We start from the raw sequence: 54,606 nt of genomic DNA on the forward strand, positions 1-54,606 counted from the left end.
CGCGGGCGTGGGGTCGCTCAAGGGGCTCTGCCCCTTCCACGACGAGAAGAGCCCGAGCTTCCACGTGCGCCCTCAGGTGGGCTTCTACCACTGCTTCGGCTGCGGCGAGTCGGGCGACGTCTACACCTTCCTGCGCGAGATGGACCACGTCTCGTTCACGGAGGCCGTGGAGAAGCTGGCCGCGCGCATCGGCTACACGCTGCACTACGAGGACGGCGGGCCCGCGCCCGAGACGAGCGGCCGCGCACGCCTGTTCGCCGCGAACGCCGCCGCTGCGGAGTTCTTCCGCGCGCAGCTCATGTCGCCCGAAGCGGATGCCGCGCGCCGCTTCCTGGGGGAGCGCGGGTTCGATGCGGGCGCGGCGGCGCACTTCGGTGTCGGATACGCCCCCAAGGGCTGGGACCACATGCTCGACGCGCTCACGGCGAAGGGCTTCACGCGCGAGGAGCTGACGACGGCGGGGCTCGTCTCCACGAATCAGCGCGGAGGCGTCTACGACCGGTTCCGCGGGCGCGTGATCTGGCCCATCCGAGATGTGACCGGCCAGACCGTCGGGTTCGGCGCCCGCAAGCTCTACGACGACGACCAGGGCCCGAAGTACCTCAACACCCCCGAGACGCCCATCTACAAGAAGTCGCAGGTGCTCTACGGCCTGGACCTCGCGAAGCGCGACATCTCGCGCGGCGACCCTCGGCGGGTCGTGGTCGTCGAGGGCTACACCGACGTCATGGCGTGCCACCTCGCGGGCGTCACGACCGCGATCGCGACGTGCGGCACGGCCTTCGGGGCCGAGCACGTCACGGTGCTGCGCCGCGTCATGGGCGACTCCTCTGCCTCGGGCGAGGTGGTGTTCACCTTCGACGGAGACGCCGCAGGCCAGAAGGCCGCCATCCGCGCCTTCACCGACGCGAAGAGCTTCAACGCGCAGACCTTCGTCGCGGTCGCCCCCGACGGACTCGATCCGTGCGACCTGCGCCTGCAGCGAGGCGACGGTGCGGTGCGCAGTCTCGTCGACCACAAGGTCCCGATGTTCGAGTTCGTGATCGACCGCGCCGTCTCGCGGTTCGACCTCGGGACGGTGGAGGGCCGTGTCGGCGCCCTGCGCGCCGCGGCGCCCATCGTGGCCGAGATCCGCGACCGGCTTCTGCGCCCCGGCTACGAGCGCGTCCTCGCCCGGCGACTGGGCATGGATCCGACCGACGTCCACGGGGAGGTCGAGCGCGCCGCACGGCAGACGTCGGGCGACGCGCAGCGCCGCCCGGAGCCGGCCCGGACAGAGGTGCCCGAGAGTGAGGCCGCGCCCGTGGTGCGCGTGTCGCTCGCGACGCTGCCGCGCGGCACCGACACGGCCATCGAGCGCGACGCGCTCACGGGCATCCTCCAGTACGGGCACCGCGTCGAGCCGAATCTCCTGCATCGCGCGCTCTCCCTGCCGTTCCGCACGCCGGCGCTCGAGGCGGTGCGGGTGGCGGTCGAGGCCGTCGACCGCACGAAGATCGGATGGTCGGTCGCCGCGGTCGAGATGGTGCGGGAGCCCTACCGCTCGCTCGCGGCCGAGCTCATCACGCGCGACTTCCCGGCGCTCAACGAGGAGCGCGCCGTGCTCTCGGTGAACGATCTGTGCCGTCGCATCGTCCTGCGGGCGATCGATGCCGAGAAGAACGAGCTGCTCGGAGCGGTGCAGCGGGTGGCTCCCGAGTCCGAGGAGGGCCGCGCCGTGCGCGTGCGGCTGCGCGATCTCGACATCGAGCGGCGCCAGCTGCTCGACGAGTCCTAGACGGCAAGGCAGGATGGAACAATGCGCGTGCCCGACGACACCGAGAACGCCGTCCGCTGTGTCGACCTGAGCGTGTCCCGCTCGGGCCGCGGCCAGGCCATCCGCGCCGTGGACGGCGTGACCGCGACGCTTCCCGTCGGCGGGACCCTCTGCGTCTCGGGCCCGACCGGCTCGGGCAAGTCGAGCCTGGCCTCCGTCCTCGCCGGCACGCGCGACCGCTCGATCGCCGTGTCGGGAGGCGACGCGTTCGTCACGGGCATCTCGGTGCGCCGCCCCGGTCGCGCGCACCGCGTGCTGACCTATCGCACGGGCTACGTGCCGCAGGGCGGGGGAGCCGCCCTGCCGTCGCGCCTGACCGTCTCCGAGGTCATCACGGAGCCGATCACGTCACGAGACCGGCGCGTGAATCAGCGGGCCCTCGCGGTGCGCGTGGCGGCGCTGCTCGACGAGATGCACCTGCCGCTCGGCGCGGCCTCGAAGTTCCCGTACGAGCTGAGCGCCGGCATGCGCCAGCGCGTCGCGTTCGCGCGCGCGCTCATCCTCGATCCGCGGGTGCTCATCGCCGACGAGCCGCTCGCCAACATCGGGCTCGAGGTGCGGCACGTCATCTTCGACGCGATCATCCGCCGTCAGCAGGAGTGGGGGATGGCCGCGCTGCTCGTGACGAACGATGCGGACCTCGCGCGCGAGCTCGACGCCGATCGCCTCATCCTGCGCTCGGGGCACGTGGTGGCCGCCGGCGACGCCGAGCATCTGGACTGGACGCCGGGCATGAAGAGCACCGAGACGCTGCTCATCGCGTGACGACACGCCCGCGTGCACGGCTCGGTTTCCGTGTGCGCTCGCGCGTTTGCTAAGCTAGGGGAGTTGCCCCGCGGGGCGGCGAGTGATCCTCGGTAGCTCAATTGGCAGAGCAGCCGGCTGTTAACCGGCAGGTTCTTGGTTCGAGTCCAAGCCGGGGAGCGACAGGCCCTCACCCTTCGGGGTGGGGGCCTTTTGCGTGTCCGGCTCAGGCGATCCCTCACCCGTCATCAGCCACAGCTTGTTGACCTGCGTGCGCAGCACGATGCGGTTCACGACCTCGACGTAGTTCCGAGGCATCGACCCGCTTTCCCAACCTGCCCACAGGTTCTGCGAGAGGTTGCACTCGCGCTCCGCCTCGCGGACATTCCAACCCATGCGCCACCGCACGAGGGCGAGTCGAGCGCCGAACGTCGCGACGTCGGGGATCCAGTTGGTGCCGGGCGCAGCAGTCGTGGTCATGACGACAACCTTTCCATAACCGTGCAAACCGCGCAAGACGTGTCATGTCGTGAAAATCACGACGCGCGAGTCGTGAAATTCACGACTTGTGATGTATCGTCCCTCGCATGGCCCCAGAACCCGTGAATATCACGACAGCCGAGCTCGCCGCCCGGCTGCGCGTAGACCCCTCGACGGTCCGCCGCTGGGTCGAGACCGGCAAGCTCAAGCCGTCCTTCACGACCCCGGGCGGGCACCACCGATTCAACGAGACCCAGGTGCACGAGCAACTGGGGAAGCGATGAGCGATGACGCTCCCGCTGCCGACCCGCTAGACCGCCCCTGGCTGTTCTCCCGGCTCCGCGAGCTCGTGGAGGACAACCAGCGTCTCGCCGACGAGAACGTCTTCCTCCGGCGAGAGCTGTTCTACAGCCGCCACAGCAACAAGGCCCTCGCGGCGATGTACCGCCGATGGGCCGATCAGCTCGAGTCACTTCCGGAGAGAACCCCATGAGCGAGCACATCACCGCCGCATTCACCGCCATCCGCAGCGCAGGGGAGGCCCTGCGCAACGCCGAGGAGCAGATCCGAGAGATCGCTCCCGCTTTGGTCAGCCCGACCCCGCGCGCCATGCGTCTCGACGCCGCCCTCGCCTACCTCAGCGACGTGCGCACCGCGCTCGGCGCTGCCGCGCTCGAGCTCGCCGACGAGCACGCCGAGCACGCGACCGCGACGCGCGTCGAGATCGTGCCGGCGCCCAAGAGCGCTGCCGAGGCCGGAGAGATTAGGGGTCAGTCATGAGCATGAGCTACGTGCGGCGTCACTACGGCGTTCCGGCCACTCGTGGCCGTCGCGTCTCCTACCTCGGCCGGGAGGGGCGCATCACGAGCGCCGACCATCGGCTGCGCGTCCGATTCGACGGCGACAACTTCTCGTCGATCATTCATCCCACCGAGGAGGGCCTGGTCTACCTCGATGGATACGTGTCCGAGCCCGCCGCGGATGAGATGGGGTACCGGCTGTGAACGACTACCTCCCGCCCGAGTTCGCGCTGCCCATCGCCACGGTCCTGTGGCTCGTCGTGCTCGTGCCCGTCCTCGCCCGCTGGAACCGCGCACGACGTCGTGCGCGCAAGGCCGCGGCCGCGTGGCGCCCTGACCCGTTCGAGGTCGACCCCGGCATCGCCTGGTTCGTCATCACGGAGGACATGACACGCGAGGACGCCCAGCGCGCCCACGACGAGGCCGTCGAGCGCGCTCGCGACCGCGTCGCGTTCTCCGAGGCCGTCCTGTCCGACATCCGCAGCCTCCCCGAGGCCACCGCATGGGAGCACCCCGCATGACCGTCTACGTGCCCGTCACCGTCTACCTCAAGTCGTCCACCTACCGCGAGCTCGCGATGCACGCCCGCGTGCGCGGCATCCCCGACGCCGAGGTCGGCCCGCTGCTCGAGCGCCTCGCCGTCGCCTCCCTCATCCCGCGCGAGCAGCGCCCCGCGCCCAAGCCCCGCCGCATCCCCGGCACCCTCTACACCGAGGACGTGCTCGCGCGCGCCGCCGCGCTCCGCGCCGAGGGCCGTTCCTGGCGCGAGATCGCCGCCGAGCTCGGCGGCACGCACAGCGGCATCCGGCGCGCACTCGTCCGCGTCGAGCAAGCCGAGGCGGTCCAGCCGTGAGCGTGCACGAATGCGGACCAGAGTGTCGTCGTCGTCCAGGGCTGGTCGGCGCGCATGCGCGGACGCGGGCACGGATGCGCGCCGCCCGACTGGCAAAACTGCGCGGCAAGCGCCCCCGCGTCCGGAAGGTCGGGCGATGAGCGACCTCGACCACATCGACGTCGAAGCGGCGAACGGCGCGGGCGAGCGGCTGCTGCGCGTCTGGCCGTTCCCTGCCGTCCGGCTGGGGGACATGAAGTCGCGCGACTCGGACGCCTGGATCAGGCGGATGCACCAGGAGCTCGACGGCATCCTGGAGGCCATGAACGCCCCGCGGCGACCCGGCCGCGCGTGGGTCGACGTGAAGCTCGCCGATGGGCGCTGGGTCGGGCGATGGATCGATGACTGCCCGACCGAGGCGGCGGTAGCCTGCCGGTACTGGTACGAGCAGCCCGTCGCCGTGGCCGGCATCGGCCTCAAGGGCACGACCGCCGAGGACGACGAGCGCGCGCGCCGCCTCGCGTCCGGCGACCTGCTCGCCCTGCTCAGCGACTGGGACGCCGCATGACCGGCGACAAGCTCACCGTGTCGCAGGTCGCGCGCGAGTTCGGTGTGAACCCGCAGACCGTGCGCCGCTGGGCCGACGACGGCGACCTCCCGTGCACGTACACGATCGGCGGCGCGCGGCGGTTCGACAGGGCCGTGGTCGACGCCGCCAAGCAGGGTCGCGGCGCGTGAGCGCCGGATCCTCGCGCGGCGCCCGCTGGGAGGCCGTCCGCCTCGCCGTGCTCGATCGTGACGGCTGGCAGTGCCAGTACTGCCACAAGCACCTCGAGGGCACGGACGCGACCGCAGACCACATCATCCCGAAGAACGCTGGCGGCACCGACGACCTCGACAACCTCGTCGCGTCGTGTCGGCGCTGCAACGGCATCAAGAGCGACAACCTCGTCGCCCGGATGCCCTGGTACAACCCCCGATGGCTGGGAGGCCTCCCGTGACGAGCATCAGTCAGTTCCTGACGCCGACAGACCCGCCCCGGCTCGACGCGACCCTCATCGCCGACTACGTCGCGAACGAGCCCACGCCGCTCGGCCGCGGCGTCGACGGCGAGATGTACGTCTACGAGGGCGGCATCTACGAGCGCGACGAGCGCATCGTCACCAAGCGCGTCGCCAAGGCCCTCGGCGCCCGCTACAGCGCGTCCGTGTGCGGCCAGGTCGAGGCGCACCTGCTCAACGTCGACATCCCCGACGTCGGCCTGCCCGACCTCCCCAGCGGGTACCTCGACTACATCGTCCTCGAGAACGGCATCTACTGGTGGCGCTCAGGCGACCTCGACCCGCACTCGCCCACGCTCGGCGCGATGACCAAGCTCCCGATCGTCTACGACGAGGTCGCGATCCCTCACAGCTTCATCGCCTGGCTGCGCCAGGTGCTCGGCGACGATCCCGAGATCGAGCGCCACATGTGGGAGATCCTCGGCTACCTGCTCATGACCGGCAACCCGCTGCAGAAGATCTTCATGATCTACGGCCCGGGCGGCAACGGCAAGGGCACCCTCCTGCGCGTCATCCGCCGCATGCTCGGCCGAGCGAACTACTCGAGCATCAGCATGCACCAGCTCGTGGACGACCGGTTCGCGACCTCGGGCCTCTACGGCAAGATCGCCAACATCTCGGGCGACCTCTCGAGCAAGTTCCTCTCCGACCCGCAGATCCTCAAAGAGATCACCGGAGGCGACGCGATCAGCGCCTCACGCAAGTTCGGGCAGTCGTTCGAGTTCGTGCCCTACGCCGTCCCGATCTTCGCGTCCAACGAATTCTTCCGCACCTCCGACTCGTCCATCGGCTGGCGGCGCCGCTGGGAGGTCATCGAGTTCACCCGCAACGTCCTCGCCAGCGGCGAGCCGTTCGATGAGCAGCTGCTGTTCGACGACATCCCCGGGATCTTCAACTACGCCATGGACGGCCTGCGCCGCCTCATGGCCCGCGGTCGCTTCGACCCGCCCCAGAGCGCCCAGGAGGCCACCGCCCGCCTCCACGACGAGGCCGACCCCGTCGTCATGTGGCTGGACGACGACGAGCACGTCACGCAGGGACCGGACGAGATGTCGCCCCGCCGCGTCGTCTACGCCCGCTACAAGGGCTGGTGCTCCCGCAACGGCTACAACGCGATGGCCATGGGACCGTTCGGCAAGCGCCTCTCGCAGCTCGGCATCGAGTCCACCCGCCCCCGCCACGGCACCGGCCGCACCTGGTGCTACGTCGGCCTCAGCGTCCCCGACGTCGCTCCCGGAGCGCTCGCATGAGCGCGCTCGGGCACGGCGCGTGCGTGGACCGCGGTCCATGGACCGCCCCTCCCGCTCCCACCGGAAGAACGACGCTCCGCGACGCATCACGGGGTGGTCCAGGCTCGGGGGCCGTCCGGTCCACGTGTGGTCTAGGTAGCGGTCCAGGCACGAGGCCAGTCGGGACAAGGCCGGTCCAGGTGGTCTATTCACCTTCACACCCACACGCGAGAAAGAAAGTAGAAGGAGAGATAGGGAACATGACTGGACCACTCGGACCGCAGGCCGTCATCGAGTACTGCGCACATGACGGCTCACTGACCGGCGCCGAGGGTCCGGTTCGCGACCTCGGCAGGTGGCCCGTGCTCTGGACGTGCGATCTGTGTGGCGCGACCCTGCTCGACGGTCGCGCGAGGAGCTTCGACGCCGGTCAGGACTTCGGCGAGCTCGGCGGGGTCGATCTGACGGGCTGCTTTTCTGGGGTGGCCCAGGAGCACCCCGCGCCCAGTTTCCCGTTTTCGCGCGGAGGGCTGAAATATTCGGCAGAACCCCAGATCAACGCTGAGATTCGAGAGGATGACGACCGATGAGCGACGAGACGCCCGAGATCTTCCCGGACGGATCCTGGACCGAGGCCGTGGAGGCGTTCGTGGCGGACGCGCCGTGGCTGACCGGGCGCGATCAGCCGCAGGTGAAGGCGCTGCGCTCGATCGCGGCCGCGCTCGACGCCGGCACCTTCCAGGCCGCGCTCATCTCGCAGTTCACCCTCGTGCACCGCGGCCTGCTCGACCGGGCGCCCAAGGGGCAGGCGCAGGTTGACGACCTCGAGGCCGCGGTCCACGCGATGGAGCACAACCCCGGCGTGTTCTGGCGGGCATCGTGAACCGGCAGCCGTTCCCCGACATCGCGCCGTGGCCTCCGCAGCGCTGGACGCCGCCGCTCCTGCCTGGGTTCCCGTCCGCGTTCGACGGGTACGCGAGCCTGTTCGACGCGTTCTGGCAGGCCGCGTTCGGCTACCGGTTCGAGCCCTGGCAGGCGGACCTGCTGCGCCACATGCTCGAGGTCTACCCGGAGGGGCACGCGCGCGCGGGGGAGCTGCGCTTCCGGCAGGTCGTGATCTCCCTCGGCCGGCAGAACGGCAAGACCGAGATCGCGGCGGCGCTCGGCCTGTGGGGCCTGCTCGCGCGGCGCGTTCCCGTCGTCGTCGGCATCGCGAGCTCGGCCGATCAGGCGCGCCTGGTCTACAAGCGCACGATGCGCGCGATCAAGGGCACGCCCTCGCTCGAGCGGAAGTTCAAGGCCCTCACCGAGACCCGCGGCATCAAGACGCTCGACGGCGGATCGTACGAGATCAAGGCCGCGAAGTCGGCGTCGCTGCAAGGCATCCCGATCGACGTGGGCATCGTGGACGAGCTGCACCTGCTCAGCCGCGACCTGTGGTTCGACCTCGTCAACGGCCTCGGCGGTCGCCCCAACTGCCTCGTGGCCGGCATCACGACGGCGGGCGACGACAACAGCGAGCTCCTGCTCGAGCTGTACGAGCAGGGAGCGCGCGCGATCGAGCGCGGCGCCGAGTCGCGCACGGCGTTCTACTGCTGGGAGGGCCTCAACGCCGCGCGCCCGGACGATGACGCCGAGCTCGGCCGCGAGCTCGCGCGCGCGAATCCCTCGGTCGCATCCGGGCGGCGAGACCTCGAGATCGAGCTCGGCGATGTCCGCGAGCAGCCCGAGCCCGACGCCATCCGCTACCGCATCAACCGATTCGTCGGCGCGACCAACGTGTTCATCTCGGGCGCCGCGTGGGGAGCGTGCCAGACCTCCGACCCGTTCCCGACCGGCGTGCAGCCGATCTTCACATTCGACCGCACACCGGATTGGTCCTACGCCAGCGTCGGCGCGTTCGCGAAGATGCCAGACGGGCGGATCTACTGCGACCTCGTCGCGTCGCTCGTGCGCCCCACGATCGAGCAGCTCGCCGACGTCGCCGTCATGCTCTCCAAGCACAACCCCGCGACCTTCGGCGTAGACGGCTACGCGCTGCGCGACCTCGGGCGAAGGCTCGAGGACCGCGGCCTGCCGGTCACGTACGCGACGCAGGCCGACGCGCTCAACGGGAGCGCCCTGTTCTACTCGAAGGTCACGCAGCGCAAGCTCGCGCACCCGGGGCACCCGCTCATGGCCGTGCAGATCCCGAAGACCGTGCGCAAGAACGTTCGCGACGGGTTCCGCGTTTCGCGCGCCGACAGCGGCGGGCAGATCGACGTCGTCATGAACCACGTGCTCGGCGTGCAGCTCGCGGAGACACAGCGCGAGATCGCGCTACAGATCTTCTAGACCCCTCACATTCCTGCGCATTCATGCGCGTTCCTGGCGTTTCCTCACTCGGCGGATCGCGCATGCACGAGCCAGCATCGACGCCGTGGGACGCATTCGAGAGTGGTGGACGGGGGAGACCCGCGCCGAGGCCGGGGGAGACGCCACCGTGGACGGCGGCATGCAGCCGCCGTCCCGGACGGCCGCTCCCCGCTCGGTGTCGGTCGGCGAGGCCCTCAGCCTGCCGATGGTCTACCGCGCGATCCAGATTCACGCGATCGCCGCGAAGCAGCTCTCCATCGCCACGTTCCGCAACGGCCGGCAGATCGATGAGCACCCGCTCACCCGCCGTCCCGACCCGTTCACGTCGCGAGCCGCGTGGATCGAGCAGGCCGTCGTGTCGCTCGCGTCGACCGGCAACGCCTACTTCGAGATCATCCGCGACGCATCCGGCGAGGTCGCATCGCTCCCGGTCCTGAACCCTCTCGACGTGCGCATCCAGACCACGCGGAGCGGGCGCGTCACGAGCTACACCTACCGCGGCGTCGAGCTCCCCGCCTCGCGGGTCCAGCACGCGACCCTCCTGCGCGTTCCCGGCACCGCGTACGGGCTCGGCCCGATCCAGGCTGCGCAGCCCGACCTGCGCGGCGCGATCGACACCCGCGACTACGCCTCCAACTGGTTCGAGACGGGCGGTCAGCCCAACGGCATCCTCAAGTCGGACCAGGTGCTCACCGCCGAGGCCGCGAAGGCCGCGAAGACGCAGTTCAAGGAGACGGGCGCGGCGAAGCACGACGTGCTCGTGCTCGGCCAGGGCCTCAGCTACGCGCCGATCTTCCTGTCGCCCAAGGACGTGCAGTTCATCGAGTCGCAGAATTTCAGCGTCACCTCGATCGCGCGCATGCTCGGCGTCCCGGCCAGCCTCATGCTCGCCGCCGTCGAGGGCAACAGCCAGACCTACGCCAACGTCGAGCAGGACTGGCTCGCCTACGTGCGCTTCACGCTCATGGGCTACCTCGTGGAGATCGAAGAGGCGATCTCGGCGCTCCTGCCCGGACGCCAGCAGGCCAAGTTCAACATCGAGGCCCTGCTGCGCGCCGACACGACCACCCGCTACGCCGCGTACCGGACCGCGATCGAAGCCGGATTCCAGACCATCAACGAGGTCCGCGACCTCGAGCACTGGGCGCCGCTCACCGACGCCCAGATGAGCACGAAGGAGCCCACCGATGCCGCAGCTTGAGGCCACCCAGACGCGCGAGCTGTTCATGCGCGCCGAGGTCACCGACGACGGGCAGCTCGTCCGCGGCGTCGGCGTCCCCTACGGCGAGACGATCACCGTGTGGGGCCAGCGCGAGCGCCTCGAGCGCGGCGCCGTCGACGCCGAGGGCGCGCTGCTGTTCTACCGCCACAGCGAGCCCATCGGCATCGTCGTGGAGCACTCGGACGACGACGCCGGCTGGCACCCCACCGGCCGGTTCTCCAACACCCGCGCCGCGCAGGACGCCCGCGAGCTCGCGCGCGACGGCGCCCTGCCCGGCATGTCCATCGGCTTCGAGCCCATCAAGTGGCGCATGGAGCACGAGCCCGAGGGCGACGTCATCGTCTACGAGCAGGTCCGCGTTCGCGAGGTCTCGCTCGTCCCGTTCCCCGCCTACCCGTCCGCCACTGTCACCGAGGTCCGTGAGGACCGCACCCCGAAGGAGCCCATCATGCCCGCCACCGAAGAGCGCGAGGACGACCTCGCAGACCTCCGCGAGGACGTCGCCGACGTGCGCCGCTCGCTCGCCGTCATCCTCGACCGCGGCGACAACGACGCCGCGCCCGCCGTCGACCAGCGCAGCGGAGGCGAGTGGCTGCGCGCCCTCGCCGCGCGCGACGAGGACACCATCCGCGAGTACGAGGCGCTCGTGGAGCGCGCGTACACGGGCGGCACGAGCGCGGACGGCCTGCTCACCCCGCAGTGGGTCGGCGACACCATCCGCCTCGTGGAGCGCCCGAACGCTCTCGGCAGCGTGTTCTCGACCGGCACCCTTCCCTCGAAGGGCCTCACCCTCGAGTACGGCGAGCTCGACACGAACACGATCGACGTCACCGAGCAGCTGCTCGAGGGCGACGACCTCACCAAGGGCAAGCTCACCGTCCGCAAGAAGAACGCGCCGATCAAGACCTACGGCGGCATCGTGGAGCTCACCCGCCAGGAGATCGAGCGGACGACGAACGTGTCCATGCTCGACCTGCACCTGCGCGGGCTCGGCATGAAGGCCGCGGCACGCAAGGCCGCCGTCCTCAACGCCCTCTACGAGGCGACCTACGCCACGCAGGCCGGCGTCGGCGGCAGCTACGTCGTCGTCGCCGACCAGACGAAGTACGTCGACTGGGTCAGCGGCATCGTGGACGCGGCCGACAAGTTCGAGCAGCTCGGACTCGAGCTCGAGGCGCTCGTGGTCGACAAGACCGTGTTCAAGACGCTGGCGGGCCTCCAGGCCGCGGACGGTCGCCCGCTCATGATCGTCTACGGCACCGGCGAGAACGTCGTGGGCCAGGTCAACGTGCGCACGATCTCCGGCAACCTCGTCGGCGTCCGCGTCGTCTACAACCCGCGCCACACGACCGCGCACGCCGCGTTCGTGAACGCGCAGGCGATCCGCCAGTACAACGGCTCGATCACCGAGCTCACCGACGAGAACATCGTCAACCTGTCCAAGCAGTTCGGCCTGTACTACTACGCCGCGAACGCCGCCGAGATCCCCGGCGCGATCATGCCCGTCGTGGCGACCATCCCGGCCTGACCCTGAGAGGACCGCTCGATCATGCCCGTCACGCTCGCTGACTACGTCAACGCCATCGGCGAGGACGCGGTCGCGCTTGCCGCGCAGTGCGTCGCTGAGGCGACCGCGCTCGTCAACCGCCACATCGGCGCGACGACCGCGGCGTCCAACCCGCACGGCGTGCCGCAGACGGTCATCGATCGAGCGGTCCTCGAGGTCGGCGCCGACCTGTTCTACCGCAAGGCCGCGCGCAACGGCGTCGTCAACTTCGGCAACGGGATGGAGGGCGCGGCCGTGCTGCGCATCAACCGCGACCCGATGTCGCAGGCCTACGCCATCCTCGGCCCGTACCTGCCGATGGGCTTCGCATGAGCCGCCTCGATCGCGGGCAGGAGCTCGTCACCGCCGCCACAGCCGCGTGCCTCGCCGCCGGCCTCACCAAGGTCATCGTCACGCTCGACCCGCGCCAGGCACCGTCCGGCTACAACCACGGCGTCATCGTCGTCGTCCCGCCCCGCCTCGAGTTCACGACGTGGACCGAGACGACCGAGACGTGGACGCTGCACGTTGCGGCCGGGCCGTGGGACGACGCCCTCGCCGCGTGGCGCACCCTCGACGCGATCATCGAGGCGCTGCGCGCCGCCAACATCAACCTCGCCAGCGGCGAGCCGACACCGATGCAGGTCGCCTCCGGCGAGCCGCCGATGCCGGGCTACGTGCTCGAGCTCACCCCCGATCCCGTCAACGACTGACCGAAAGGCAGAATCATGGCCAACGCACTCGGCCCCGGCACCCTCACCCTCGGCGAGACCGGCTCGCTTCGCCAGTTCGCCGCCCACACGACCGCAGCGGCGCTCGAGCCGTCCTACAGCGACGGCGACGTCCTCGACCTGCTCGACGGCTCGCAGGAGACCGAGGGCGACCAGGAGACGTGGGTGCTGTCGGGCACGATCCGCCAGCAGCTCGAGGCCGACGCGCTCGAGGACTGGTGCCTCACGAACGCCGGCCAGGAGGTCCCCTTCACCTTCAAGCCCGTGAACACCGTCGCGAAGACCTATACGGGCACCGTCCGCATCCGCGCCGTGAAGATCGGCGGCGACGTGAAGGTCAAGAACACGTCCGACTTCAGCTTCCCCCTCGTCGGCAAGCCCAGCATCGGCACCGGGGCCTGACCATGGCCCGCGCGGCGATCACCGTGGGCGGCGGCAGCACGCTCGCGCGCACGCTGCGCAAGGCCGGGGTCGACCTCAAGGAGCTCAAGCCCGTCAACCGCGCCGCCGCCGAGATCGCGATGGAGCAGGCCCGTCAGGACGCGCCCGTCGTCTCGGGTCGGCTGCGCGACACGCTCCGCGTCGGCGCCACGAATCGCGCAGGCGTCGTCCGCGCGGGCAACAACCGCACGTCGGCGAGCGGCGTCCGCTACGCGGGCCCCGTGCACTGGGGATGGCCCGGCCGAGGCATCGCCGCCAACCCCTTCATGACCCGCGCCGCACGCGCCACGCAGAACCGCTGGGTGCGTCTCTACGAAAACTTCACGAACCGCATCCTCAACAAGGTGAAAGGCATCTGACCATGGCTCAGACCCTCGACGTCACGCTCTCCGACGAGAGCGTCCACACCGTCCGCACGACCCTCATCGACAAGGTCGCCGCCGAGACCTACTTCCGCAACCACAAGCACCTCGGCACGGTCGGAGACAACCCGTTCCGGTCGCTCGCTTTCATGGCATGGTCCGCGCTCAAGCGCCAGGGCCTCGCTGTCGAGTGGGACCAGTTCCTCGAGGGCCGCGACCCCAACGAGCTGCACTGCCTCGACGTGGAGATCCACCGCGGCGTCGTCATCGACCCGGCGACGGAGGTCGAGGGCCTGGGGGAAGGCATCCCCGCGGGTCATCTTCCGAGCTGATCTGCTTCCTCGCGCTCGAGTCCGGCATCCCCCCGAGCCAGCTCGAGCGCGAGGACCCCATCGACCTGCACACCATGGCCGGCCTGCTCATCGACAGGGCCGAGGCCGCGAAGCGAAGGAGGTGACCCGTGGCCAACAGCGCGATCCTGTCCGTCCGGATCGTCGGCGACGCCGTCGACGCCGTCCGCACCTTCCAGGAGACCGAGGACCGGGCACTGCGCATGCAGCGCACGTTCGAGCGCGCCTCCCAGATCAGCGCCCTCGCGCTCGGCGCGATCACTGCCGCCGCGCTCGACGTCGCGGGCGCGGCGAGCGAGGCCGAGCAGGCCGCGGGCGCCGTCGAGAGCGTCTTCAAGGGCAGCTCTGACACGATTAAGGGCTACGCGCAGGACGCGGCCGACGCGGTCGGTCTGTCGACTACGAGCTACAGCAACCTCGCCGCGGTCCTCGGCGCGCAGCTGACCAACATGGGTCTCGCGGGCGGCGAGCTCACGACCCAGACCAACAACCTCATCGGGCTCGGCGCCGACCTCGCCGCCACGTTCGGCGGCACGACCGCCGACGCGGTCGCGGCCGTGTCGTCCCTCCTGCGCGGCGAGCGCGACCCGATCGAGCGCTATGGCGTCTCGATCAAGCAGGCCGACATCGACGCCCGCAAGGCCGCGCTGGGCCTCTCCGGGCTCACGGGCGAGGCCGCGCGCAACGCGGACATGCAGGCGACGCTCGCGATCCTCACCGAGCAGACCGCGGCCGCTCAGGGCCAGTTCCAGCGCGAGAGCGACACCGCCGCGGGCGCCCAGCAGCGCATGAACGCCGAGTGGGAGAACGCGCGCGCCGCGCTCGGCGAGGCGCTCCTGCCGCTGTTCTCGACGTTCGCGACCGTGCTCGGCGACGTCGCCCGCTGGATCGGGGAGAACCAGGCGCTCGTCGGGTTCCTCACCATCGTCATCGGCGGGCTCGCCGCGGCGATCCTCGTCGCGCAGGGCGCGCAGATCGCGTGGAACATCGCCATGGCCGCCAACCCGATCGGCCTCATCGTCCTCGCGATCGCGGCCGTCATCGGCATCATCGCACTGCTCATCGCCAACTGGGAGGACGTGCAGCGCGTCGTCGGCGAGGTGGTCGACAACATCGTCGCCTGGATCGACGACATGGTGAAGGGCATCCAGGACGCCGTCGGCTGGCTCGGCGACCTGCTCGGCTTCGACGGCAAGGGCATCGGCATCCAGGCCACGACCACCGGCACGGGCGCCGCCGCGAGCCTCACGGGCGTCGGCGCGGCCTCGACGCTCACCGACCCGCAGACAGCCGCGGCCAGCGCACCCGCCTGGGCGCTCGAGGGCGCACTCGCAGGCGTCCGCGGCGGCGACACGTACAACGTCACCGTCAACGGCGCGATCGACCGCGACGGCACCGCCCGCACGATCGAGGACCTGCTCGACCGCCGCTCGCGTCGCACCGGCCGCGGCGTCGCGAAGGAAGGCAGCTCGAGATGGCGCTGACCGACGCGCCGACCATCCGCATCGGCACCGAGACGATCTCCAAGACGTGGACCCTGACCGGCCGCATCGGGCTCGAGGGCCTCCGCATCACGTTCGGCCGGCGCTCGCACATCGACCGCGCACAGCCCGCGACCCTCTACTGCGAGATCCTCGACACCGACCAGCACCTCGAGGGCTACACGCACCTGACAGGCCAGCCGATCACCGTCGAGCGCGCCGCGTCCGACGTCGACCCCGCCCGCGTCATCTTCCGCGGCCGCGTGACCGACTACGACGTCGAGGTCGTCTGGATCAGCGACCCCGAGCTGTTCTACCGCCGCAAGGTGTGGAAGCTCGCGATCTCCGCGTCCGACCGGCTCGCCGATCTCGCTAACGCGATCCTCCCCGGCCCCGGCCAGGCGTTCGCCGCCGCGCTCGGCCCGTCCTACTGGGAGACGCAGAGCGCCGGGTCGCGCATCAACGCGATCCTCGCCCAGGGTGCCGGCGACATCATCGACAACCTCGACTGGCGCGACCCCTACCCGGCCACGGACGCGCCGCTCGTGCGCATGATCCCGTGGTCCGAGAAGCGCAGCGCCCTCGACCTCATCGAGGGCCTCTACAGCGCGCACCCGCTCGGATACCCGATCTACGAGCCGTCGACCAACAGCGTCCTGCTCGGCAAGCCCGCCGTCGCGGACAAGATCGCGCTCGCCTGGGATGGCGCCACGCTGCGCATCGAGGTCCGCAGCGGCTACGCGATCCCCGCGAGCAAGGTCGTCGTCCCCGAGGGCTACAAGGCGTCGACCGGGATCGAGGAGGCCGTGGACATCGTCCACGTCGCGTCCGGCTTCACGAGCGTCACCGACAACACGCAGGGCGGGTTCGACGTCGAGTACATCGAGACGATCGTGGAGCACGCCGTGCCCGGCTACGACCTCGTCGCGGGCGGACGCCGCGAGCTGCGCGTCGACGTCGACTACCAGTACAAGACGCCGCCGCCCGAGGTCGAGCCGACGCCCGACCCGACGAACGACTTCGCCTGGCCGTTCTCGCTCACGTACGTCACGAGCGAGTACGGCTGGCGCGAGAGCACGAACAGCTTCCACGCGGGCATGGATTTCTCCTACGGAGGCATCGGCGGGGCCGCCATCCATCCGGTCGGCGCGGGCGCCGTCTCGCGCAACGTCGCCTGGCACGCGGGCTGGGGCAACTACGTCGTGATCGACCACGGCAACGGCCTCGAGACGCTCTACGCGCACATGCAGCAGCCGTCCACCCTCCAGGTCGGCGAGGCCGTCACGAAGGCCACCACCCTCGGTTTCGTCGGCAACACCGGAAACAGCTTCGGCGACCACCTGCACCTCGAGACGTGGGTGAACGGGCAGCACATGAACCCGCGCACGTGGATGGACCAGTACGGCACCGCCCCGGCCGCCGCGGCCGCGTCCGAGCCCGGCCTCTGGCAGACGCAGATCGCCGCCGACACCGCCGCCGCCCTCGGGCAGCTCACCGGCAAGGCCGTCCTGCCGACGCTCCGCCTCGACTGGCGGCACTTCGAGTACGACTACGCCATCACGTACGGCTGGCTCGACACCGCCTGCAAGCAGGTGCCGGTCTACTTCCCGGGATCGGTGTTCGCCGACATGCTCGACGTCGGCAACGTGCATCAGATCATCGGCGGCACTCTCGTGTACGCGGACGGCGGCTGGACGCTCGACGCGACCGTCGCGCCCGCGCTGAAGGGCGGCACGAGCCTGACCGTCGCGCAGCTCGTCACGCTCGACGCTCCCGAGCTCCAGGACTTCGACGCGGACATCACCATCGCCGACCTCGGCAACGTCACGATTGGAGCCACCTAATGGGCGGCGTCACAGCACACGGCATCCGCTACCCGGACGGCACGAGCAAGGCCAAGAACCTCGGCCCCGAACTCAAGACCATGGCCGAGGACATCGACCGCGTCTACACCGACACGACCGACGGCGGCGTCCTGCACGAGCTCGTGGAGGACATTGCCGAGCAGGTCGTCCCGCCGATCGCACAGGCTGAGGTCGAAGAGCGGATGGGGGATTACGTCCCCCAGCCCGAGAAGTCGGTAGCCGCGTTCGACACGCCGTTCGTGTCTGAGAACGACTACGTCTTTGGAGGCGTGAACAACGACGGATCGGCCGGTTTCGTGAAGCCCATCGGGGGCCTGCCTTCGGTCGAATCTGCCGTACAGCAGCGCACGGCGCTCGTGTCTGAGAACGGATACATCTTCGGGTGGATCTACGACGACGGCACCGTCGAGTTCGTGAAGCTCGCGACCGGCACCGACGCGGGGGAGGGAGGCGGTATCGCCGAGGGACAGACAGTCTCCGACCGGTTCTCCATCTCGTGCGTCGGCGATTCGCTGACCGAGGGATTCGAGCTGAGCGGCGTCTGGCCGGCCGCAGACACCTGGCCGTACAAGCTCGGGCAGCTCAACCCCGGGGCCACGGTCCACAACCTCGGTGTCTCCGGTCTCACTGTGGACGAGATCGGCGTCTCCATCGGTGCGCTTCCGCTCGAGCTCACCGCCGCCGTCACTGTGCCGACGAGCGGCCCCGTGAACATTCCCATCCAGGCGGGTATCGGCTGGCGCCCGACCGGCACCAAGACGTTCCACGGACGGCTCGGCGGCATCCCCGGGACCGTGACCCGCGCGGAAGGCGCGACCACCACGTTGACCTTCGAGGCAGACGCCCTCGCGAGCGCTACCAACCTGCCAGCCGGGACGCAGTTCCTCGGCGATCCCAACACAAGGCGTTGGGATCTGCTCATCATCGGCGCCGGCCGGAATGACATCAGCTACAACGTCACGGGTGCCCACGGAGACGTCGTGACGCATGTCACGGCGGGCCTCGAGCGCATCGTCGGATGGATGCTCGCGCAGCGCAAGCGATTCCTGATCTGGGGGACGACGAACTCGACCGAGGAGACGACCGGAACGGGCAAGCACGCACAGGTGCTCGCCGTCAACGACTGGTGCAAGCGCAACTACCCGAACGTCTACATCGATATCCGCACCTGGCTCGTCAAGGACGCCATCTACGACATCGGCCTGACGCCGACGAGCGACGACCTCGCACACATGGCCGACGACGCGCCACCTCCGCAGATCATGAGCGACGCCATCCACTGGCACAAGAGCGTCGCCGCCCAAATGGCCCCGATCTTCGACCTGGCGCTGAGGCGTCGCGACTGGAAGGTGTGACCCCATGGCACGCGCAATCCGATTCCCCTTCGTCTGCACGGACACCGCCCTCGAGCGCGTCACCGACCCGCCCACGGCGATCCCGGGCGCCTACGCGGACTACCATGCCCGCACTCTGCCCCTCGGCGTCGCGCCCGCGACCTGGGAATCGCTCACCGGCAGTGCGCCACTCTCGACGGCGACGCCGCAGAGCTCGGAGGTCCTTGAAGAGAACGGCCGGCGCTTCCTCCGTCTCAACGGCGCGACCGCGTACAACAACAACGGCATCACCAACACTCTCCCGCGCACCCGCTTCATGCGCTTCAGGCTGCATCAGGTCATCCTGAACCGCGCGTTCCTCTCTAACGCGCATCCCGACATCGTCAACCTCGCCGTGATGAACACGGGGTACTTCGGCATGTACGCCGGTGCTTCGCTCATCTCCACCAAGGCCGCGGACACTGCATGGCACACCGCCGTCGCGGTCTTCAACGGCGCGAGCAGCGTCCTGCGCATCGACGGCGTCGAAGTGTCCGGCAGCGCGGGCGCCAACGCCGGGACCGGCTTCCGCGTCGGCGCGCAGGTCACCAACAACCTCTACTACCCGATCGACGTCGAGCGCGTCGGGTTCCTCACGACAGCGGCGGACGCGAGCACGCGCGCCGCGATCGAGGCGGCGCTCTCATGAGCCCGACCATCGAGTGGGTCCGTGACGGCGTCGGGTTCACGCCGCCCGCGGCAGCGTCGTTCCGTCGACTCGAGGCCGACCTCGGACGACAGGTCGACGTCAACTCGACCTTCCGCGACCCGGCGACGCAGGACGCCATGTACCGCGCCTGGCAGGACTACGTCAACGGCCGCGGACCCTACCCAGGCCATTCGCGCGCGCTCCCCGCGAGCGAATCCGTTCACTGCCAGGGCGAGGCGCTCGACTCGGACGACTGGACCACCCCCGGATTCATCGCCCTCGCCGCCGAGCACGGCTGGATCCGCACCGCGGCATGGGATCCGACCGAGCAGCACCACTTCGAATACCAGGCGTCCCGCGACGAGCACCGCGGCGAACAGCCCCAGACCACCACGACGGGAGAACCCGACATGTTCGTCATCCGAGACAAGTCCAACGGCAACTGCTTCATGGTCGACTACGGCCGGATCAAGCACATCGGCAACGCGGCCGACCTCGCCGCCGCGCGCGCTGCGTTCCCGTTCCGCGACGTCGACAACCGCGCCTTCCGCGTCGCGCTCATCGGGCTCGACATCCCCTACGAGAAGGCCGTCAAGGGCGCGGACTGGCGGCGATGACCGAAGGTGTTTCCGTCGCGCTTGTCACGACCATCGGCGGCATCCTCGTCGCCGTCATCGGCGTCCTCGGCGCGTCCATCAACAGCAAGCTCGGCCGCGTGCGCGCGCAGGTCGAGAACGACCACAGCACGAACCTCCGCGAAGAACTCGACGCGCGTCACAACGAGACGCGCGGATGGTTCTCAGCGATCTGGAACCGGCTCGAGTCAGGCGATCGAAAGTTCGACCACCTCGAGCGCCGGATATCGAACCTCGAACGAAAGGACCAGCATCATGAGCCTCCCCACGCAGACCCCGAATAGGTGGGTCCCGCGCCCCGAGCTGCGCGCCTGGCTGTACGCCATCGGTATCGCCCTCGCCGCGATGCTCGTCGGCTACGGCGTCTTCAGCGCCGAGCAGGGCGAACTCTGGGTCGCGCTGCTCGGCGCCATCCTCGGCGTCACGAACGCCGTCGCCGCGCGCAACCTGCCCCGGGACGGCGGGACGGAACCGCCCGCCGCCGACTAGGCAGCATGGGTGGCGTTGCGGCACCCGCACATGTCCGCCCAGACCTCGGGACGCCACTCGCAGAACGGCGTGGCGTCCCGAGCGAGGCGATCAATCCAAGTGGGCTTCGTCACGGAGATGTGGCCGCACTCCGGGCAGACGTCTGGCATGCCCATCAGGCTACCCGCACTCTGCCCGGGCAGCGTTACGCCGCCCACCTCGGCCGCCCAAGGTCGATCACCGTGCCGGCCGCTGCTCGCCGTCGGGCGTCGTCGTCCAGGTGCAGGTAGCGCTGCGTCGTCGCGAGGCTGGCATGGCCGAGCATCTCCTGCACCGCTCGCAGGTCGCCGGTCGCGCGGTATGCCGCCGTCGCGCCAGCGTGGCGCAGCGCGTGCGGATTCCAGCCCGTGACGCGCTTCACGATCTTGTGCACCGACTGTGTGTGCAGGTGCCCGTCCGTCTCGCCGGGGAAGTAGTAGCCGCGGGGGAGCTCGCGCTCGATCTGCTTGAGCGCGGCGAGCAGGGGATCGTTGAGGTACACGATCCGTTCCTTGCCGCCCTTCCCGAGCACGCGCAGCCGATCCCCGTCGCGATCGCGCATGTGCGCGCGGGTCATCTCGCTCAGCCTCAGGCATCCGTACCGGCCGAGCATCACGAGCGCGCGATCACGCAGCGAGGCTCCGCGCAGCGCGTCCGCGACGTCGCGATCGGGTGCCACCTTCGGCATCTTCACTGGCACTGGGATCGAGCCGAGCGGCAGCGTCGGGTCGGCCATCACGAGCCGCTTGCGTGTCGCCCACCCGTAGAAGAGTCGCCAGCTCGCGAGGATCGAGTGCCGCGTGTCAGGTGCCAGATGCCGGGTCGCCGCGAGCGCGGCCGTCAGGACGTCGTCGTCGGCCAGCGTCAGCGTGGTTCGTCGCGCGAGCTGGCGCACGTGCCGCATGCGCAGCGCCACCGTGCCATTCGCTCGCCCGGTCGCCTCGAGCCACGTCCCGAAGCGCCGGATCACCTCATCGTTCTGCATGTGGGTACCTGTCACCCCCCTATGCCTACCCGGGCAGTCTGACCGGGATACTGTGAGCGCCTAGCGGTGAATCCTGCCCGTCTCCCGATCGAGAATCGACCACGCATCGCGCGCGGGCTCGCCGAGCCGCCGCGACGCGACGGCGTCGAATGCCACGTCCCACTCGGTGACGACCCGCTCCGCCTCATCGAGCACCGCGTAGCGCTTCATGCCACACCCCACGTCTTGCGCGCGAAGTCGGCCTCGATCACCGTCGAGGGCTTAGAACCGGCAGGTTCTTGGTTCGAGTCCAAGCCGGGGAGCTGAGAAGGGCCCGTCCATCGGACGGGCCCTTTCCCTTTGCCCTCGGCGCTTCAGCGGGTGGCCCGCGTCCCAGGGGAATCGGCGTCGCGGAGGCTTGCTCCCCACGCATTTTTCGAGGCTTGCTCCCCGCGCATTGTTCCCGGTAACATCCAGGCAGGCGCCGACGCGGTCGTGTGCACCTCGAGGAGGAGGGTGCAGAAGTGCCATCAACGAAAACGATATCGATCCGTCGCGAGGGTCACTACGGCGCCTGAACCCCTTGCGGGATCTCCGGATCCCGCTGCCTTCGTGCGCCTTCTCGGGCCATGCGCGAGGCACGACCCCCGTGACATCCACCATGGACAAAGGAGTGCAGCAAGTGAGATCACGACACATCCGTCCCCGCGGGCGGCGACGCCGCGCAGCGGCGGCTCTCGGCATCGCGACGCTGATCGCGTCGTCGGTCACGCTGGCCGGTCAGGTCGCCTATGCGGCACCGGAGGCCGTCGCGGCGCCCGTCCCGGCGGAACTCGGCACCGCGCCGGAGCCGCCCGCCGTTCCCGGCAGCCTCCTGCCGGATGGGCGATTCGTGGAGGATGCCTCCGGCTGGACCAGCCAGCGCGGTGGCACGCTCGCCCTCAGCGACGACGCCGCGAGCGGCGCGCACTCGCTCTCGGTGACGAATCGCGAGAACACGCAGTCAGGCCCGTTCGCCGACGTCCAGGGGAAGCTCGAGCTCGGCGCGACGTACCGCATGACCGGGAAGCTCAAGTACGACGAGGGCGCCGCCGCACAGCAGTTCAACTTCACGTTCTGCCCGTCGAACTTCAACGGGTGCGTCGACTACGGGAACTCGTTCACCAAGGGCCAGTGGGGCACGTTCACACGGGAGTTCACGGCCGAGGATCGTCACGTCGCGGCGTCGTGGTTCTTCGTCGAGACGCCGTGGGGGTCGTCGGCCCTTCAGGATTTCAAGGTCGACGAGCTCTCGCTGGTGAAGATCGCCGACGCTCCTGAGGCGCCGGCGTACACGAACCTGGAGTCGGTCCAGACGAAGCCGATCGGCGACCACAACCCCCTCGTGGGGCACAAGTTCGGGGCCGATCCGCACCACCTGATCTACAACGGCCGGCTCTACATCTACTCCACGGACGACACCCAGCAGTACGAGGCGAACAGCAAGGACGCGAACGGACTCCCGACTCAGCCGAACGGCTACGGAGCGATCACCCGTCTCAACGTCATGTCGACCAGCGACATGGTCAACTGGGTCGACCACGGCAGCGTTCCGATCGCACGCGAAGGAGGTGCGGCTCCGTGGGCGCGCAACTCCTGGGCGCCCGCCGCCATCGAGAAGGATGGCAAGGTCTACCTCTACTTCTGCGACAGCGGCACAGGGACCGCGGTCGTCGTCGGAGGGTCGCCGCTCGGCCCCTGGACGGACCCGGTGGGCAAGAAGATCATCCCCGACACGGTCTCACCGGAGTACATCGCGAACGGCGGCTTCCCCGCGGGCATGTGGCTGTTCGACCCCGAGGTGTTCATCGACGACGACGGTCAGGGGTACCTGTACTTCGGCGGCAACTCTGTCATCGGCACGAGCCCCAACCAGCAGGGGCCCCAGAACCCGAAGTCGACGCGCGTGGCCAAGCTGGAAGACGACATGGTGACGCTCGCCGGCGACCCCGTCGAGATCGATGCCCCGGGCATCTTCGAGGCCTCGAGCATGTTCAAGCACGATGGCCGGTACTACTACTCGTACTCGTCGAACTTCCAGGTGACGCCCGAGCCCGGCAAGTACCCCGAGCGCGGAGCGATCGCATACATGATGACGGACGATCCGATGGACCTGTCCTCCGCGAAGTACGCGGGTGTGGCGTTCCAGAACCCCGCCGTGCACTTCGGCGCGGGCAACGGCGGCAACAACCACTCCGACATGTTCACGTTCAAGGGCGAGACGTACCTCACCTACCACGCTCAGACCCGCGGTGCCGCGTGGGCCGCGGCGCTCGGCACGCCGGGTGCCACCCAGGGATACCGCTCGGTCCACATCGACAAGCTCGAGTTCAACGAGGACGGCACGATCAAGCCGGTCCAGGGCACGCGCGCAGGCGTCGATCAGGTCGAGAGCTTCGATCCGTATCGCACGTTCGAGGCGGAGACGCTCGCGTGGCAGCTCGGCATCAGCACCGAGCAGGCCGACGCCCCGTCCGTGGAGTTCCCCGAGCACAACGGCGGCGGCAACATGCTGCTCGCCGACGTGAACGACGGCGACTTCGCCGCGGTCGCCGGGGTCGACTTCGGCGACGGGGCGAAGACCGTGTCCGCACGGGTCAAGCCACTCGTCGAAGGCGCCAGCGTCCAGGTGCGTCTCGACGATGTCGACGGACAGGTCGTCGCGGAGATCCCCGTCGACGGCACGCTCGGGAAGTGGACGACGGTCGAGGCGCCGGTCACCGGCGCGACCGGCGAGCACGACGTGTTCTTCGTGTTCGCCGGGGCGGATGGCGCGGCAGCGGACGCGGATCTGCTGGAGGTGGACAACTGGGCGTTCGCGGCGGACGACGCGCTCGCCTTCACCGTCGAGGTGCTCGACCGCTGCCTGGCCGGCAAGCAGATCATGCAGACCGTGCGGGTGGTGAACGAGGACGATGTGGCGGCGACCTTCGTCGTCGAGTCCGCGTTCGGACGGCGTGAGCTGGGCGCCGTCGATCCCGGTGCCGCGAGGTCGGCCGCGATCAACACGCGGCACTCGCAGGTCGACGCGGGCTCGCTGACGGTCACGGCGACGGCGACCGTGGACGGAGAGCAGGTCGAGGTGCAGCGCGACATCCCGACCGAGGCCGCCAGCTGCGGCTGACGTCGCGCGCGGATGCGGGGCCGGTCGGGAGTCTCCGACCGGCCCCGTGCCGTTGCACCGAGCGCCGCACCCCCGCGCGAGGTGTCGAACCCGCGCCGAGCCCCGCGCCGCCGCCGCCCCTCTCGGCGCCAGCGAACACACTCGGCGCCAACCGACACGCGCTCGCGCAACCCCTCGACGCGCGCGGCGCGCTCTCGATAGCGTCGCAGGCATGACCAAGACGAGTGCGAGCATCCTCATCCTCGGCGCGGGCGGCGATCTCACGAAGCGGCTCCTCCTGCCCGGGCTGGCGAGCCTTCTCACCCGACGCGAGTACGACGTTCAGGTGATCGGAGCAGGCCTCGACGACCGCAGCGATGTGTGGGACGAGATCGTCCGCACGAGCTTCGAAGCCGCCGACGTCGGAGCCGACCCCGACGCGCTCCTCGATTCCACCGAGTACATCCCCGCCGACGCGACGAGCGCCGAGGACCTGAAGCGCCTCCTCGATGCGTGCGCGCACACGCCCGTCATCTACTTCGCGCTGCCGCCCGCGGTGAGCGCCAAGGTCTGCGAGGCGCTGCGCGAGGTCGAGCTGCCCGAGGGCACGCGACTCGCTCTCGAGAAGCCGTTCGGGACCGACCTCGAGAGCGCGAGGCGTCTCAATCGCCTGCTCACGCTGCTCGTCCCCGAGGAGCAGATCTTCCGCATCGACCACTTCCTCGGGATGTCGATGGTGCTGAACGTGCTGGGCCTGCGGTTCGCGAATCGCGTGCTCGAGGGCGCATGGCGTGCCGAGCATGTCGAGCGCGTCGAGATCGTCTTCGACGAGACGCTCGCGCTCGAGGGCCGTGGCGGGTACTACGACAGCGCGGGCGCCCTCGTCGACATGCTCCAGAGCCACCTGCTCGAGGTGCTGTCGCTCGTCGCGCTGGAGCCGCTCCCGCGACTCGACCAGGCCGAGCTCCGCTCCAACATCGCGCAGGTGCTGCGCAGCACTCGCGTCTGGGACGATGACCCCGTCGCCGCGTCGAAGCGCGCGCGGTACACGGCCGGGCGCGTGGGGGAGAGGGACCTCCCTTCCTACGTCGACGAAGAGGGTGTGGACCCGGCCCGCGAGACCGAGACGCTCGCTCAGATCACGTGCGCCGTCGACACGCCGCGCTGGCGCGGGGTGCCGTTCGTCCTCCGGTCGGGCAAGGCCATCTCGGCCGATCGCACCACGGTGACCGTCCGCTTCAAGCCGGCGCCGGAGATCCCGGGCTTCATCGGCGAGCCGAAGAGCGACAGCATCGTGCTCGACCTGCTCTCGGGCGAGGTCGCCCTCGACCTCTCCATGAACGGGAGCGGCGATCCGTTCACTCTCGAGCAGACGCGCCTGTCCACCGACAAGGCCCCGGGCGACCTCCTCCCGTACGGGCAGGTGCTCGAGGGCATCCTCGACGGCGACCCGCTGCTCTCGGTCCGCGGCGACATCGCGGAGGAGTGCTGGCGCATCGTCGCCCCGGTTCTCGATGCGTGGCGCGAGGGGTGCGTGCCGCTCGAGGAGTATGCGGCCGGCAGCGCGGGCCCCGACGGATGGGGGACCGCGGCGGGCTGACCCGTCACTCGACCGGGTCGCGAGCGGGCAGGGGCGTCCCCGAGCTCTCGCGCGCCTCGGCGGGCGTCGGCTCCTTCTCGCGCGTGCCGGTCGCCTCCGCATCGCCTTCGCTCGCGCCGCGCACGTGCGGGGCCAGGTCGTCGCGCCCGCGTCGCGCGATGTCGATCGCGTCGGCGGCGCGGACCAGCGCGAGGTGGGAGAGCGCCTGCGGGGTGTTGCCCATCTGCCGACGGCGCACGGGGTCGTACTCCTCGGCGAGCAGCCCCACGTCGTTGACGGCCTCCAGGGCTCGTGCCATGAGCGCCTCGGCGTCCTCGAGGCGCCCCGACCCCGCGTACTGCTCGACGAGCCAGAAGGAGCACGCGAGGAACGGATGCTCTTCGCCCGCGAGACCGTCGACCCCGGACGAGGTCCGATAGCGCAGCAGCAGCCCGTCCGCCATGAGGTCCTCCTCGATCGCGGCCACCGTGCCCGTCATGCGCTCGTCGTCCGGAGCGAGGAATCCGATCTGCGGCAGCTGGAGCAGGGCCGCGTCGACCTCGTCGGTGTCGTAGTGCTGCCGGAACGAGCCGCGCCGCTCGTCGAATCCGCGCGCGAGGATCTCCGCGCGGATGGTGTCGGCGAGCTCCTGCCACCGGTCCGCGTCACCGGGCAGGCCGAACTCGCGCACACCGCGCGCCCCGCGATCGAAGGCGGCCCAGACCATCGCGCGGGAGTGCGTGAAGTGCCGCTCGTCGCCGCGGATCTCCCAGATCCCGTGATCCGGCCGCTGCCAGTTGTCGGCGAGGAACGCCAGCAGCGCCCGCTGCAGCGGCCACGACGCGGCTGTCTCCTCAAGGCCTGCGACGCGGGCGCCGTGCAGCGCCACCATGACCTCGCCGAAGATGTCCCATTGACGCTGCCGGTATGCGCCGTTGCCGATGCGCACCGGTCGAGCGCCGCCATGGCCGCGCAGTCCTTCGAGCTCGAACTCCGGCAGGCGGCGCTCGCCCCCGATCCCGTACATGATCTGGACATCCGCGGGATCCCCGGCGATGGCGCGCAGCAGCCATCCGCGCCATTCCTCCGCCTCCTCGCGGTAGCCGTGCGTCAGCAGCACGGCGATCGTGAGCGCCGCGTCGCGCAGCCAGACGTACCGGTAGTCCCAGTTGCGCACGCCGCCCTCGGTCTCGGGCAGGCTCGTCGTGGCGGCCGCCGAGATGCCGCCGGTGTCCTCGTCGGTGAGCGCCCGGAGGACGAGCAGCGAGCGCCGCACCTCCTGCGCGTGCGGGGCGGGCGGCGCACTGCGTCGCGCCCACTCGCGCCACCAGTCGAGTGTCAGATCGAGCGCTGCGTCGACGTCGAGCGGCTTCGGCGGACGACGATGCGACGGGTACCACGTGAGCACGATGTCGATCGTCTGCCCCTCAGACACCGCGTGCTCACCGCGGTGCTCAAGCCCCTGCGCCCGCACGCGCGGCCCGCGCCGGATGATCGAGTCGGGCCCCGCTGTCGCGAGGATCGCGGGGCGGTCTCCGTACTCGATCTGACGGACCCAGGGAAGCGCGGCGCCGTAGTCGAATCGCACCGCGAACCGCTCCGAGAACGCGACCGAGCCGCGCAGCCCGCGGATGCGCCGCACGAGATTGGGCCGGCTGTCGCCGAGCGGCATGAAGTCGAGCACCTCGGCCTCGCCGTCGGGCGTCTGCCAGGTGGTCCGCAGAACGAAGGTGTCGTCGATGTACGAGCGTCTCGACGTCGCCGTCTCGTCGACAGGGCGGACAGACCAGCGGCCCGCGCGCTCGTCGTCCAGGAGCGCGGCGAACAGAGATGAGGAGTCGAAGCGCGGCAGGCAGAGCCAGTCGATGCTGCCCGTCCGCGAGACGAGCGCCGCGGTGTGGAGGTCGCCGACGAGTGCGTAGTCCTCGATGGGGGCGGATGGTGCCGCCTGCGGTGGGCGCGGATGGTGCGAAGCCATGCGCCCCACCGTAGGCGGGCACGGGGGCGAGCGAAACGCCCTTGCGCTCAGCGGTTGGAGTCGCGCAGCGTTCCGGTGAGCTCCTCGCCGGGCATGTAGGCCATGCACTGGATGAGCCGGTCGGCGACCGAGGGGTCGCTCCACGTGTCCTCGAGCGGCGTGAGGTAGGTCACGTAGAGCTCGGACTGGTCGTAGGGGAGCCCGATGAAGGCCTCGAACGCTTCGCCCGTGCAGCCTTCCTCCGCCGCGGTGTCGACGGCGGCCTCGCCGGGCCACTCGCCGTCCTCCATCTCGAACTCGTGGTAGACCTCGGAGTCGTGCGGCTCGTCGCACGGGACGACCTCGATGTCGGTCACCTCGCCTTCGGCGGTGGCGCCGGTGCAGTCGCCGACCTCGAGCGAGAAGACGTCGACCGTGCCACCCTCGGTGACCTCCTGCGTCTCCTCGTCGCGCGCGGCGGTCTCGCCGTTGAGCAGGTTGGCGATGCTCGAGCACCCGCCGAGCGAGAAGGCCAGGGCGACGGCGGCACCCGCGACGAGGACGCGACGGGTCGGGTTGGTGCGAATCATGGGGTCACTCTCCTGTGTGCGTAGGTCGGGGCACCAGAAGCCTCACGCCCGCACCCCACTCAGAACGCTACGCGTCGCCTCGATCCTCGCGCAAAGCGAGCAGGCTCAAAAGAGCCCTTCCGCGCGGCGGCGCTCAGGCGTCGAGGTCGTCGACGCCGGGCATCCAGCTCACGCCAGGACGGCCCCACCCGCGCTTCTTCGAGATCTTCTGCGCCGTCTTCCAGTCCCGCTCGGAGAGGCGGTCGACGTAGACGACGCCCTCGAGGTGGTCGAACTCGTGCTGCATGATGCGCGCGCGCCATCCGTCGACCTCGATGCGGACCGGAGCACCCTCGAGGTCGATCCCCGTGACGACGACCCGGTCGGAACGGCGCAGCGGGAAGCGCTCGCCGGGGAACGAGAGGCAGCCCTCCGACTCGAGGTCCTCGTCGGGGTCGCCCGGCTCGAGCGGCACCATCCAGAGCTCGGGGTTGATGATCTCGCCGCGCCAGGGGTTCCCGTCGTCGTCCTCGTACGTGTAGGTGTAGATGCGCAGGCCGACGCCGACCTGCGGCGCCGCGAGCCCGACACCGGGCGCGGCGTCCATGGTCTCGTACATGTCGCGGACGAGCGTGCGGATCTCGTCGGTGATCTCGTCGACGGGCGAAGCGGGGGCGTGCAGGACGGGATCGCCCCAGATGCGAATCGGCAGAACGGCCATCCCTTCAGGGTAGTCGGCGCGATCGGGCGTTAGTCTCGGTGGGTGACCTGGGGAACCTCGGAGGCCATGAGCCTGGCAGCGGCGGACATCGGCGAGCAGCTCGTCGGCGCATTCGAGAACCCCGGCCTGCTGCTCGGCATCCCGCTCGCGATCGCGGGTGCCGTCTTCATGTCGCTCGGCGCCCAGTACCAGAGCCGCGGCGTGAAGAAGGTCGAGCGGCTCGCCGGCGCCGAGGGCCGCGCAGGCCTCGGGGCCGCGCACCTCCTGCGCCTCATGTCCCGCCCGTCGTGGATCATCGGGACGATCCTGCTCGGCGTCGCGATCATCTGCCAGCTGAGTGCTCTCGCCGTCGCACCGCTCATCGTCGTGCAGCCGCTCGGAGCGATCTCCCTCGTCATCACGACCCTGCTGAACGCGCAGATCACGGGCCACATGCCGACCCGGAACTCGATCACCGCCATCGGCCTGTGCGTCGGCGGCATCCTCGTCTTCGTGCTCGTCGCGGCGCTCTTCGCGACCGAGCGCTCGATCACCGACTTCGAGCTGCTCGTGGTGCTCGCGATCCTGCTCGCCGTGATCATCCTTCTCGGCGCGGCTTGGCTCATCCTGCGCCGCCGGATCGGCGCGCTCTTCTACATCACGGCCGCCGGCGCGCTCTACGGGTTCGTCGCGACGCTCGCGAAGATCGTCATCAAGCGCTTCCAGGCGGGCGACGTGGACTGGACCGTCTGGCTCTGCATCGTCGCGCTCGTCGCGGCCGCTGCCGCGGGCGGGTACTTCGTGCAGACCGCGTACGCGTCGGGGCCGCCCGACCTCGTGATCGCCGGCCTCACGGTGATCGACCCGATCGTCGCGGTGCTCATCGGCGCGATCGTCCTCGGCGAGGCGGCGAACGCCCCGCTGTGGGCGCTCATCGTCTTCGTCGTGGTCGGCGCGGTCGCGTCGCTCGGCGTCTTCCTCCTCGCGCGGCACCATCCGCAGGTCGTCAGCGAGAGCCAGGAGCTGTCGATCCGACGCGGCTCGGGTGGCGAGGACGGCGACCGAGCGGATGGCCAGAGCGGGTCGTCGGCGCTGGACGCGCTGCGCGCGGCGCGCGACCCCGAGGATCTCCTCTCGCGGCGCAACGGGCCGCGAGACGGCGAGGAGGGCTCGGGCCTCGACGCGCGATAGGCTCTAGGGCTGTACGGGGCGGTGGCCAAGCTGGTTAAGGCAGTGGGCTCATAACCCAACGATCGTCGGTTCAAGTCCGACCCGCCCTACTCCCGCATGGCGTCGTGCGTGGGTCATGTGCCCCATCTCGACGGATGGCGCTCAGACTCTCCCGCGGACGATGCCGTGCCAGTACAGCTGGGGGAGCACCCACCGATCGAGTGCCAACCACCACGGGCGCGGCCGGAGCGGGTCGAGCAGCGGGATGGTCCGCATGACGCGGTGAGTGCGGCTGTCGTACTCGCCGAACACGAGTGCGCGCCGCGACGTCGTGATGGGTGCGACGGTATAGCCGTCGTACTCGAGGAGGGGCCGACCGGAGCGGCGCCGAGGGATGTTCTCGACCACCGTCTTGACCTGGTGACGGAGTGCGCCGCCCGTGCGGGCATCGCCGAGGTCGGCCGCGTCGCCGAGTGCCCAGATGTGCGGATGGTCGCGGTGCTGCAGGGTGCGTGGGTCCACGTCGACGAATCCCTGCGTCTGCTCACCGGCGAGCCCCGATTCGCCGACGAAGGCGGGAGCGCGGTACGGCGGGAGCAGATGGATGAGGTCCGCTGCGATCCGAGCTGTTCCCTCTGGTCCGTCGACGGCCAGCGTGTCCTGTTCGATGCTCTCGACGCGCGTCGAGGCGAGGACCTCGACTCCGTAGTCGTCGATCGCCGTCCGGATGGCCGCAGCGATCTCATCGACGGGATGGAGGCGGTCGGCGTCGTGCACGAGCACGACCCGGAGGTCGCGGAGAACGCCCCGGCGTCGCCAGTGATCGCAGGCCAGGAAGAGAGGTTTCAGCGCGGTCTCCCGACCCGAGGCGGGCTGCCCGTGCAGCGTGAACACGGCCGTCCCGCGGTCGAGAGCGCGGATCCTGTCCCAGGTGCGTTCGACATGCTCGAGCTCGAACGATGTGCAAGCGATGCCGTCTCGAAGCGCCCGCCGCGCGCCCGGCAGCGACTCCCAGTCGGTCTCGGCGCCGCACGCGATGACGACATCCCCAGCGACGAGGATCGTGCCGTCCGCGAGCATGACCTCCCGGCGGCCCGCATCGACCCGCTGCGCCGTCGACGGATAGAGGCGGACGCCCTGGGGGACAAGCGAGGTCTGGGCCCGCACGAGTTCGTCACGCCGAGCGAGACCGCCCGCGACGTAGTTCTGCAGCGGTTTGTAGACATGGTGCGCCGACGGCTCGATGAGCGCGACGTCCGGGCATCCGCGCTTCCGCAGTCGCGCAGCGAGCGACATGCCCCCGTTTCCGCCGCCGATCACGATGACGTCGTGACGTCGCGGGCTCCGAGCAACCGTCTCTGCCATGTCTCGAGGGTCGAGGACACCGCGGGATGTGTCGATGGGGTTGACGTCTCCGCGCGGCGCAGCGAGCATCCGCGAATGGAGCCGCCGGGCATCCACTAGATTCGCGTCGTGAGCCGAGAGACAGCGAGTCGCATGATCCGCACGATCGTCGTCGTGTGCACGGGGAACATCTGCCGGTCGCCGATGGGGGAGGTCGTGCTGCGCGACCGCTTCGCATCCGCCGGGATCGACGTCACGCTGCGCTCAGCCGGCATCAGCGCGGAGGAGCTCGGAAACCCGATCGACCCGCGCGCGGCATCCGTCCTCGCCGAGAGCGGCTATCGGGTCCCAAGCCGGACCGCGCAGGTCGTGAGCCATGACGACCTCGACGCCGACCTGCTGCTCGCGATGACGGAGCTTCACCGCGCGTCGCTTCTGCGCCAGGGCGCGGACCCCGCGCGAACCCGTCTGTGGATGGAGTTCGTCCCCGGTGCCGAGACTCGCGATGTCACGGATCCCTGGTACGGCGACCGCTCCGACTTCGAGGAGACGCTCTCGCTCATCGAAGCCGGAGCACCGGCCATCCTGGATCTGGTCCGGGAGTCTCGCGCGGTCACGCCGGCGGAGTGATCAGTCCGCCATCGAATCCAGGATGCCGCGCAGCGCCTCGATGGTCGTGCGCGGGTTGATGATGGCGAAGCGGGCGTTCGTCCGCCCCTCATGCCCGCTCGGCGTGACGAAGGCCCGCTGCTCGTCGAGCAGGCGAGCGGACCAGTCCTCGTAGTCATCCTTCGACCATCCGTCGCGCTCGAACACCACGACCGAGAGCTGCGGCCGGCGCAGGAGCGTGAGGTACGGACGCCGCTCGATCTCGTCGGCGATCTCCTGCGCGAGCTCGAGCGACGCGGAGATGGCCGAGCGGTAGGCGGCGGCGCCGTAGGAGGCGAGCGAGAACCAGAGCGGGAGCCCGCGCGGGCGGCGCGTCAGGTGGGCGGCGAAGTCCGACGGGCTCCAGTCGGCCTTCTCTGTGAGCGTGTCGAGGTACGCGGCGTGCTGAGTGTGCGCACGGCGCCCCTTCTCGGGGTCGCTGTAGATGAGCGCGCACGCGTCGAACGGCGCGAAGAGCCACTTGTGCGGGTCGACGATCACCGAATCCGCATGCTCGACGCCCGCGAAGAGGTGGCGATGGGATGGCGCGAGCATCGCCGAGAGACCGTACGCGCCATCGACGTGGAGCCAGATGCCCCGTGCGCGCGTCACCTCGGAGATCGACGCCACATCGTCGACGATGCCGAAGTTCGTCGAGCCCGTCGTCGCGACGACGGCGAACACGCTCTCGCCGTGCTCGTCGAGCGCCGCCCGCACGGCGTCGCCGCGCAGGACTCCGTCGGCATCGGGTGCGACACCCACGACGTCGACGTCCATCACCCGGGCCGCCGATGCGATCGAGGAGTGCGCCTCCTCGCTGCACACGACCTTCCAGCGGGCAACCGTGCGCCCCGCCGAGCGCGCAGACTCCCGCGCGGCGACGAGTGCCGAGAGGTTGCCGAGCGTGCCGCCCTGCACGAAGACCCCGCCGGCGGTCGCGGGCAGGCCGAACTCCGCTGCGAGCCACGACAGCACCTGGTTCTCGGCGTAGACGGCGCCGGCGCCCTCGAGCCAGGACCCTCCGTAGAGCCCGCTCGCCGACACGACGACGTCGAATGCGGCGGCCGCCTTCGTCGGCGCACACGGGATGAAGGAGAGGTAGCTCGGGTCGTCTGTCGTGATGCACGCGGGCGCGAGCGTCTCCGTGAAGTGCGCGAGGGCCCGCTCGGCACCGAGGCCCTCCTCGCTGATCGTCTGTCCGACGAGGGCGTCGAGTGCCGCCTCGGTCTGCGGCTTGTCGAGGGGGGTGTCCTCCGCGAGGAGTCGCTCGCGGGAGTAGCTCAGCACGAGGTCGACGACCTTGCGGTTCTCGCCAGTGATCTCGTGCATGCGCGTCGCGGATGTCGAGGTGCTCAATGTGGCTCCTTGTCGAGGGAATGGGACTTCGGTGCAGTATGGTGCACGGTATGGATGTGACGACGACGGCCCTGTCTGCGGCGATCGGCGCGCGCGTGCGCCAGGAGCGGCAGGCCCGCCGCTGGACTCTGGACGCGCTCGCTGAGACCGCGGGCGTGAGCCGTCGCATGCTCGTGAACGTGGAGCAGGGCGCGACCAACCCGAGCGTTGGGATCCTGCTCCGGATCAGCCAGGCGCTCGGCATCGGGCTGCCCGCCCTCGTCGAGAATCCGCAGGTCGCCGCCGTGAAGGTCACGCGCAGGGGCGAGGGATCGATTCTCTGGCGCGGCGACAGGGGAGGGGCGGGGGTCCTCCTGTCGGGAACCGAGTCGCCCGACGTGCTCGAGCTCTGGGACTGGACGCTGCAGCCCGGAGAACGGCACGAGAGCGAGGAGCACGCGACCGGGACGAAGGAGCTCCTGCAGGTGCTCGACGGCGACCTCGAGGTCACGGTCGGCGAGCAGACTCACCCGCTCGCGACCGGAGACGTCATCGCCTTCTCGGGCGACGCGCCGCATGCGTACGCCAACCCCGGCTCGGCCCCCGCGCGGTTCACGCTCTCCGTCTTCGAGCCGGGCGTCGGATCGCCGAAGGCCTCCGAGACGCACGGCGACTGACCTACCGCCGCGCACGGCGACGGCGCGCGACCGAGCCTGATTCGTCATTGAACAGCTCCCTTCGAAAGCTCCGCCCACTATAGAGCACGGCAGTGCGCACTCCGCGCACAGCAGTGCATCATCGGATGCGCGTGGGGCCATCAGTGACAGCGAGGCGGGCGGATGGAACGACACGCTTGTGATTTGACGCGCGGGCGGGTCATAATGCAGGGAGAACTGAAGAGGAGTCGCCGGATCGCCGGGTCAGGTCGTAGGGGAAGACGCACCTGACGAACGGAGAAGATCATGGCGACACCCATCGCGCGCGGAGTGGTCTATATCCACTCGGCGCCACGAGCGCTGTGTCCGCACCTGGAGTGGGCGGTCGGCCGATCTCTCGGCCGAGCCGTGAACTTCGAGTGGCAGGACCAGCCGGTGCTGCACGGCGCGCGTCGCACGGAGTACTACTGGGAGGGCCCCGCCGGCACCGGCGCCGCCCTCGCGACCGCCATCCGCGGATGGGAGCACCTCCGGTTCGAGGTCACGGAGGATCCCACTCCGCGCAGTGACGGCGGCCGCTGGATGCACACGCCCGATCTCGGCATCCACTACGCGCAGATGGACTCGGCGGGCAATGTCGTGATCCCCGAGGATCGCGTTCGCTACGCGATGGAGATCGCGGGCTCCGACCCGTTCGAGCTCCGTCGCGAGCTGGACGTCGCCCTCGGCAGCGCATGGGATCAGGAGCTCGAGGCCTTCCGCGCCGCCGGCGACGACTCGCCGGTCGTGTGGCTGCACCAGGTCGGCTGAGCCCGCGGCGGGAGCCGCGTCCCGCCGTCCACAGACTGCAGACGCCCCAGGAGAGAACTCCTGGGGCGTCTCGCTGTCCGCTGTGGGATCAGCCGTCGTACGAGGCGAACGCGATGACCGCGTTGTGTCCGCCGAAGCCGAACGAGTTGCTGATCGCGAGCTGGGGGCCGTCGCCGAGCGGCTGAGGCTGGCCGGACAGCTTGAACGGCACCTCGGGGTCCTGCTCGGTGATGTTGATCGTCGGGGGAGCGACGCGGTCGCGCAGCGCGAGCACCGTGTAGACCGCCTCGAGAGCGCCCGTGCCGCCGAGGAGGTGCCCGGTGGACGCCTTCGTGGCGGAGACGGGGATCTCGTCGATGCGGTCGCCGAACACGCGCTTGAGGGCGACGTACTCATTCGGATCGCCGACCGGCGTCGAGGTCGCGTGCGCGTTGATGTGGGTGACGTCGTCGGGCTGAGCGCCCGCGACCTCCAGGGCCTGCTGCACGGCGCGCGCCGCACCCCAGCCCTCGGGGTCGTTGCCCGTGATGTGATACGAGTCCGCGGTGACGCCGCCTCCCACGAGGTAGGCGTAGATCCGCGCACCGCGAGCCTTCGCGTGCTCCTCGGTCTCGAGCACGAGCGCGGCCGCGCCCTCGCCCATGACGAAGCCGTCGCGGTCGATGCTGCCTGGACGCGATGCCGTCGCGGGATCGTCGTTCCGGCGCGAGAGAGCCTGCGCGGAGGCGAAGGAGGCCACCGTGATCGGGTGGATGGCCGACTCGGCGCCGCCGGCGATGACGACGTCGGCGAGCCCCTGCTGGAGGTGCTCGTACGCGTTGTAGAGCGACTCCGTGCTCGATGCACAGGCGCTCACGACCGTGCGCGCGTACGCCTTCGCGTTGAACTGCAGCGAGAGGTTGCCGGCAGCCGCGTTCGGCATGAGCATGGGCACCGTGAGCGGCATGACGCGGCGGGGGCCCTTCTCACGAAGGGTGTCCCATGCGTCCAGCAGCGTCCACACGCCGCCGATGCCGGTCGCGAAGTCGACGCCGAGGCGCTCGGGCGCGACCTCGGGCTCTCCGGCGTCCGCCCAGGCCTCGCGTGCCGCGATGAGCGCGAACTGCGTCGAGGGGTCGAGGCGCTTGGCCTCGTGGCGGGGGAGCACCTCCTCGGGCCGGACGATCGCCTCAGCGGCGAAGGTCACCGGGAGCTGGTACTTCTCGACCCAGTCGTGCTCGAGCGTGCGGGCGCCGGAGACGCCTGCGAGGAGATTGCGCCAGTTGTCCTCGACGTTGCCGCCGATGGCGGACGACGCGCCGAGGCCCGTGACGACGATGCGCTTGGTCATGGCTTGGTTCCCTGTGTTCCTCGGAAGTGCAGATCGGGCGTCACGCCGAGTCGGCGCGACCGCGCGGCGTGACGCCCGGAAGCCTCACTGGTTGGCGGTGATGAAGTCGACGGCGTCCTTCACCGTCTTGAGGTTCTTGACCTCCTCGTCGGGGATGGTCACGCCGAACTTCTCCTCGGCGTTGACCACGATCGTCATCATCGAGATCGAGTCGATGTCGAGGTCGTCCGTGAACGACTTCTCGAGGGCGACCTCGGAAGCGTCGATGCCGGTCTCGTCGGTGATGAGCTCAGCCAGTCCGGCGAGGACCTCGTCGTTCGTGAATGCCATGGGTTTCTCTCTTTCAGGGTTGGGTGATCAGAATCCGGGTCGGGAACCGCCCATCAGTCTAGAGGCGGAGGCGGCCCGATCCGTGGAACGTCAGGGCAGGACGACGACCTGAGCGGCGAAGACGAGCCCCGCGCCGAAGCCGATCTGGAGCGCGAGACCGCCCGAGAGCTCGGGGTTCTCCTCGAGCAGGCGGTGCGTCGCGAGCGGGATGGACGCGGCAGACGTGTTGCCCGTGTCGGCGATGTCACGAGCGATCGCGACCGTGTCGGGCAGCCCGAGCTGCTTGGCGAACTCGTCGACGATCCGCATGTTCGCCTGGTGGGGGATGAACGCCGCCAGGTCCGACGGTTCGACCCCTGCGGCCTCGAGCGTCTGCTTGGCGACCTTCGCCATCTCCCACACCGCCCAGCGGAAGACCGTCTGGCCCTCCTGGCGCAGCGTCGGCCACTCCGCCTCGCCGTCGCGGAACGCCGTGAGCGTCGCGTTCATGCGCACGGCCTCCGACTTCGACCCGTCGGAGCCCCACAGGGTCTGGGACACCCCGGGCGTCTCGCTCGGGCCGAGCAGAGCGGCACCCGCACCGTCGCCGAGGAGGAACGAGATCGAGCGATCGGTGGGATCGACGATGTCGCTGAGCTTCTCCGTGCCGATGACGAGCGCGTACCGCGCCGCGCCCGAGCGGATCAGCGCGTCGGCCTGCGCCACCGCGTAGCAGAAGCCCGCGCACGCGGCGTTGATGTCGTACGCCGCGGCCGGGTTCGCGCCGACGCGGTCGGCCACGATCGCCGAGACGGATGGCGTCTGCCGCGGGTTGCTGATCGTGGCGACGATGACGAGGTCGATATCGGAGGGATCGACGCCCGAGCGCTGGACGGCCTCCGTCGCCGCGTCGGCCGCGAGCTCGACGGCCGTCGTCGCCTTGTCGGCGCGCACGCGCGTGATGATGCCGGTGCGCTGGCGGATCCACTCGTCGCTCGAGTCGATCGGCCCGACGAGGTCGTCGTTGGGCACGGCGTTCTGGCCGCGCGCGGCGCCGTAGGCGTAGATGCGCGAGTGGGCGCTGCCGGTGGCTTCCTTCAGCGTGGGGGTCGTCATCCTGCTCTTCTTCTCCTCACTCACGCGAGCAGCGCCGCTGCCGCGTCGAGATCATCCGGGGTCTTCACCGCGACCGTCGGCACGCCCTTGAGCCCGCGCTTCGCGAGCCCGACGAGAGCGCCCGCGGGCGCGAGCTCGATGAGCCCCGCGATCTCCGCGTCGGCGAACGATGTCATGCACAGGTCCCACCGCACCGGGTGGCTCACCTGGTGGACGATGAGCTCGAGCGCACGGCGCCCGGTCGCCACCGTCGTGCCGTCGCTGTTGGTCCAGAGCGGGAGCGCGGGATCGCCCACCTCGGCGATCCCCTCGACGGCCTCCTGCAGCGGGCCCGTGGCGGGAGCCATGTACGACGTGTGGAAGGCGCCGGCCACCTGAAGCGGGATGACCCGCGCTCCACGCGGAGCGGACGCGGCGAGGGCGGCGAGAGCGTCCGTCGCTCCGGCCGCGACGATCTGCCCGCCGCCGTTGTAGTTGGCGGGCTCGAGGCCCGCGTCGGCGATCGCCTGGAGCACCTGCTCCTCGACGCCGCCCACGACAGCGCTCATGCCCGTCTCCGCCTGGGCGGCCGCCTCGGCCATCGCGCGGCCGCGCAGGCCGACGAGCCGCATGCCGTCCTCGAATCCGATCACGCCGGCGGCGACGAGCGCGCCGATCTCGCCGACCGAGTGGCCGGCCACCCCGCCCGGGGCGGACGCGCGCGCCTGCAGGGCCTCGTACGAGACGAGGCTCGCTGCGACGATGAGCGGCTGAGCGACCCGCGTGTCGCGGATGCGGTCGGCGTCCCACTCCGTTCCGGCCGCGATGAGGTCGACCTGAGCGGCGTCGGAGGCGGCCTCGAGGCGCTCGCGCACCCCGTCGAGCTCGAGCCAGGGGCTGAGGAATCCGGGCGTCTGGGACCCCTGTCCGGGGAATGCGGCGACGATCACCTGACCATCATGCCAACCGGAACGGCGGCTCGCTGGCGAGATCGTCACAAGAATCCTCGGATCCGTTGTGCGTGGCGGACACCTCGGATGGTCATCGTCGCCCGTCGCGCGGACGGCGGACCGGGCGCCGGACAGCATCCTTGGGGCCGATCGAGCCGAGGATGAGCGCCGTCTGCAGGATGAGCGCCTCACGCGGGCCGGTCGCGTCCCAGCCGATCACGTCGCTCACGCGCTTGAGGCGGTAGCGCACGGTGTTCGGGTGCACGAACAGCTCGCGCGCGGTCGCCTCGAGCGAGCGCCCGTTGTCGAGGTAGCTCCACAGCGTCGTGACGAGGTCGGTCGAGTGCGCCTCGAGCGGGCGGAAGATCCGCTCGATGAGGGTCTGCTTCGCGAGCGGGTCGCCCGCGAGCGCGCGCTCCGGAAGGAGGTCATCCGCCTCGACCGGGCGCGGCGCGTGACGCCACGCACGTGCGACGGCGAAGCCGGCGAGCGCTGCGCGGGCGCTGCGGCTCGCGTCGACGAGGGCCGGGACGGCCGGACCGAGGACGAGGTGCCCGGCGCCGAAGCAGGGCTCCAGCGCATCGGCGATCTCCACGAAGCTCAGCTCGCCGTTCGGCTGCGACTGCTCCTTGCCGGGGGCGTGCGCTCGGCCGAGCACGAGCACGAGGCGCGAGCCCTGCACGCCGATGAGCACGTCGACCCCGAGCTTGCGCGCGGTGCGCCGCACCTGGTCGACGTCGAACAGCGGGGGAGTGGTGCCCACGAGCACCGACACCTCGCCGTGTCCGTGCCAGCCGAGTGCCGCGATGCGGCTCGGGAGCTCCTCATCGGTCTCGCCCGTGAGGATCGAGTCCACCACGAGCGCCTCGAGTCGGGCATCCCAGAGTCCGCGCGACTCCGCGGCCCTGGCGTAGACGTCGGCCGCCGTGAACGCGACCTCCCGAGAGTAGAGGAGGATCGACTCGCGCAGCTGCTCGCCGCGTCCGACGACGCGCTCTTCCATGACATCCACGGTCGCGCGGACGAGCTGCAGGGTCTGCTGGAGGCTGACGCTGCGCAGCAGCTCGCGCGGGGCCGCGTCGAAGATGTCCGAGGCGATGGAGGGTGTGCTCGTCGGATCCTCGTACCACTCGATGAACGAGCTGATTCCGGCCTGCGCGACGAGCCCGACGGCCGACCGACGGGCCGGAGGCATCTCGGTGTACCAGGGCAGCGACTCCTCGAGGCGCTGCAGCACGGCGGTGGCGACGTCGCCGGAGATGCGGCGCAGCCACGCCAGCGTCGCCGCCTTGTCCATCGTCGCCCTCTCCTCCGTCGACACAGGGGCGGGGCCCCGCCTGCCGGGGGCCCCGCCGTCTGCCGTTCCGCTCACGCGGTTCAGGAATCTCCGCCTGCATTGCCGGACGTTCCGGCCGTCACATCGTGGATGCGGTACTTCTCGATCGCCTGCCCGATGACCGAGCGGTCGACGGCGCCCTGGTCGGCGAGCGACTGCAGCGCGCGCACGACCATCGACGGGCCGTCGATCTTGAAGAACCGGCGAGCCGCGGCGCGCGTGTCGGCGAAGCCGAAGCCGTCGGCGCCGAGCGTGTAGTACGGGCCGGGGATCCACTGCCGGATCTGGTCCTGCACGGCGTGCATGTAGTCGCTCGTCGCGATGAACGGCCCCTCGGCGCCCTGCAGCTTCTGCGTGAGGTACGCCGTGCGCGGCTCCTCCTCGGGGTGGAGGAAGTTGTGCTCGTCGGCGGCGAGGCCGTCACGGCGCAGCTCCGACCACGAGGTCACCGACCACACGTCGGCGACGACGCCCCAGTCGCTCTTGAGGAGCTCCTGAGCCTCGAGCGCCCACGGCACGCCCACGCCCGACGCGAGGAGCTGGACGCGCGGACCGTCTCCCGTGCCGACCGAGACGCGGTGGATGCCCTTGACGATGCCCTCTGCGTCGACGTCGGCCGGCTCGGCCGGCTGGCGCATCGGCTCGTTGTAGACCGTGATGTAGTACATGACGTCGGGGTCGGGGTGCGATCCGCCGTACATGCGCTCGACACCGGCCTGCACGATGTGCGACACCTCGTAGCCGAAGGCCGGGTCGTACGTGAGGGTCGCGGGGTTCGTCGACGCGAGGAGCGGCGAGTGGCCGTCCGCGTGCTGCGTGCCCTCGCCCGTGAGCGTCGTGCGACCCGCGGTCGCGCCGATGATGAACCCGCGCGCGAGCTGGTCGCCGGCCGCCCAGAACGCGTCGCCCGTGCGCTGGTATCCGAACATCGAGTAGAAGATGTAGACCGGGATGAGCGGCTCGCCGTGCGTGGCGTAGGACGTTCCGGTCGCGGTGAAGGCCGCGGCGGCGCCGGCCTCGTTGATGCCGACGTGCATGATCTGGCCCTGCGGGCTCTCCTTGTAGGCCAGGAGCAGCTCGCGGTCGACCGAGGTGTAGTTCTGGCCGTTCGGGTTGTAGATCTTCGCCGACGGGAAGTACGAGTCCATGCCGAACGTGCGCGCCTCGTCGGGGATGATCGGCACGATGCGGTTGCCGAAGCCCTTGACCCGCATGAGGTCCTTGAGCATCCGGACGAACGCCATCGTCGTGGCGACCTCCTGGTTGCCCGACCCCTTCTTCGGGAACGCGTAGTCCTTGTCCTCGGGCATGTTGAGGGGGATGTGCGTGCTGCGGCGCTCGGGGAGGAAGCCGCCGAGCGCGCGGCGGCGCTCGAGCATGTACTGGATGGTCTCGTCCTGCGCACCCGGGTGGTAGTACGGCGGGCGGTACGGGTCGGCCTCGAGCTGAGCGTCGGACACCGGGATCTGCATCGTGTCGCGGAACAGCTTGAGGTCGTCCAGCGTCATCTTCTTCATCTGGTGCGTCGCGTTGCGCCCCTCGAAGTGCGGGCCGAGGCCGTAGCCCTTGACGGTCTTCGCGAGGATGACCGTCGGCTGGCCCTTGTGCTCCATGGCCGCCTTGTAGGCCGCGTACACCTTGCGGTAGTCGTGGCCGCCGCGGCGCAGGCGCCACACGTCGTCGTCGGAGAGGTCCTTGACGAGCTCGAGCGCGCGGGGGTCGCGGCCGAAGAAGTTCTCGCGCACGTAGGCGCCCGACTCCGCCTTGTAGGTCTGGAAGTCGCCGTCCGGCGTCACGTTCATGAGGTTCAGGAGCGCGCCGTCGGTGTCCCGCGCGAGCAGGTCGTCCCACTCGCGGCCCCACACGACCTTGATGACGTTCCAGCCGGCGCCGCGGAAGAAGCTCTCGAGCTCCTGGATGATCTTGCCGTTGCCGCGGACCGGGCCGTCGAGACGCTGGAGGTTGCAGTTGATCACGAACGTGAGGTTGTCGAGGCCCTCGTTCGCGGCGACCTGGAGCTGACCGCGCGACTCCACCTCGTCCATCTCGCCGTCGCCGAGGAAGGCCCAGACGTGCGAGTCCGAGACATCCTTGATCCCGCGGTTGGCGAGGTACTTGTTCGTCATCGCCTGGTAGATGGCGTTGATCGGGCCGAGGCCCATCGACACCGTGGGGAACTGCCAGAAGTCGCGCATCATGCGCGGGTGGGGGTACGACGGGATGCCGTTCGGCGCGCCCGACTTCTCCTGGCGGAACGCGTCGAGCTGCGCCTCGCTCATGCGGCCCTCGAGGTAGGCGCGCGCATAGGCGCCGGGCGAGGCGTGGCCCTGGTAGAAGATCTGGTCGCCGCCGGACGGGTGGTCCTGGCCGCGGAAGAAGTGGTTGAACCCGACCTCGTAGAGCGACGCCGCCGACGCGTACGTCGAGATGTGCCCGCCGACGCCGATGCCGGGGCGCTGCGCGCGGTGCACGGTGATCGCGGCGTTCCAGCGGATCCAGTGGCGGTACCGGCGCTCGAGCTCCTCGTCACCGGGGAACTCGGGCTCGTCCTCGGGCGCGATGGTGTTGACGTAGTCGGTCGTCGGCACCATGGGCACACCGAGACGCAGCTGCTTCGAGCGCTGGAGGAGGCTCAGCATGACCTCGCGGCCGCGCTGGTGGCCCTTGACGTCCACCAGCTCGTCGAGGGACTGCTGCCACTCGCTGGTCTCCTCCGGGTCGCTGTCGTGCGCACCCTGCGAGTACGGATCCTGGTCGTGAACAGCCACAGGTGACCTTTCGTCTGGCGGGCAGATCGTGCCGCGGAAACGGGACGAGGCGTGCCGGAGCCCGGTCGGGCCGATGCACGCGTATCGGGGACAGCCTAGTCCTTCCGAGGAGGGGCGGGCACGCGCGGCCAGGGTGGCGTCGGCTCTCGGCAAGCGCTCTCCGGTCGCGTGCCCTCGCCCGGACGCGGCAGAATCGGGGAGTGCCCCACGTCTCCGCGCTCTACCGTCATCCCGTCAAGGGCTTCACCGCCGAGGAGCGCGACGCGCTCGTCGTCCAGGATGACGGCCGCATCGAGGGCGATCGCGTGCTGGCGTTCCGCTTCGCGGACGCAGCCACGCCCGAGGAGCATGACGGACTGGACTACTGGCCCAAGTCAAAGGGTCTCGCGCTCATGGACTTCCCGTCCCTCGCGCGCCTCCGCCTGCGCTTCGACGAGGGCCTCGGCCGGCTCTCCGTCCGCCTGCATGACGAGCTCGTGCTCGAGACGACGATGGATGCCGAGGGGCGACGCGAGGCCTCCGAGCGGATCGCGCGGTTCGTCCTGTCGACGCCCGACGGGCGGCGCCTGGAGCGCGGTGGCCGCCTGCCGCTCGTCCTCGTGGGGGACGGTCGGACGTCGCGCTTCCAGGATCGGCCGCGCGGCTTCGTGTCGCTGCACGGTCGCCCGTCGGTGCGCGCGGTCGACGAGGTCACTCCGGACGCCGTCGTCGACGACCGCCGCTTCCGCTCGAACATCGTCGTCGACGGTCTCGAGCCGTGGAGCGAGCTCGATTGGCGTGGTCGCGTGCGGATCGGGGAGGTGGTCTTCGCTGTGCAGCGCCCGATCATCCGCTGCCTCGCGATCCACGCCGACCCCGATTCGGGAGAGCGGGACGCCCCGCTCCTGAAGACCCTCACCCGCGTCTTCGGCCAGGCGGAGCCCACCCTCGGCATCCTGCTGCTGCCCGCCGAGGAAGGCGGCACCATCCGCCTCGGCGACAGCGTGGAGCTGCTCGACTGAGCTGCTCGACGTGACGGCTCAGAGCGCGGCGCGGATCGCCTGCTCGACCGTCGCGCCGCGGCCCACCTTCGCCGGGATGTCGCCGGGCTGCTCGGCGACGTGGATCGCGTACGAGCCGTCGCCCTCGGCGACGACCCAGCCCCACGGTCGCCGGTCGCGCTTCACGCGCAGGTCGGGGTACCAGATGGTGCTCTGGACCGGCGTCGGCTCGAACGAGTAGAGACTGCCGCCCACGGTCACGAGCTGCGTCGTCTGGATGGCGGCGTCGATGAAATCGCGGTCGAAGGCTCTCATATCCGCACTGTACTCAGGAGCGCCGAAAGGCGGTAGACCCGGCCCCTGAGCGGGCCTGCGCGGTGCTCAGACCTCGTCGTCGACGTCGTCGTCGCCCGCCGCGAGACGGTCGGCGTCGGCGCTGTCGATGAGGTCGTCGTTCGCATCGCGGTCGAGCACCTCGTCGCCGTCGACCTCGGTCGTGGGCAGGTCGTCGCCGCTCTCGCCGTCGTCGGGCAGAGGGTACGGAGCGGGGTAGGGGTTCGACATGATCGCGTCCTTTCGCGTGAGGTGCTGCTCACGCTAGGGGCGGCGGGCGAGGCGGCCCAGGCGCTTGACCGAGAGCTCCGCTCTGGCTAGTCGCCGGCGAGCAGGGCGCGGAACGGTGGGCCCTGCCGGGATCGAACCGACGACATCCACGGTGTAAACGTGGCGCTCTACCAGCTGAGCTAAAGGCCCCTCCCGACGATTCTAGGCGCACGGGATGTCGCCATCCGACCGTAGGCTGGAGAGGTGAACGCCAGCCCCGCCGACCAGCGCCTCCTCCTCGACCTCGCCGACCTCGACCGCCGACTTCGGCAGGCGGAGGCCGCGCGCCGCAACCCGCCGCAGGCAGCGCGGGTGCAGGAGCTCGTCGCGCAGCGCACCGCGCAGAGCCATGAGCTCGCCGTGCGCGTCGGCGCGCGCGACGAGCTGCAGGCCGAGGTCTCGCGCATCGAGTCGGATGTCGCGCTCGCACAGCAGCGGCGCGACCGCGACCGGGCGCGCCTCGAGGGCTCGGCGAACGCGAAGGACGCGCAGGCGCTCGAGCGCGAGATCGCCGCGCTCACCCAGCGGCTGAGCGCACTCGAGGATGCCGAGCTCGAGCTCATGGAGCGCCTGGAGGCCGCAGAGGCGTCGGTCGCAGAGCAGCAGGCGATCCTGAACGAGACGACGGCCGAGGGCCAGCGGCTGAGCGCCGAGGGCAAGGCCCAGGTCGAGGCGGCCGGCCGCGAGATCGAGACGCTCACGCGCGACCGCGGCGCCGTCGCCGGGCGCATCCCCGACGCGCTCGTGTCCGCCTACGACCGCCTGGCGGCCCGGGGCATCGTCGCCGCCGCGCCGTTCACGCGCGGTGCGTGCGGAGGCTGCCATGTGATGCTCGCGCCGAGCGATCTGCAGGCGCTCCGCTCCGTGCCCGCCGATGCGGTGGCGAACTGCCCCGAGTGCGGGTGCATCCTCGTGCGCACCGAGGAGTCCGGGCTCTGACGCCATCCGTCGTCCTCGGCCGCGCGGGCGACGACATCGTCGCGGTCGCGCGTGACGCCGACGCGATCGCTGAGGGCGACGCCGAGCGCATCGCACGGGCGGGCGACGACGCCGCGCTCGCTCAGTGGGTCGCCGCACGCGAGGAGGCGGACGCCCCGCGCTGGGTCTGGTCGGACACCGCGGAGTGGTACCCGCGTCTGCTCGCGGAGGGCGTGCGGGTCGCGCGCTGCGACGACCTGCGCCTGCGCCACCGCATCCTCCATCACGCCGTCACGCCCGATGCTTCCGCGCACCCGTGGGACGCGGCACCGGCCGAGTCCGAAGTCGCGACGCAGCCGGCGCTGTTCGACGTCGAGCCGACGCGCGTCGCGGGGGAGTCGATGCACGACCTCGACGCGACCGTCGACGAGGCGCGCGCGCAGCAGGGCCTCCTCGCGCGCGCGGAGGATCCGTCGCGCATGCGGCTCCTGCTCGCCGCGGAGTCGGCGGGCGCCCTCGTGGCCGCCGAGATGCGGGCGGCCGGCCTGCCCTGGGATGTCCGCCGGCACGACGCCATCCTCACGGAGGCGCTCGGCCCACGACGCGGCGGCGGCCTCCCCACGCGCATGGAGGAGACCGCCGCGCGCGTCCGCGAGGCGCTGGGCGATCCGCGCGCGAGCCTCGACTCGCCGCCGCGTCTTCTGCGCGCGCTCCGCAATGCGGGCGTGCACGTCGACTCGACGAGCAAGTGGGAGCTGGCCGAGCACGATCATCCCGTCGTCGCACCGCTGCTCGAGTACAAGAGCATGTCGCGCCTCCTCACCGCCAACGGATGGTCCTGGCTCGACGAGTGGGTCCACGACGGCCGCTTCCGACCGGTCTATGTGCCGGGCGGCGTCGTCACCGGCCGGTGGGCGTCCTCCGGAGGAGGCGCTCTGCAGATCCCGCGCGCGCTGCGCGGCGCTGTCAGGGCCGACGCGGGGTGGCGCATCGTCTCCGCCGATGTCGCTCAGCTCGAGCCCCGCGTCCTCGCGGGCATGGCGCGCGACGAGCGGATGGCCCGGGCCGCCGCGGGCGCGGACCTCTACGAGGGCATCGTGGCCAGTGGCGCGGTCGCGACCCGCGCGGAGGCCAAGATCGCCGTCCTCGGCGCGATGTACGGTGCGACGACGGGCGACGCGGGCCGCCTCGTGCCGCGGCTTCGCAAGGTGTTCCCGGCGGCGATGGCGCTCGTCGATGCCGCGGCGCGCACGGGCGAGGACGGGGGAGTGGTGCGCACGTGGCTGGGGCGCACCTCCCCGGCGCCGGATCCGGCGTGGGTGCAGCAGCAGGCCCGGGCGAGCGGTTCGGATGCCTCGGCCGCCGACGAGACGCGGGCGCGGCGCGCGGCACGCGACCGCGGGCGATTCACCCGCAACTTCGTCGTGCAGGGCACGGCGGCCGAGTGGTCGCTCGCGTGGCTCGCCGACCTGCGCCTGCGCCTCGCCGCGCTCGGAGCCGTCGGCGCCGACCGATCGGCTTCGGCGTCGGGCCCGGTGTTCTCCCGACGTCCGCACCTGGCGTTCTTCCTGCATGACGAGGTCCTCGTGCATGCGCCGGCCGATCTCGCCGACGACGTGGCGGCGGCCATCCGCTCCGCTGCGGATGCCGCGGGTCGGCTGCTGTTCGGGACGTTCCCCATCGACTTCCCGCTCGACGTGCGCATCGACGAGTCCGCCGCGAAGTGATCCCGCCCAGCCGCCGTAGAATGAAGGGGCGAATGGGTCGGCCGGACGGTCGCGTCGCGAGCGGTTCGCCGCCTCGCGCCGAGGAACGTCCGGGCTCCGCAGGGCAGGGCGGTGGGTAACACCCACCCGGAGCGATCCGCGAGACAGTGCCACAGAGAACAGACCGCCGGGATCCGTCCCGGTAAGGGTGAAACGGCGGTGTAAGAGACCACCGGGGGCCATGGCGACATGGCCCGCCAGGTAAACCTCGCCCGGAGCAAGGTCAGACAGAGGATGATGACGCGGCCCGCCGAGTCCTCGGGTAGACCGCTGGAGCGGCACGGCAACGTGTCGCCGAGAGAGATGGCCGTCGATGGGGCGCGAGCCCCGGAACAGAACCCGGCGTACAGGCCGGCCCATTCGCCCTGGACGAGAAGCGCCCCGGCTCCATGCGGAGCCGGGGCGCTGTGCGGTCGAGGGGTCAGGCGTTCGCGAGCGAGGCGGCGCCGATGATGCCCGCGTTGTTGCGGTGCACGGCGGTGACCATCTTGGCGCGCGTGGTGATGTACGGCATGAACTTCTCGGGGTTCTTCGAGACGCCGCCGCCCACAACGAGGAGGTCGGGGGAGAAGAGGAACTCGACGTGCGCGTAGAACTTCTGGAGGCGGTGGCCCCACTTCTCCCACGAGAGGCCCTCGCGCTCGCGCGCCGTCGCGGCGGCGTAGCGCTCGATCGACTCGCCCTTCCAGATGAGGTGGCCGAGCTCGGTGTTCGGGATGAGGACGCCGTCGTAGATGAACGCCGAGCCGATGCCCGTGCCGAGGGTCGTGAGGATCGTGAGGCCCTTCTGGCCCTTCGCGGCGCCGAAGCGCGCCTCCGAGAGGCCGGCGGCGTCGGCGTCGTTCACGAAGTGGATGTCGCGGCCGAGGCCGTCCTGGAAGAACTTCTCGGCCTCGAAGTCGATCCACTCGTCGGAGATGTTGGCCGCCGAGAGCGTGCGGCCGTCCTTGACGATGGCGGGGAAGCAGACGCCGAGGGGGAGCCCGGCCGCGTCCTCGCCGAGGAGCTCGAGCAGGTCGTGCGCGGTCTGGAGCACGTCCTTCGGGTGCGCGCCCTTGGGGGTGTCGATGCGCACCCGGTCACTCAGCAGCGTGCCCTCCGAGAGGTCGACGATGCCGGCCTTCATGCCGGTCCCTCCGATGTCGATTCCGACAGCACGATCCACAGTCTTCGCCATGCTGACAGCTTACTGGGAGCGCGCGGAGCCTCCGGACACGAAGAAGACGCCGGCCTCATCGAGACCGGCGTCTGCAGACGTGCGCGTTACGCGCTCTTGACCCGCGTCGGGTCCTGGCCCGCTCCGCGGCGCTCGCGGATGAACGCGAGGCGCTCGGCGAGGATCTCCTCGAGCTCCTCGATCGAACGGCGCTCCAGGAGCATGTCCCAGTGCGTGCGCGCGGCCTTGTCGCCGGAGTGGTCGACCTCGACCGTGCCCTTCTCGAGCTTGAGCAGCGCCTCGCCGCCGCACGTGCGGCACTCCCACGTCTCGGGAGCTTCGGCGTCCGCTGCGAACATGAGCGTCGTCTCGCGCCCGCAGGCAGCACAGACGTACGTCTGCTCCTTGCGCTCCATGAACACGACGCCCTCTTCGCTCTGAAGACTCTGGGCGCCGAGTCGGATACCACGAAGGCTGCGATCTGCCATGGTGAAGTCCTCTCGTCGGTCACCATTTGTAACGCGTCCGGCTGAGCGGATCATCCGAACGGACGGCGCCGGATGCGCTATTCCCAGGCGACGTTCAGGGCGTCAGAGCGGCCAGCGCCAGGTCGGCGCGATCCGTGACGATCCCGTCGACCCCGCGCCGCACGAGCGCCCTCATCCGCGCGGGATCGTCGACGGTCCAGATGTGCACCTCGACCCCCTCCTCATGCGCCCAGCGGACGAGCCGGCGGGTGAGCACGGGCACGATGCCGCGCCGCTCGGGGATCTGCAGGGCGTCTACTCCGGCGAGCAGCCGTCGTGCGCGCCGCCGTGCACCGAGCGCGGCCGCGAGAACGAGGCGCGCGATGATCGCCGAGCTCGCGCTCGTGGCCGGCCGTGCAGGGAACGCAGCGGCCATGGCCGCCACGCGCCGCGCCTCGTCGAAGCTCGTGAGGAGAACGCGGTCGGCGTGCTCCGCGGCGATGCGGCCGGCGCCCTCGGCGGCGGCCGCGGCCTTCACGTCGATGTTGAAGCGCGTCGACGGGAAGTCCCGGAGCACATCGGCGAGCTGCGCGAGGCCGCCGCGCGGCGCCATGATCTCGTCGAGCTCCCGCAGCGTCACGTCGGCGATCGCGCGCGGGTCTCCCGTCACGCGCCCGAGCGTGTCGTCGTGGAAGAGGACGACGACGCCATCCGCCGTGACATGGCAGTCGGACTCGACGTACTCGACGCCCGCCGCCTGCGCGGCCGCGATCGCCGCGACCGAGTTCTCGACGATGCCGTCGGCGGCCATGTCGGCCGTCACGAGTCCGCGATGGGCGAGCACGCGCGGATGGCGCGTGCCCGCCAGGTACGGATGCGTCACGCGGGCGGCGGCGTGCGGTCGCCCAGCCCCGGGATCCGTCCGGCGAAACCGCCCGAGATGCCCTTGAGGGCCTCCGTCAGCTCGCTCGGGATGATCCAGAGCTTGCTCGCCTCGCCCTCCGCGATCTTCGGCAGGGTCTGCAGGTACTGGTAGGCGAGCAGCTTGTCGTCGGGGCGCCCCTCGTGGATCGCATGGAAGACGGTCGTGATCGCCTCCGACTCGCCCTGGGCGCGCAGGACCTGCGCCTGCTTGTCGCCCTCGGCCTTGAGGATCGCGGCCTGCCGCGCGCCCTCCGCGACGAGCACCTGCGACTGCTTCTGGCCCTCGGCGGTGAGGATGGCCGCGCGACGGTCGCGCTCGGCGCGCATCTGCTTCTCCATCGCGTCCTGCAGCGTCGCGGGCGGATCGATCGCCTTGAGCTCGACGCGGCTCACCTTGATGCCCCACTGCCCGGTCGCCTCATCGAGCACGGCGCTGAGCTTGCCGTTGATCACGTCGCGGCTCACGAGCGCTTCCTCGAGGTTGAGGCTTCCGACGACGTTCCTCAGCGTGGTGATGGTGAGCTGCTCCACCGCGCCGAGGTAGTTCGCGATCTCGTAGGTCGCCGAGCGAGGATCGGTGACGCGGAAGTAGACGACCGTGTCGACGGCCACCGAGAGGTTGTCCTCGGTGATGACCTGTTGCGGCGGGAACGTGACGACCTGCTCGCGGAGGTCGACGCGCGTGCGTGCGCGATCGATGAACGGCACGATGAGGTGCGGCCCGCCGAACAGGGTGCGGTGGTACTTGCCGAGGCGCTCCACGATGACGGAGTCGCTCTGCGGCACGATCCGGATGGACCGGACCAGGATGGTGATCACGAAGATGACGACGGCGATCACCAGGATCCAGGTGAGCACCATCGCCATGACGTTGCTGTCGTCCATTTCAGCTCTCCTCGGGCGTGCGGGTCGTGACGAACGCGGTCGCGCCCTGGATGGACTCGACGGTGATCGGGGTCTGCGGGGCCAGCGACCGGTCGCCGCGCACGCGCGCGGACCATGAGTCGCCGTTGACGAGTTTGACGCGGCCGGACATCGCGGTGACCGTCTCGGTCACGACGCCGGACAGCCCCACGAGGGCGTCGACGTTGAACGCCTTCGGGTCGGCGCCGCGGCGCAGGCGCCGCAGAAGCGGCGGGCGCACGAAGACGAGCAGGGCGACGGCCGCGGCGGCCGCGACGATCACCTGGAGCCACAGCGGCGCGCCCAGAAGCCCCGATCCGAGGCCGAACACGCCGCCGAGGCCGAGCATGAGGAACGTGAGCTCGCCCGAGACCATCTCGACCGCGAGGAAGATCGCGATGAGCGCCAGCCATCCGATCCAGGCGAACTGCTCGATCGCTTCCATGGGACCTCCTCGGGGCGGGCTCTGCTCGGAACCTATCACGCACGCGCGACGTCTGATCCGCCCGGGATATCGCGTTGCGATTCCCGCGCGCAGACCGCACTTGGTAGGGTCGGACGGTTCCCGCCCCCACGCTCTCGGAGTCCTCGTGTCGCAGCCTCTCGCACCGCAGTCCCTCGCCGGCAAGACCGTCCTCGTGACGGGGTCGTCACGAGGGATCGGCGCCGACACCGTGCGCTACGCGGCGCAGGCGGGGGCGAACGTCGTCATCAACTTCCGCAACAAGGCCCCCCGCGCCGAGAAGCTCGCCGCCGAGGTGCGCGAGCTCGGCGTCAAGGCGCTCGTCGTCGGCGCGGACCTGACCGACCCGGGCTCGGTCTCGGCGATGATCGACGCGGTCAAGGAGGAGTTCGGGTCGCTCGACGTGCTCGTGCTCAACGCCTCGGGCGGCATGGAGACGGGCGTCGGCGAGGACTACGCGCTCCGACTCAACCGCGATGCCCAGGTGAACGTCCTCGAGACCGCGCTGCCGATCATCCCCGCGGGCGGACGCGTCGTGTTCGTCACGAGCCACCAGGCGCACTTCATCCGCACGACGCCCACGATGGACGCGTACGCGCCCGTGGCCCTGTCGAAGCGCGCGGGCGAGGACGCGCTGCGCGAGCGCATCCCCGCCCTCACCGAGAAGGGCGTCGAGTTCGTCGTGGTCTCGGGCGACATGATCGAGGGCACGATCACCGCGACGCTCCTGGAGCGCGTGAACCCCGGCGCGATCGCGGCGCGGCGCGAGGAGGCGGGTCGCCTCTACAACGTCTCGGAGTTCGCCGCCGAGATCGCGCAGGCGATCGTCGACCCGATCCCCGCGGACAACGAGCGCATCGTCGGCGACATCAGCGGGTTCCGCGGCACGGAGTGACCGACAGCGCGCGGGGGCTCTCGCCCGCCTGGTGGGTCGCCATCGGGTTCGCGAGCGCCGCTCTCGCGGCCGTCAGCGCGCCGTTCGAGGCCGCCGTGCACGGCGTCCCGCCGGGCTGGGCGCTCGCGCTCGCCCTCCTGCAGGCCGGCGCGATCGCGGTGGCGCCGGTCGCGCCCTGGCCGGCCATCGTCGCGTTCGCCGGGGCGTCCGCGGCACTCGCCTTGTGGGCGCCCCCGGTCGGCGTGCCGTGGCCCTGGTCGGTCACGGGCATCATCGGGTTCGCCCTGCTGTGCGGGCTCGTGGCGCTCCGCCGAGGCTGGCGCGCGGGCATCTGGGCGCTGGTGCTCCCCGGGGCGCTCGTGTCGTCGCACGTGCTCACGGCGCGCGGTGACGCGGTGCCGGCGAACGCGATCGTGGCGCTCTCGATCGGGGCCGGGGCACTGGGTGTCGCCGCGCTGCTCGGCGAGCGACGCGCGCTCGGCGCCGCCCTCGCCCGCGAGCGCGCGATCGCCGAGGACGAGCACGCCGCGCGCGTTCAGGCGGAAGAGCGTCAGCGGATCGCACGCGAGCTGCACGATGTCGTCGCACACGGCCTGTCGCTCATCCAGGTGCAGGCCGCGACCGCGCGCTTCCGGCTCCCCGAGCTCGACGACGCGGCCGCGGCGGAGTTCGAGGAGATCGGCGGTGCCGCACGCCGCTCGCTCGGCGAGATGCGCCGTCTGCTCGGCGTGCTGCGCTCAGGCGACGAGCAGGCGGCTCTCGCGCCCGTCGCGGGCCTCGCCGACATCCCCGCACTCGCGCGCGACGCGGTCGACGCCGGCGCGGCGGTCACGCTGCGCAGCGACGCGCACGCCGACGACCTGCCCGCCTCGCTGCAGCTCGCGGCCTACCGGATCGTGCAAGAGGCGCTGAGCAACGCGCTCCGCCACGCACCGGGGAGCGCGACCACCGTGACGGTGCGGGAGGATGGCGGCATGCTCGTGATCGAGGTCGAGAACTCGCCGCCAGCCGCCGCGGTCGAGGCGCCTCCAGGAGCCGGCCTCGGGCTCCGGGGGATGCGGGAGCGCGCCGCGCTCGTCGGCGGAACGGTCGACGCCCGCCCCACGGCAGAGGGCGGCTTCCGCGTGCACGTGGAGCTCCCGGTCGACGTCGCGGGGGAGAGGGGCGAGGCATGATCACGATCGCGGTCGTCGACGACCAGGCCATGGTGCGCGCAGGATTCGCGGCGATCCTCGCCGCTCAGCCCGACTTCCGCGTCGTCGGCCAGGCCGGGGACGGCGAGGAGGCCGTTCGGCTCGTCAACGAGACGCACCCCGACATCGTCCTCATGGACGTGCGGATGCCCGTGCAGAACGGGATCGAGGCGACGCGCGCGATCCTGCAGCCGCGGCACCCGCGGCCATCGCCGCCGCGCGTCATCATGCTCACGACGTTCGACATCGACGAGTACGTCTATGACGCGCTGAGCGCGGGGGCGAGCGGATTCCTCCTCAAGGACGCTCGGCCGGACGAGCTCGTCCAGGCGGTGCGCGTCGTCGCCGCTGGCGATGCACTGCTCGCGCCGAGCATCACGCGACGGCTCATCGAGGACGTCGTCACCCGGCGACCCGCCCCGCCCACGCGCGCACGGCTCGACCTCGCCGGGCTCACCGAGCGGGAGCGCGAGGTGCTCACGCTCATGGGCCGCGGTCTGTCGAACGGCGAGATCGCGAGCGCGCTCTTCATCGCCGAGCAGACCGTGAAGACGCACGTGCGGAGGGTCCTCCAGAAGCTCGGCGCGCGCGACCGCGTGCACGCGGTCATCTTCGCCTACGACGCGGGGCTTGTCACCCCGGCCTGACGCCCGCGCTCACCCCGAGGGAGGGCAGCGCCGCCGCGCAGATCGACCCCCGGGGTGATCCGCTGGGCGCGGTCGCCTCCGTACGGTTCCCCGACACCGACCGTCGAGGAGACCCGCATGTCCGCGCCTGCCGCCACCGCACCATCCGCCCCACCGCTTCCCGGTCCCGATCGGGACCGCAGCATCGATCTCGCCCGCGCGGGCGCCCTCGTCGTCGTCGTGCTCCTGCACGCCACGATGGTCGGCATCGACGTGCAGGACGGCCGCCCCGTGTTCTCGAACGCGCTCGACATCGACGGGTTCGCTCCCTGGAGCTGGCTCGTGCAGGTGATGCCCTTGTTCTTCGCGGCGGGGGGATTCACCGCTGCCCGCTCCTTCCGACGCTCGCGCGCTCGCGGGGCCTCCCGTGCGGCGTTCGCCGCCACCCGCGCGCGGCGTCTCCTGCGGCCCCTCCCGCTCGTCATGCTCGTCCTGGCAGCGGCCCTCTCGGCGCTGCTCATCGCGGGGGTCCCGGGCGATCTCGTCGCGGTCGCGGGATTCCGGATGTCGC

62 protein-coding genes, 3 tRNA genes and 1 other RNA gene (2 of these 66 running past the window's edge) are annotated in these 54,606 nt (G+C 70.6%); 45 read left to right on the top strand and 21 right to left on the bottom strand.

Features of this window, described 5'->3' with window-relative positions; all coding sequences use genetic code 11:
* From dnaG to ACWXWW_RS02215, 30 genes are all read left to right on the top strand, one after another.
* On the top strand, positions 1–1,777 hold the 3' portion of the coding sequence (gene dnaG / locus ACWXWW_RS02070) for a DNA primase (protein WP_421075825.1). 89 nt of this gene lie to the left of the window's left edge; 1,777 of the gene's 1,866 nt are visible here — the last part of the coding sequence; the start codon falls outside the window, past its left edge; the stop codon is at positions 1,775–1,777.
* 21 nt (positions 1,778–1,798) lie between these two features.
* Complete coding sequence (locus ACWXWW_RS02075) at positions 1,799–2,581, top strand: ATP-binding cassette domain-containing protein (RefSeq protein WP_271171887.1); 783 nt, start codon at positions 1,799–1,801, stop codon at positions 2,579–2,581.
* 86 nt (positions 2,582–2,667) lie between these two features.
* A tRNA-Asn gene (locus tag ACWXWW_RS02080) sits at positions 2,668–2,740 on the top strand.
* Positions 2,741–3,147: 407 nt separating this feature from the next.
* Positions 3,148–3,324, top strand: coding sequence for a helix-turn-helix domain-containing protein (locus tag ACWXWW_RS02085; protein ID WP_455968445.1), 177 nt, complete (start codon positions 3,148–3,150; stop codon positions 3,322–3,324).
* Complete coding sequence (locus ACWXWW_RS02090) at positions 3,321–3,533, top strand: hypothetical protein (RefSeq protein ID WP_455968447.1); 213 nt, start codon at positions 3,321–3,323, stop codon at positions 3,531–3,533. The genes ACWXWW_RS02085 and ACWXWW_RS02090 overlap by 4 nt, the downstream gene beginning before the upstream one ends.
* Positions 3,530–3,820 carry a hypothetical protein gene (locus ACWXWW_RS02095; RefSeq protein ID WP_455968448.1) on the top strand — a complete coding sequence of 97 codons (291 nt, stop codon included), beginning with the start codon at positions 3,530–3,532 and terminating at the stop codon, positions 3,818–3,820. Before ACWXWW_RS02090 ends, ACWXWW_RS02095 begins: the two co-directional genes overlap by 4 nt.
* On the top strand, positions 3,817–4,044 hold the full coding sequence (locus ACWXWW_RS02100) for a hypothetical protein (protein ID WP_455968450.1): 228 nt from the start codon (positions 3,817–3,819) through the stop codon (positions 4,042–4,044). The genes ACWXWW_RS02095 and ACWXWW_RS02100 overlap by 4 nt, the downstream gene beginning before the upstream one ends.
* Positions 4,041–4,361, top strand: coding sequence for a hypothetical protein (locus ACWXWW_RS02105; protein WP_455968451.1), 321 nt, complete (start codon positions 4,041–4,043; stop codon positions 4,359–4,361). The genes ACWXWW_RS02100 and ACWXWW_RS02105 overlap by 4 nt, the downstream gene beginning before the upstream one ends.
* Positions 4,358–4,693, top strand: a complete 336-nt coding sequence (locus ACWXWW_RS02110) for a hypothetical protein (RefSeq protein ID WP_455968453.1) — start codon at positions 4,358–4,360, stop codon at positions 4,691–4,693. The genes ACWXWW_RS02105 and ACWXWW_RS02110 overlap by 4 nt, the downstream gene beginning before the upstream one ends.
* Positions 4,694–4,829: 136 nt before the next feature.
* Positions 4,830–5,240 carry a hypothetical protein gene (locus tag ACWXWW_RS02115; RefSeq protein WP_455968454.1) on the top strand — a complete coding sequence of 137 codons (411 nt, stop codon included), beginning with the start codon at positions 4,830–4,832 and terminating at the stop codon, positions 5,238–5,240.
* Positions 5,237–5,410, top strand: coding sequence for a helix-turn-helix domain-containing protein (locus tag ACWXWW_RS02120; protein WP_455968455.1), 174 nt, complete (start codon positions 5,237–5,239; stop codon positions 5,408–5,410). Before ACWXWW_RS02115 ends, ACWXWW_RS02120 begins: the two co-directional genes overlap by 4 nt.
* The gene (locus ACWXWW_RS02125; protein WP_455968457.1) at positions 5,407–5,673 is read left to right on the top strand and encodes an HNH endonuclease; all 267 of its coding nucleotides are present in this window, start codon (positions 5,407–5,409) and stop codon (positions 5,671–5,673) included. The genes ACWXWW_RS02120 and ACWXWW_RS02125 overlap by 4 nt, the downstream gene beginning before the upstream one ends.
* The gene (locus ACWXWW_RS02130) at positions 5,670–6,983 is read left to right on the top strand and encodes a DNA primase family protein (RefSeq protein ID WP_455968458.1); all 1,314 of its coding nucleotides are present in this window, start codon (positions 5,670–5,672) and stop codon (positions 6,981–6,983) included. Before ACWXWW_RS02125 ends, ACWXWW_RS02130 begins: the two co-directional genes overlap by 4 nt.
* Positions 6,984–7,222: 239 nt before the next feature.
* Positions 7,223–7,552 (top strand): hypothetical protein, encoded by a 330-nt coding sequence (locus tag ACWXWW_RS02135; RefSeq protein WP_455968460.1) that lies wholly within the window; start codon positions 7,223–7,225, stop codon positions 7,550–7,552.
* The gene (locus tag ACWXWW_RS02140) at positions 7,549–7,845 is read left to right on the top strand and encodes a hypothetical protein (protein WP_455968461.1); all 297 of its coding nucleotides are present in this window, start codon (positions 7,549–7,551) and stop codon (positions 7,843–7,845) included. The genes ACWXWW_RS02135 and ACWXWW_RS02140 overlap by 4 nt, the downstream gene beginning before the upstream one ends.
* Positions 7,842–9,296, top strand: coding sequence for a terminase large subunit domain-containing protein (locus tag ACWXWW_RS02145; protein WP_455968462.1), 1,455 nt, complete (start codon positions 7,842–7,844; stop codon positions 9,294–9,296). The genes ACWXWW_RS02140 and ACWXWW_RS02145 overlap by 4 nt, the downstream gene beginning before the upstream one ends.
* Before the next feature lie 85 nt (positions 9,297–9,381).
* Entirely contained in the window at positions 9,382–10,518 is a 1,137-nt protein-coding gene (locus ACWXWW_RS02150) for a phage portal protein (protein ID WP_455968463.1), read from the top strand.
* Positions 10,505–12,067 (top strand): HK97 family phage prohead protease, encoded by a 1,563-nt coding sequence (locus ACWXWW_RS02155; protein WP_455968465.1) that lies wholly within the window; start codon positions 10,505–10,507, stop codon positions 12,065–12,067. The genes ACWXWW_RS02150 and ACWXWW_RS02155 overlap by 14 nt, the downstream gene beginning before the upstream one ends.
* A gap of 21 nt (positions 12,068–12,088) precedes the next feature.
* Positions 12,089–12,418 (top strand): hypothetical protein, encoded by a 330-nt coding sequence (locus tag ACWXWW_RS02160; RefSeq protein ID WP_455968467.1) that lies wholly within the window; start codon positions 12,089–12,091, stop codon positions 12,416–12,418.
* Positions 12,415–12,798 (top strand): hypothetical protein, encoded by a 384-nt coding sequence (locus ACWXWW_RS02165; protein ID WP_455968468.1) that lies wholly within the window; start codon positions 12,415–12,417, stop codon positions 12,796–12,798. The genes ACWXWW_RS02160 and ACWXWW_RS02165 overlap by 4 nt, the downstream gene beginning before the upstream one ends.
* 15 nt (positions 12,799–12,813) lie before the next feature.
* The gene (locus ACWXWW_RS02170; protein ID WP_455968469.1) at positions 12,814–13,218 is read left to right on the top strand and encodes a hypothetical protein; all 405 of its coding nucleotides are present in this window, start codon (positions 12,814–12,816) and stop codon (positions 13,216–13,218) included.
* Between the two features lie 2 nt (positions 13,219–13,220).
* On the top strand, positions 13,221–13,616 hold the full coding sequence (locus ACWXWW_RS02175) for a hypothetical protein (protein WP_455968470.1): 396 nt from the start codon (positions 13,221–13,223) through the stop codon (positions 13,614–13,616).
* A 2-nt stretch (positions 13,617–13,618) separates the two neighbouring features.
* Positions 13,619–13,951 carry a hypothetical protein gene (locus tag ACWXWW_RS02180; RefSeq protein ID WP_455968472.1) on the top strand — a complete coding sequence of 111 codons (333 nt, stop codon included), beginning with the start codon at positions 13,619–13,621 and terminating at the stop codon, positions 13,949–13,951.
* Between the two features lie 128 nt (positions 13,952–14,079).
* Positions 14,080–15,453 (top strand): hypothetical protein, encoded by a 1,374-nt coding sequence (locus ACWXWW_RS02185; protein ID WP_455968473.1) that lies wholly within the window; start codon positions 14,080–14,082, stop codon positions 15,451–15,453.
* Entirely contained in the window at positions 15,444–17,294 is a 1,851-nt protein-coding gene (locus tag ACWXWW_RS02190) for a M23 family metallopeptidase (RefSeq protein ID WP_455968475.1), read from the top strand. The genes ACWXWW_RS02185 and ACWXWW_RS02190 overlap by 10 nt, the downstream gene beginning before the upstream one ends.
* Positions 17,294–18,670 carry an SGNH/GDSL hydrolase family protein gene (locus ACWXWW_RS02195; protein WP_455968476.1) on the top strand — a complete coding sequence of 459 codons (1,377 nt, stop codon included), beginning with the start codon at positions 17,294–17,296 and terminating at the stop codon, positions 18,668–18,670. The genes ACWXWW_RS02190 and ACWXWW_RS02195 overlap by 1 nt, the downstream gene beginning before the upstream one ends.
* A gap of 4 nt (positions 18,671–18,674) precedes the next feature.
* Complete coding sequence (locus tag ACWXWW_RS02200) at positions 18,675–19,337, top strand: hypothetical protein (protein ID WP_455968477.1); 663 nt, start codon at positions 18,675–18,677, stop codon at positions 19,335–19,337.
* Positions 19,334–19,954, top strand: a complete 621-nt coding sequence (locus ACWXWW_RS02205) for a hypothetical protein (protein ID WP_455968479.1) — start codon at positions 19,334–19,336, stop codon at positions 19,952–19,954. The genes ACWXWW_RS02200 and ACWXWW_RS02205 overlap by 4 nt, the downstream gene beginning before the upstream one ends.
* Complete coding sequence (locus ACWXWW_RS02210; RefSeq protein ID WP_455968481.1) at positions 19,951–20,256, top strand: hypothetical protein; 306 nt, start codon at positions 19,951–19,953, stop codon at positions 20,254–20,256. Before ACWXWW_RS02205 ends, ACWXWW_RS02210 begins: the two co-directional genes overlap by 4 nt.
* Positions 20,228–20,461 (top strand): phage holin, encoded by a 234-nt coding sequence (locus tag ACWXWW_RS02215; RefSeq protein WP_455968482.1) that lies wholly within the window; start codon positions 20,228–20,230, stop codon positions 20,459–20,461. Before ACWXWW_RS02210 ends, ACWXWW_RS02215 begins: the two co-directional genes overlap by 29 nt.
* 184 nt (positions 20,462–20,645) lie before the next feature.
* Here the strand turns inward: ACWXWW_RS02215 and ACWXWW_RS02220 are convergent, their stop codons facing one another.
* Positions 20,646–21,464, bottom strand: a complete 819-nt coding sequence (locus ACWXWW_RS02220) for a tyrosine-type recombinase/integrase (protein WP_455968484.1) — start codon at positions 21,462–21,464, stop codon at positions 20,646–20,648.
* Positions 21,465–21,524: 60 nt separating this feature from the next.
* Positions 21,525–21,674: a hypothetical protein gene (locus tag ACWXWW_RS02225; RefSeq protein ID WP_455968485.1), complete on the bottom strand. Its 150-nt coding sequence runs from the start codon at positions 21,672–21,674 to the stop codon at positions 21,525–21,527.
* A 451-nt stretch (positions 21,675–22,125) separates the two neighbouring features.
* On the opposite strand from ACWXWW_RS02225, the gene ACWXWW_RS02230 reads away from it, so the two are divergent.
* Both ACWXWW_RS02230 and ACWXWW_RS02235 read left to right on the top strand, forming a co-directional pair.
* On the top strand, positions 22,126–24,606 hold the full coding sequence (locus ACWXWW_RS02230; protein ID WP_455968486.1) for a family 43 glycosylhydrolase: 2,481 nt from the start codon (positions 22,126–22,128) through the stop codon (positions 24,604–24,606).
* Positions 24,607–24,817: 211 nt separating this feature from the next.
* Positions 24,818–26,185, top strand: a complete 1,368-nt coding sequence (locus tag ACWXWW_RS02235) for a glucose-6-phosphate dehydrogenase (protein ID WP_455968489.1) — start codon at positions 24,818–24,820, stop codon at positions 26,183–26,185.
* Between the two features lie 4 nt (positions 26,186–26,189).
* Here ACWXWW_RS02235 and ACWXWW_RS02240 read toward each other — a convergent pair whose 3' ends face one another.
* From ACWXWW_RS02240 to def, 3 genes are all read right to left on the bottom strand, one after another.
* Complete coding sequence (locus ACWXWW_RS02240) at positions 26,190–28,142, bottom strand: glycoside hydrolase family 15 protein (protein WP_455968491.1); 1,953 nt, start codon at positions 28,140–28,142, stop codon at positions 26,190–26,192.
* A 47-nt stretch (positions 28,143–28,189) separates the two neighbouring features.
* Positions 28,190–28,711, bottom strand: coding sequence for a septum formation family protein (locus ACWXWW_RS02245; RefSeq protein ID WP_271171883.1), 522 nt, complete (start codon positions 28,709–28,711; stop codon positions 28,190–28,192).
* A 133-nt stretch (positions 28,712–28,844) separates the two neighbouring features.
* Positions 28,845–29,411 carry a peptide deformylase gene (gene def / locus ACWXWW_RS02250; protein WP_271171882.1) on the bottom strand — a complete coding sequence of 189 codons (567 nt, stop codon included), beginning with the start codon at positions 29,409–29,411 and terminating at the stop codon, positions 28,845–28,847.
* Positions 29,412–29,477: 66 nt separating this feature from the next.
* Between def and ACWXWW_RS02255 the strand changes: the two genes are divergently transcribed.
* Together ACWXWW_RS02255 and ACWXWW_RS02260 are read left to right on the top strand one after the other, a co-directional pair.
* Positions 29,478–30,581, top strand: coding sequence for a DMT family transporter (locus tag ACWXWW_RS02255; protein ID WP_455968550.1), 1,104 nt, complete (start codon positions 29,478–29,480; stop codon positions 30,579–30,581).
* Positions 30,582–30,596: 15 nt separating this feature from the next.
* A tRNA-Ile gene (locus tag ACWXWW_RS02260) sits at positions 30,597–30,670 on the top strand.
* Positions 30,671–30,722: 52 nt separating this feature from the next.
* Here the strand turns inward: ACWXWW_RS02260 and ACWXWW_RS02265 are convergent.
* On the bottom strand, positions 30,723–31,925 hold the full coding sequence (locus ACWXWW_RS02265; RefSeq protein ID WP_455968493.1) for an NAD(P)/FAD-dependent oxidoreductase: 1,203 nt from the start codon (positions 31,923–31,925) through the stop codon (positions 30,723–30,725).
* Positions 31,926–32,033: 108 nt separating this feature from the next.
* Here ACWXWW_RS02265 and ACWXWW_RS02270 point away from each other — a divergent pair, with 108 nt between their 5' ends.
* Positions 32,034–32,534, top strand: coding sequence for a low molecular weight protein-tyrosine-phosphatase (locus ACWXWW_RS02270; protein ID WP_455968495.1), 501 nt, complete (start codon positions 32,034–32,036; stop codon positions 32,532–32,534).
* Here the strand turns inward: ACWXWW_RS02270 and ACWXWW_RS02275 are convergent, their stop codons facing one another.
* On the bottom strand, positions 32,535–33,881 hold the full coding sequence (locus ACWXWW_RS02275; RefSeq protein WP_455968551.1) for a pyridoxal phosphate-dependent decarboxylase family protein: 1,347 nt from the start codon (positions 33,879–33,881) through the stop codon (positions 32,535–32,537).
* A gap of 77 nt (positions 33,882–33,958) precedes the next feature.
* On the opposite strand from ACWXWW_RS02275, the gene ACWXWW_RS02280 reads away from it, so the two are divergent.
* Both ACWXWW_RS02280 and ACWXWW_RS02285 read left to right on the top strand, forming a co-directional pair.
* Positions 33,959–34,564 (top strand): helix-turn-helix domain-containing protein, encoded by a 606-nt coding sequence (locus tag ACWXWW_RS02280; RefSeq protein ID WP_455968497.1) that lies wholly within the window; start codon positions 33,959–33,961, stop codon positions 34,562–34,564.
* A 285-nt stretch (positions 34,565–34,849) separates the two neighbouring features.
* Positions 34,850–35,353 carry a DUF3145 domain-containing protein gene (locus tag ACWXWW_RS02285; protein WP_455968499.1) on the top strand — a complete coding sequence of 168 codons (504 nt, stop codon included), beginning with the start codon at positions 34,850–34,852 and terminating at the stop codon, positions 35,351–35,353.
* Between the two features lie 88 nt (positions 35,354–35,441).
* Here ACWXWW_RS02285 and ACWXWW_RS02290 read toward each other — a convergent pair whose 3' ends face one another.
* The 6 genes from ACWXWW_RS02290 to aceE all read right to left on the bottom strand — a co-directional run bounded on the left by ACWXWW_RS02290 (position 35,442) and on the right by aceE (position 43,141).
* Positions 35,442–36,683, bottom strand: a complete 1,242-nt coding sequence (locus ACWXWW_RS02290; protein WP_271171877.1) for a beta-ketoacyl-[acyl-carrier-protein] synthase family protein — start codon at positions 36,681–36,683, stop codon at positions 35,442–35,444.
* 84 nt (positions 36,684–36,767) lie between these two features.
* Complete coding sequence (locus ACWXWW_RS02295; RefSeq protein WP_271171876.1) at positions 36,768–37,013, bottom strand: acyl carrier protein; 246 nt, start codon at positions 37,011–37,013, stop codon at positions 36,768–36,770.
* Between the two features lie 90 nt (positions 37,014–37,103).
* Positions 37,104–38,108 (bottom strand): beta-ketoacyl-ACP synthase III, encoded by a 1,005-nt coding sequence (locus ACWXWW_RS02300; RefSeq protein ID WP_455968501.1) that lies wholly within the window; start codon positions 38,106–38,108, stop codon positions 37,104–37,106.
* A 20-nt stretch (positions 38,109–38,128) separates the two neighbouring features.
* Entirely contained in the window at positions 38,129–39,037 is a 909-nt protein-coding gene (locus tag ACWXWW_RS02305; protein WP_271171874.1) for an ACP S-malonyltransferase, read from the bottom strand.
* 91 nt (positions 39,038–39,128) lie between these two features.
* Positions 39,129–40,334, bottom strand: coding sequence for a PucR family transcriptional regulator (locus ACWXWW_RS02310; protein ID WP_455968503.1), 1,206 nt, complete (start codon positions 40,332–40,334; stop codon positions 39,129–39,131).
* A gap of 80 nt (positions 40,335–40,414) precedes the next feature.
* On the bottom strand, positions 40,415–43,141 hold the full coding sequence (gene aceE / locus ACWXWW_RS02315) for a pyruvate dehydrogenase (acetyl-transferring), homodimeric type (protein WP_282977756.1): 2,727 nt from the start codon (positions 43,139–43,141) through the stop codon (positions 40,415–40,417).
* 200 nt (positions 43,142–43,341) lie between these two features.
* On the opposite strand from aceE, the gene ACWXWW_RS02320 reads away from it, so the two are divergent.
* A complete protein-coding gene (locus tag ACWXWW_RS02320) occupies positions 43,342–44,142 on the top strand; it encodes an MOSC domain-containing protein (RefSeq protein ID WP_455968505.1) in 801 nt (266 codons plus the stop codon).
* Between the two features lie 18 nt (positions 44,143–44,160).
* On the opposite strand, the gene ACWXWW_RS02325 is transcribed toward ACWXWW_RS02320, so the two are convergent.
* The 3 genes from ACWXWW_RS02325 to ACWXWW_RS02335 form a co-directional block, all read right to left on the bottom strand.
* A complete protein-coding gene (locus tag ACWXWW_RS02325; protein WP_271171870.1) occupies positions 44,161–44,436 on the bottom strand; it encodes a hypothetical protein in 276 nt (91 codons plus the stop codon).
* Positions 44,437–44,502: 66 nt separating this feature from the next.
* A complete protein-coding gene (locus tag ACWXWW_RS02330) occupies positions 44,503–44,685 on the bottom strand; it encodes a hypothetical protein (protein ID WP_455968507.1) in 183 nt (60 codons plus the stop codon).
* A gap of 116 nt (positions 44,686–44,801) precedes the next feature.
* A tRNA-Val gene (locus ACWXWW_RS02335) sits at positions 44,802–44,874 on the bottom strand.
* 54 nt (positions 44,875–44,928) lie between these two features.
* On the opposite strand from ACWXWW_RS02335, the gene ACWXWW_RS02340 reads away from it, so the two are divergent.
* From ACWXWW_RS02340 to rnpB, 3 genes are all read left to right on the top strand, one after another.
* Positions 44,929–45,663: a zinc ribbon domain-containing protein gene (locus tag ACWXWW_RS02340; RefSeq protein WP_282977753.1), complete on the top strand. Its 735-nt coding sequence runs from the start codon at positions 44,929–44,931 to the stop codon at positions 45,661–45,663.
* Entirely contained in the window at positions 45,621–47,369 is a 1,749-nt protein-coding gene (locus ACWXWW_RS02345; protein WP_455968509.1) for a bifunctional 3'-5' exonuclease/DNA polymerase, read from the top strand. Before ACWXWW_RS02340 ends, ACWXWW_RS02345 begins: the two co-directional genes overlap by 43 nt.
* Before the next feature lie 33 nt (positions 47,370–47,402).
* Positions 47,403–47,771, top strand: an RNA gene (gene rnpB, locus ACWXWW_RS02350) — RNase P RNA component class A.
* Positions 47,772–47,829: 58 nt separating this feature from the next.
* Here the strand turns inward: rnpB and ppgK are convergent.
* The 5 genes from ppgK to ACWXWW_RS02375 all read right to left on the bottom strand — a co-directional run bounded on the left by ppgK (position 47,830) and on the right by ACWXWW_RS02375 (position 51,303).
* Positions 47,830–48,585, bottom strand: a complete 756-nt coding sequence (gene ppgK / locus ACWXWW_RS02355; RefSeq protein WP_271171866.1) for a polyphosphate--glucose phosphotransferase — start codon at positions 48,583–48,585, stop codon at positions 47,830–47,832.
* An 86-nt stretch (positions 48,586–48,671) separates the two neighbouring features.
* Positions 48,672–49,052, bottom strand: coding sequence for an RNA polymerase-binding protein RbpA (locus ACWXWW_RS02360; RefSeq protein WP_271171865.1), 381 nt, complete (start codon positions 49,050–49,052; stop codon positions 48,672–48,674).
* Positions 49,053–49,146: 94 nt separating this feature from the next.
* On the bottom strand, positions 49,147–49,914 hold the full coding sequence (locus ACWXWW_RS02365; protein WP_455968511.1) for a glycerophosphodiester phosphodiesterase family protein: 768 nt from the start codon (positions 49,912–49,914) through the stop codon (positions 49,147–49,149).
* On the bottom strand, positions 49,911–50,840 hold the full coding sequence (locus tag ACWXWW_RS02370) for an SPFH domain-containing protein (RefSeq protein ID WP_271171863.1): 930 nt from the start codon (positions 50,838–50,840) through the stop codon (positions 49,911–49,913). Before ACWXWW_RS02370 ends, ACWXWW_RS02365 begins: the two co-directional genes overlap by 4 nt.
* 1 nt (position 50,841) lies before the next feature.
* The gene (locus ACWXWW_RS02375) at positions 50,842–51,303 is read right to left on the bottom strand and encodes an NfeD family protein (RefSeq protein ID WP_271171862.1); all 462 of its coding nucleotides are present in this window, start codon (positions 51,301–51,303) and stop codon (positions 50,842–50,844) included.
* Positions 51,304–51,448: 145 nt separating this feature from the next.
* Here ACWXWW_RS02375 and ACWXWW_RS02380 point away from each other — a divergent pair, with 145 nt between their 5' ends.
* The 4 genes from ACWXWW_RS02380 to ACWXWW_RS02395 form a co-directional block, all read left to right on the top strand.
* Entirely contained in the window at positions 51,449–52,216 is a 768-nt protein-coding gene (locus ACWXWW_RS02380) for an SDR family oxidoreductase (RefSeq protein ID WP_282977747.1), read from the top strand.
* Complete coding sequence (locus ACWXWW_RS02385; RefSeq protein ID WP_455968514.1) at positions 52,213–53,391, top strand: sensor histidine kinase; 1,179 nt, start codon at positions 52,213–52,215, stop codon at positions 53,389–53,391. Before ACWXWW_RS02380 ends, ACWXWW_RS02385 begins: the two co-directional genes overlap by 4 nt.
* On the top strand, positions 53,388–54,056 hold the full coding sequence (locus ACWXWW_RS02390; protein WP_271171859.1) for a response regulator: 669 nt from the start codon (positions 53,388–53,390) through the stop codon (positions 54,054–54,056). The genes ACWXWW_RS02385 and ACWXWW_RS02390 overlap by 4 nt, the downstream gene beginning before the upstream one ends.
* 117 nt (positions 54,057–54,173) lie before the next feature.
* On the top strand, positions 54,174–54,606 hold the 5' portion of the coding sequence (locus tag ACWXWW_RS02395; protein ID WP_455968516.1) for an acyltransferase family protein. The gene runs 956 nt beyond the window's last position; the window shows 433 of its 1,389 coding nt (coding positions 1–433); it begins with the start codon at positions 54,174–54,176; its stop codon lies off the right edge, out of view.

The organism is Microbacterium sp. KNMS (assembly GCF_053851835.1).

Bases quoted from the DNA above. Each gene is read 5' to 3' on its own strand.
- ACWXWW_RS02100 (WP_455968450.1), top strand. From the start codon at position 3,817: ATGAGCATGAGCTACGTGCGGCGTCACTACGGCGTTCCGGCCACTCGT.
- ACWXWW_RS02220 (WP_455968484.1), bottom strand. From the start codon at position 21,464: ATGCAGAACGATGAGGTGATCCGGCGCTTCGGGACGTGGCTCGAGGCG.
- ACWXWW_RS02265 (WP_455968493.1), bottom strand. From the start codon at position 31,925: ATGGCAGAGACGGTTGCTCGGAGCCCGCGACGTCACGACGTCATCGTG.
- ACWXWW_RS02310 (WP_455968503.1), bottom strand. From the start codon at position 40,334: ATGGACAAGGCGGCGACGCTGGCGTGGCTGCGCCGCATCTCCGGCGAC.
- def (WP_271171882.1), bottom strand. From the start codon at position 29,411: ATGGCCGTTCTGCCGATTCGCATCTGGGGCGATCCCGTCCTGCACGCC.
- ACWXWW_RS02165 (WP_455968468.1), top strand. From the start codon at position 12,415: ATGAGCCGCCTCGATCGCGGGCAGGAGCTCGTCACCGCCGCCACAGCC.
- ACWXWW_RS02075 (WP_271171887.1), top strand. From the start codon at position 1,799: ATGCGCGTGCCCGACGACACCGAGAACGCCGTCCGCTGTGTCGACCTG.
- ACWXWW_RS02325 (WP_271171870.1), bottom strand. From the start codon at position 44,436: ATGAGAGCCTTCGACCGCGATTTCATCGACGCCGCCATCCAGACGACG.
- ACWXWW_RS02255 (WP_455968550.1), top strand. From the start codon at position 29,478: ATGAGCCTGGCAGCGGCGGACATCGGCGAGCAGCTCGTCGGCGCATTC.
- ACWXWW_RS02200 (WP_455968477.1), top strand. From the start codon at position 18,675: ATGGCACGCGCAATCCGATTCCCCTTCGTCTGCACGGACACCGCCCTC.
- ACWXWW_RS02140 (WP_455968461.1), top strand. From the start codon at position 7,549: ATGAGCGACGAGACGCCCGAGATCTTCCCGGACGGATCCTGGACCGAG.
- ACWXWW_RS02290 (WP_271171877.1), bottom strand. From the start codon at position 36,683: ATGACCAAGCGCATCGTCGTCACGGGCCTCGGCGCGTCGTCCGCCATC.
- ACWXWW_RS02330 (WP_455968507.1), bottom strand. From the start codon at position 44,685: ATGTCGAACCCCTACCCCGCTCCGTACCCTCTGCCCGACGACGGCGAG.
- ACWXWW_RS02160 (WP_455968467.1), top strand. From the start codon at position 12,089: ATGCCCGTCACGCTCGCTGACTACGTCAACGCCATCGGCGAGGACGCG.
- ACWXWW_RS02285 (WP_455968499.1), top strand. From the start codon at position 34,850: ATGGCGACACCCATCGCGCGCGGAGTGGTCTATATCCACTCGGCGCCA.
- ACWXWW_RS02210 (WP_455968481.1), top strand. From the start codon at position 19,951: ATGACCGAAGGTGTTTCCGTCGCGCTTGTCACGACCATCGGCGGCATC.
- ACWXWW_RS02085 (WP_455968445.1), top strand. From the start codon at position 3,148: ATGGCCCCAGAACCCGTGAATATCACGACAGCCGAGCTCGCCGCCCGG.
- ACWXWW_RS02240 (WP_455968491.1), bottom strand. From the start codon at position 28,142: ATGGCTTCGCACCATCCGCGCCCACCGCAGGCGGCACCATCCGCCCCC.
- ACWXWW_RS02295 (WP_271171876.1), bottom strand. From the start codon at position 37,013: ATGGCATTCACGAACGACGAGGTCCTCGCCGGACTGGCTGAGCTCATC.
- ACWXWW_RS02090 (WP_455968447.1), top strand. From the start codon at position 3,321: ATGAGCGATGACGCTCCCGCTGCCGACCCGCTAGACCGCCCCTGGCTG.
- ACWXWW_RS02175 (WP_455968470.1), top strand. From the start codon at position 13,221: ATGGCCCGCGCGGCGATCACCGTGGGCGGCGGCAGCACGCTCGCGCGC.
- ACWXWW_RS02215 (WP_455968482.1), top strand. From the start codon at position 20,228: ATGAGCCTCCCCACGCAGACCCCGAATAGGTGGGTCCCGCGCCCCGAG.
- ACWXWW_RS02195 (WP_455968476.1), top strand. From the start codon at position 17,294: ATGGGCGGCGTCACAGCACACGGCATCCGCTACCCGGACGGCACGAGC.
- ACWXWW_RS02375 (WP_271171862.1), bottom strand. From the start codon at position 51,303: ATGGAAGCGATCGAGCAGTTCGCCTGGATCGGATGGCTGGCGCTCATC.
- ACWXWW_RS02390 (WP_271171859.1), top strand. From the start codon at position 53,388: ATGATCACGATCGCGGTCGTCGACGACCAGGCCATGGTGCGCGCAGGA.
- ACWXWW_RS02155 (WP_455968465.1), top strand. From the start codon at position 10,505: ATGCCGCAGCTTGAGGCCACCCAGACGCGCGAGCTGTTCATGCGCGCC.
- ACWXWW_RS02275 (WP_455968551.1), bottom strand. From the start codon at position 33,881: ATGCACGAGATCACTGGCGAGAACCGCAAGGTCGTCGACCTCGTGCTG.
- ACWXWW_RS02300 (WP_455968501.1), bottom strand. From the start codon at position 38,108: ATGACGACCCCCACGCTGAAGGAAGCCACCGGCAGCGCCCACTCGCGC.
- ACWXWW_RS02135 (WP_455968460.1), top strand. From the start codon at position 7,223: ATGACTGGACCACTCGGACCGCAGGCCGTCATCGAGTACTGCGCACAT.
- ppgK (WP_271171866.1), bottom strand. From the start codon at position 48,585: ATGGCGAAGACTGTGGATCGTGCTGTCGGAATCGACATCGGAGGGACC.
- ACWXWW_RS02280 (WP_455968497.1), top strand. From the start codon at position 33,959: ATGGATGTGACGACGACGGCCCTGTCTGCGGCGATCGGCGCGCGCGTG.
- ACWXWW_RS02190 (WP_455968475.1), top strand. From the start codon at position 15,444: ATGGCGCTGACCGACGCGCCGACCATCCGCATCGGCACCGAGACGATC.
- ACWXWW_RS02245 (WP_271171883.1), bottom strand. From the start codon at position 28,711: ATGATTCGCACCAACCCGACCCGTCGCGTCCTCGTCGCGGGTGCCGCC.
- ACWXWW_RS02120 (WP_455968455.1), top strand. From the start codon at position 5,237: ATGACCGGCGACAAGCTCACCGTGTCGCAGGTCGCGCGCGAGTTCGGT.
- ACWXWW_RS02110 (WP_455968453.1), top strand. From the start codon at position 4,358: ATGACCGTCTACGTGCCCGTCACCGTCTACCTCAAGTCGTCCACCTAC.
- ACWXWW_RS02170 (WP_455968469.1), top strand. From the start codon at position 12,814: ATGGCCAACGCACTCGGCCCCGGCACCCTCACCCTCGGCGAGACCGGC.
- ACWXWW_RS02095 (WP_455968448.1), top strand. From the start codon at position 3,530: ATGAGCGAGCACATCACCGCCGCATTCACCGCCATCCGCAGCGCAGGG.
- ACWXWW_RS02180 (WP_455968472.1), top strand. From the start codon at position 13,619: ATGGCTCAGACCCTCGACGTCACGCTCTCCGACGAGAGCGTCCACACC.
- ACWXWW_RS02225 (WP_455968485.1), bottom strand. From the start codon at position 21,674: ATGAAGCGCTACGCGGTGCTCGATGAGGCGGAGCGGGTCGTCACCGAG.
- ACWXWW_RS02205 (WP_455968479.1), top strand. From the start codon at position 19,334: ATGAGCCCGACCATCGAGTGGGTCCGTGACGGCGTCGGGTTCACGCCG.
- ACWXWW_RS02235 (WP_455968489.1), top strand. From the start codon at position 24,818: ATGACCAAGACGAGTGCGAGCATCCTCATCCTCGGCGCGGGCGGCGAT.
- ACWXWW_RS02360 (WP_271171865.1), bottom strand. From the start codon at position 49,052: ATGGCAGATCGCAGCCTTCGTGGTATCCGACTCGGCGCCCAGAGTCTT.
- ACWXWW_RS02370 (WP_271171863.1), bottom strand. From the start codon at position 50,840: ATGGACGACAGCAACGTCATGGCGATGGTGCTCACCTGGATCCTGGTG.
- ACWXWW_RS02115 (WP_455968454.1), top strand. From the start codon at position 4,830: ATGAGCGACCTCGACCACATCGACGTCGAAGCGGCGAACGGCGCGGGC.